This window comes from Nocardia sp. NPDC051756, assembly GCF_040681495.1.
GTDB lineage: Bacteria > Actinomycetota > Actinomycetes > Mycobacteriales > Mycobacteriaceae > Nocardia.
In genome coordinates this window covers 114420-170026 of the sequence record NZ_JBFAYV010000014.1, presented here as the reverse complement: position 1 = coordinate 170026, position 55607 = coordinate 114420, and the positions used below count along the sequence as shown (strand labels likewise).

49 protein-coding genes and 1 rRNA gene (1 of these 50 only partly in view) are annotated in these 55607 nt (G+C 68.0%); 25 read left to right on the top strand and 25 right to left on the bottom strand.

The annotated features are described in order from the left end of the window. Together rrf and AB0M22_RS41270 are read left to right on the top strand one after the other, a co-directional pair. Positions 1–92, top strand: a 5S ribosomal RNA gene (rrf, locus tag AB0M22_RS41275); the annotation flags it as partial. Positions 93–251: 159 nt separating this feature from the next. Continuing rightward, a complete protein-coding gene (locus AB0M22_RS41270) occupies positions 252–1385 on the top strand; it encodes a hypothetical protein (RefSeq protein ID WP_364738549.1) in 1134 nt (377 codons plus the stop codon). Between the two features lie 16 nt (positions 1386–1401). On the opposite strand, the gene dnaE is transcribed toward AB0M22_RS41270, so the two are convergent. Next, positions 1402–4956, bottom strand: coding sequence for a DNA polymerase III subunit alpha (gene dnaE / locus AB0M22_RS41265; protein ID WP_364738547.1), 3555 nt, complete (start codon positions 4954–4956; stop codon positions 1402–1404). A 156-nt stretch (positions 4957–5112) separates the two neighbouring features. Here dnaE and AB0M22_RS41260 point away from each other — a divergent pair, with 156 nt between their 5' ends. Continuing rightward, positions 5113–6126, top strand: a complete 1014-nt coding sequence (locus AB0M22_RS41260) for a LysR family transcriptional regulator (RefSeq protein WP_364738545.1) — start codon at positions 5113–5115, stop codon at positions 6124–6126. A gap of 2 nt (positions 6127–6128) precedes the next feature. On the opposite strand, the gene AB0M22_RS41255 is transcribed toward AB0M22_RS41260, so the two are convergent. Then, positions 6129–7424, bottom strand: coding sequence for a DUF2786 domain-containing protein (locus AB0M22_RS41255; protein WP_364738543.1), 1296 nt, complete (start codon positions 7422–7424; stop codon positions 6129–6131). Positions 7425–7487: 63 nt separating this feature from the next. On the opposite strand from AB0M22_RS41255, the gene AB0M22_RS41250 reads away from it, so the two are divergent. Further along, positions 7488–7628 (top strand): alpha/beta hydrolase fold domain-containing protein, encoded by a 141-nt coding sequence (locus AB0M22_RS41250; protein WP_364738541.1) that lies wholly within the window; start codon positions 7488–7490, stop codon positions 7626–7628. On the opposite strand, the gene AB0M22_RS41245 is transcribed toward AB0M22_RS41250, so the two are convergent. Continuing rightward, the gene (locus tag AB0M22_RS41245) at positions 7629–8507 is read right to left on the bottom strand and encodes a helix-turn-helix domain-containing protein (RefSeq protein WP_364738539.1); all 879 of its coding nucleotides are present in this window, start codon (positions 8505–8507) and stop codon (positions 7629–7631) included. 124 nt (positions 8508–8631) lie between these two features. On the opposite strand from AB0M22_RS41245, the gene AB0M22_RS41240 reads away from it, so the two are divergent. After that, positions 8632–9426 (top strand): SDR family oxidoreductase, encoded by a 795-nt coding sequence (locus tag AB0M22_RS41240; protein WP_364738537.1) that lies wholly within the window; start codon positions 8632–8634, stop codon positions 9424–9426. Next, the gene (locus tag AB0M22_RS41235; RefSeq protein ID WP_364738535.1) at positions 9423–10490 is read left to right on the top strand and encodes a diacylglycerol kinase; all 1068 of its coding nucleotides are present in this window, start codon (positions 9423–9425) and stop codon (positions 10488–10490) included. Before AB0M22_RS41240 ends, AB0M22_RS41235 begins: the two co-directional genes overlap by 4 nt. Positions 10491–10492: 2 nt before the next feature. Here AB0M22_RS41235 and AB0M22_RS41230 read toward each other — a convergent pair whose 3' ends face one another. Both AB0M22_RS41230 and AB0M22_RS41225 read right to left on the bottom strand, forming a co-directional pair. Next, positions 10493–11725, bottom strand: a complete 1233-nt coding sequence (locus AB0M22_RS41230) for an alpha-hydroxy acid oxidase (RefSeq protein ID WP_364738533.1) — start codon at positions 11723–11725, stop codon at positions 10493–10495. After that, entirely contained in the window at positions 11722–12498 is a 777-nt protein-coding gene (locus AB0M22_RS41225; RefSeq protein WP_364738531.1) for an SDR family oxidoreductase, read from the bottom strand. The genes AB0M22_RS41230 and AB0M22_RS41225 overlap by 4 nt, the downstream gene beginning before the upstream one ends. A gap of 213 nt (positions 12499–12711) precedes the next feature. On the opposite strand from AB0M22_RS41225, the gene AB0M22_RS41220 reads away from it, so the two are divergent. Genes AB0M22_RS41220 through AB0M22_RS41195 form a run of 6 tightly spaced genes read left to right on the top strand, consistent with a single transcriptional unit; the run spans position 12712 to position 18870 of the window. After that, the gene (locus AB0M22_RS41220) at positions 12712–14049 is read left to right on the top strand and encodes an enolase C-terminal domain-like protein (protein ID WP_364738530.1); all 1338 of its coding nucleotides are present in this window, start codon (positions 12712–12714) and stop codon (positions 14047–14049) included. Beyond that, on the top strand, positions 14046–15143 hold the full coding sequence (locus tag AB0M22_RS41215; RefSeq protein WP_364738528.1) for a sugar ABC transporter substrate-binding protein: 1098 nt from the start codon (positions 14046–14048) through the stop codon (positions 15141–15143). The genes AB0M22_RS41220 and AB0M22_RS41215 overlap by 4 nt, the downstream gene beginning before the upstream one ends. Further along, positions 15140–16636: a sugar ABC transporter ATP-binding protein gene (locus AB0M22_RS41210; protein ID WP_364738526.1), complete on the top strand. Its 1497-nt coding sequence runs from the start codon at positions 15140–15142 to the stop codon at positions 16634–16636. The genes AB0M22_RS41215 and AB0M22_RS41210 overlap by 4 nt, the downstream gene beginning before the upstream one ends. Further along, positions 16633–17631 carry an ABC transporter permease gene (locus AB0M22_RS41205; protein ID WP_364738524.1) on the top strand — a complete coding sequence of 333 codons (999 nt, stop codon included), beginning with the start codon at positions 16633–16635 and terminating at the stop codon, positions 17629–17631. Before AB0M22_RS41210 ends, AB0M22_RS41205 begins: the two co-directional genes overlap by 4 nt. Positions 17632–17633: 2 nt before the next feature. Beyond that, entirely contained in the window at positions 17634–17963 is a 330-nt protein-coding gene (locus tag AB0M22_RS41200) for an L-rhamnose mutarotase (RefSeq protein WP_364738522.1), read from the top strand. Then, positions 17956–18870 carry an aldo/keto reductase gene (locus AB0M22_RS41195; protein ID WP_364738520.1) on the top strand — a complete coding sequence of 305 codons (915 nt, stop codon included), beginning with the start codon at positions 17956–17958 and terminating at the stop codon, positions 18868–18870. Before AB0M22_RS41200 ends, AB0M22_RS41195 begins: the two co-directional genes overlap by 8 nt. A gap of 20 nt (positions 18871–18890) precedes the next feature. On the opposite strand, the gene AB0M22_RS41190 is transcribed toward AB0M22_RS41195, so the two are convergent. Then, positions 18891–19559 (bottom strand): FCD domain-containing protein, encoded by a 669-nt coding sequence (locus AB0M22_RS41190; protein ID WP_364738518.1) that lies wholly within the window; start codon positions 19557–19559, stop codon positions 18891–18893. A 40-nt stretch (positions 19560–19599) separates the two neighbouring features. Between AB0M22_RS41190 and AB0M22_RS41185 the strand changes: the two genes are divergently transcribed. Next, positions 19600–20481 carry an amidohydrolase family protein gene (locus AB0M22_RS41185; protein WP_364738516.1) on the top strand — a complete coding sequence of 294 codons (882 nt, stop codon included), beginning with the start codon at positions 19600–19602 and terminating at the stop codon, positions 20479–20481. Next, entirely contained in the window at positions 20478–21365 is an 888-nt protein-coding gene (locus tag AB0M22_RS41180) for a fumarylacetoacetate hydrolase family protein (protein WP_364738514.1), read from the top strand. Before AB0M22_RS41185 ends, AB0M22_RS41180 begins: the two co-directional genes overlap by 4 nt. A gap of 10 nt (positions 21366–21375) precedes the next feature. Here AB0M22_RS41180 and AB0M22_RS41175 read toward each other — a convergent pair whose 3' ends face one another. Then, on the bottom strand, positions 21376–22425 hold the full coding sequence (locus AB0M22_RS41175; RefSeq protein WP_364738512.1) for an aminotransferase class V-fold PLP-dependent enzyme: 1050 nt from the start codon (positions 22423–22425) through the stop codon (positions 21376–21378). Positions 22426–22495: 70 nt separating this feature from the next. After that, complete coding sequence (locus AB0M22_RS41170) at positions 22496–22978, bottom strand: nuclear transport factor 2 family protein (RefSeq protein WP_364738510.1); 483 nt, start codon at positions 22976–22978, stop codon at positions 22496–22498. Positions 22979–23148: 170 nt separating this feature from the next. Here AB0M22_RS41170 and AB0M22_RS41165 point away from each other — a divergent pair, with 170 nt between their 5' ends. Beyond that, positions 23149–23406: a three-helix bundle dimerization domain-containing protein gene (locus AB0M22_RS41165; protein WP_364738508.1), complete on the top strand. Its 258-nt coding sequence runs from the start codon at positions 23149–23151 to the stop codon at positions 23404–23406. Between the two features lie 145 nt (positions 23407–23551). Beyond that, positions 23552–24394, top strand: coding sequence for an IclR family transcriptional regulator (locus tag AB0M22_RS41160; RefSeq protein WP_364738506.1), 843 nt, complete (start codon positions 23552–23554; stop codon positions 24392–24394). A gap of 8 nt (positions 24395–24402) precedes the next feature. Here AB0M22_RS41160 and hemC read toward each other — a convergent pair whose 3' ends face one another. Further along, positions 24403–25332, bottom strand: a complete 930-nt coding sequence (gene hemC / locus AB0M22_RS41155; protein ID WP_364738504.1) for a hydroxymethylbilane synthase — start codon at positions 25330–25332, stop codon at positions 24403–24405. A gap of 154 nt (positions 25333–25486) precedes the next feature. Here hemC and AB0M22_RS41150 point away from each other — a divergent pair, with 154 nt between their 5' ends. Together AB0M22_RS41150 and AB0M22_RS41145 are read left to right on the top strand one after the other, a co-directional pair. Further along, a complete protein-coding gene (locus tag AB0M22_RS41150) occupies positions 25487–26629 on the top strand; it encodes an acyl-CoA dehydrogenase family protein (protein WP_364738502.1) in 1143 nt (380 codons plus the stop codon). 187 nt (positions 26630–26816) lie between these two features. Continuing rightward, the gene (locus AB0M22_RS41145) at positions 26817–27761 is read left to right on the top strand and encodes an expansin EXLX1 family cellulose-binding protein (protein WP_364738500.1); all 945 of its coding nucleotides are present in this window, start codon (positions 26817–26819) and stop codon (positions 27759–27761) included. Here AB0M22_RS41145 and AB0M22_RS41140 read toward each other — a convergent pair. Continuing rightward, on the bottom strand, positions 27758–29437 hold the full coding sequence (locus AB0M22_RS41140; protein ID WP_364738498.1) for an FAD-binding dehydrogenase: 1680 nt from the start codon (positions 29435–29437) through the stop codon (positions 27758–27760). The two genes, AB0M22_RS41145 and AB0M22_RS41140, sit on opposite strands and share 4 nt — an antisense overlap. Before the next feature lie 2 nt (positions 29438–29439). Continuing rightward, positions 29440–30078, bottom strand: a complete 639-nt coding sequence (locus tag AB0M22_RS41135) for a TetR/AcrR family transcriptional regulator (protein WP_364738496.1) — start codon at positions 30076–30078, stop codon at positions 29440–29442. A gap of 165 nt (positions 30079–30243) precedes the next feature. On the opposite strand from AB0M22_RS41135, the gene AB0M22_RS41130 reads away from it, so the two are divergent. The 3 genes from AB0M22_RS41130 to AB0M22_RS41120 all read left to right on the top strand — a co-directional run bounded on the left by AB0M22_RS41130 (position 30244) and on the right by AB0M22_RS41120 (position 32550). Beyond that, the gene (locus AB0M22_RS41130; protein WP_364738494.1) at positions 30244–31299 is read left to right on the top strand and encodes a zinc-binding alcohol dehydrogenase family protein; all 1056 of its coding nucleotides are present in this window, start codon (positions 30244–30246) and stop codon (positions 31297–31299) included. Positions 31300–31462: 163 nt separating this feature from the next. Further along, positions 31463–32119, top strand: coding sequence for a cutinase family protein (locus AB0M22_RS41125; RefSeq protein WP_364738492.1), 657 nt, complete (start codon positions 31463–31465; stop codon positions 32117–32119). A 212-nt stretch (positions 32120–32331) separates the two neighbouring features. Beyond that, the gene (locus AB0M22_RS41120) at positions 32332–32550 is read left to right on the top strand and encodes a hypothetical protein (protein ID WP_364738490.1); all 219 of its coding nucleotides are present in this window, start codon (positions 32332–32334) and stop codon (positions 32548–32550) included. Between the two features lie 88 nt (positions 32551–32638). Here AB0M22_RS41120 and AB0M22_RS41115 read toward each other — a convergent pair whose 3' ends face one another. Both AB0M22_RS41115 and AB0M22_RS41110 read right to left on the bottom strand, forming a co-directional pair. Next, positions 32639–34651, bottom strand: a complete 2013-nt coding sequence (locus AB0M22_RS41115; protein ID WP_364738488.1) for an SDR family oxidoreductase — start codon at positions 34649–34651, stop codon at positions 32639–32641. Between the two features lie 314 nt (positions 34652–34965). Next, positions 34966–36669, bottom strand: coding sequence for a bifunctional metallophosphatase/5'-nucleotidase (locus tag AB0M22_RS41110; RefSeq protein ID WP_364738486.1), 1704 nt, complete (start codon positions 36667–36669; stop codon positions 34966–34968). 95 nt (positions 36670–36764) lie between these two features. Here AB0M22_RS41110 and AB0M22_RS41105 point away from each other — a divergent pair, with 95 nt between their 5' ends. Continuing rightward, positions 36765–37274, top strand: a complete 510-nt coding sequence (locus AB0M22_RS41105) for a hypothetical protein (protein ID WP_364738484.1) — start codon at positions 36765–36767, stop codon at positions 37272–37274. Positions 37275–37324: 50 nt separating this feature from the next. Here the strand turns inward: AB0M22_RS41105 and AB0M22_RS41100 are convergent, their stop codons facing one another. From AB0M22_RS41100 to AB0M22_RS41045, 12 genes are all read right to left on the bottom strand, one after another. Continuing rightward, positions 37325–38089, bottom strand: a complete 765-nt coding sequence (locus AB0M22_RS41100; RefSeq protein ID WP_364738482.1) for an SDR family oxidoreductase — start codon at positions 38087–38089, stop codon at positions 37325–37327. A gap of 87 nt (positions 38090–38176) precedes the next feature. Continuing rightward, positions 38177–39286 carry a glycosyltransferase gene (locus AB0M22_RS41095; protein ID WP_364738480.1) on the bottom strand — a complete coding sequence of 370 codons (1110 nt, stop codon included), beginning with the start codon at positions 39284–39286 and terminating at the stop codon, positions 38177–38179. Then, positions 39283–40650 carry a glutamate-1-semialdehyde 2,1-aminomutase gene (locus tag AB0M22_RS41090; RefSeq protein WP_364738479.1) on the bottom strand — a complete coding sequence of 456 codons (1368 nt, stop codon included), beginning with the start codon at positions 40648–40650 and terminating at the stop codon, positions 39283–39285. The genes AB0M22_RS41095 and AB0M22_RS41090 overlap by 4 nt, the downstream gene beginning before the upstream one ends. A 162-nt stretch (positions 40651–40812) precedes the next feature. Beyond that, a complete protein-coding gene (locus tag AB0M22_RS41085) occupies positions 40813–42192 on the bottom strand; it encodes a GNAT family protein (protein ID WP_364738477.1) in 1380 nt (459 codons plus the stop codon). A gap of 6 nt (positions 42193–42198) precedes the next feature. Next, complete coding sequence (locus tag AB0M22_RS41080; RefSeq protein WP_364738567.1) at positions 42199–43536, bottom strand: glycosyl hydrolase family 28-related protein; 1338 nt, start codon at positions 43534–43536, stop codon at positions 42199–42201. Between the two features lie 44 nt (positions 43537–43580). Then, complete coding sequence (locus AB0M22_RS41075) at positions 43581–44861, bottom strand: protein tyrosine kinase (RefSeq protein ID WP_364738476.1); 1281 nt, start codon at positions 44859–44861, stop codon at positions 43581–43583. Beyond that, a complete protein-coding gene (locus tag AB0M22_RS41070) occupies positions 44852–46252 on the bottom strand; it encodes a hypothetical protein (protein WP_364738474.1) in 1401 nt (466 codons plus the stop codon). The genes AB0M22_RS41075 and AB0M22_RS41070 overlap by 10 nt, the downstream gene beginning before the upstream one ends. A gap of 9 nt (positions 46253–46261) precedes the next feature. Further along, positions 46262–47266 (bottom strand): glycosyltransferase, encoded by a 1005-nt coding sequence (locus AB0M22_RS41065; RefSeq protein ID WP_364738472.1) that lies wholly within the window; start codon positions 47264–47266, stop codon positions 46262–46264. Next, positions 47263–48546: an oligosaccharide flippase family protein gene (locus AB0M22_RS41060; protein ID WP_364738565.1), complete on the bottom strand. Its 1284-nt coding sequence runs from the start codon at positions 48544–48546 to the stop codon at positions 47263–47265. The genes AB0M22_RS41065 and AB0M22_RS41060 overlap by 4 nt, the downstream gene beginning before the upstream one ends. A gap of 73 nt (positions 48547–48619) precedes the next feature. Next, positions 48620–49801, bottom strand: a complete 1182-nt coding sequence (locus AB0M22_RS41055) for a glycosyltransferase family 4 protein (protein WP_364738470.1) — start codon at positions 49799–49801, stop codon at positions 48620–48622. Next, complete coding sequence (locus AB0M22_RS41050) at positions 49798–50871, bottom strand: glycosyltransferase family 4 protein (protein WP_364738563.1); 1074 nt, start codon at positions 50869–50871, stop codon at positions 49798–49800. Before AB0M22_RS41050 ends, AB0M22_RS41055 begins: the two co-directional genes overlap by 4 nt. Before the next feature lie 144 nt (positions 50872–51015). Next, positions 51016–52821: an FAD-dependent oxidoreductase gene (locus tag AB0M22_RS41045; RefSeq protein WP_364738468.1), complete on the bottom strand. Its 1806-nt coding sequence runs from the start codon at positions 52819–52821 to the stop codon at positions 51016–51018. Positions 52822–52922: 101 nt separating this feature from the next. Between AB0M22_RS41045 and AB0M22_RS41040 the strand changes: the two genes are divergently transcribed. The 3 genes from AB0M22_RS41040 to AB0M22_RS41030 form a co-directional block, all read left to right on the top strand. Beyond that, complete coding sequence (locus AB0M22_RS41040; RefSeq protein ID WP_364738466.1) at positions 52923–53618, top strand: TetR/AcrR family transcriptional regulator; 696 nt, start codon at positions 52923–52925, stop codon at positions 53616–53618. Positions 53619–53743: 125 nt separating this feature from the next. Further along, a complete protein-coding gene (locus AB0M22_RS41035; RefSeq protein WP_364738464.1) occupies positions 53744–55123 on the top strand; it encodes a polysaccharide pyruvyl transferase family protein in 1380 nt (459 codons plus the stop codon). A gap of 3 nt (positions 55124–55126) precedes the next feature. Further along, on the top strand, positions 55127–55607 hold the 5' portion of the coding sequence (locus AB0M22_RS41030; protein WP_364738462.1) for a glycosyltransferase. The gene runs 359 nt beyond the window's last position; only the first 481 of its 840 coding nucleotides appear in the window; it begins with the start codon at positions 55127–55129; the stop codon falls past the right edge of the window.

Genomic DNA, 55607 nt, shown 5'->3' with positions numbered 1-55607 from the left:
CGCCCGGTCCCATTCCGAACCCGGAAGCTAAGCCTGCCAGCGCCGATGGTACTGCACTCGACAGGGTGTGGGAGAGTAGGACACCGCCGGAACATATTTCGCGAAAGCCCCTGACTTCGGTCAGGGGCTTTCGTCGTTTTCCGACCTTCCGCTCACCGGCCCGTCGAATGCCGTTCTCCGCGTGGTCGATACGCGGTAGGTTCGCCGGCCTAACCTCACCGCATCGACGTCGTTCGACGATGGAGGTGCCCGTGTTGGCCCGGATACTGCGTCTCGGTTTGCTGACCCTGTTCGCGGCAGCGCTGACCGCCTTGCCGCCCGCCGGCGCCGAACCCCAGCAGCTGCCGAACGAAATATTCGGCGGCACTTGGAAATCCGGCCACGTACAGGGCATCGCGATCGACACCCGCAACGGGTTCATGTACTTCTCGTTCACCGACCTGTTGGTGAAGACCGATCTGCGCGGAACGGTGCTCGGCACCCTGACCGGATTCACCGGCCACCTGGGCGATCTCGCCTTCGACGAGCGGGACGGCCGCGTCTACGGCTCACTGGAATACAAAGCCGCGCAAGCGTTCTACATCGCGATCATCGATGTCGACCGGATCACCGAACCGAACATGAACGCGGAATCCACCGGCATCGTCAGCACGGTGTATCTGCGCGAGGTGGTCGCCGACTACACCGCGGACATGAACGGCGACGGCAAGTTCGACGGCGACACGGCCGCGACCCCCGACCACCGCTACGGATGCAGCGGCATCGACGGCGTGGCCTTCGGGCCGGCCTTCGGCAGCCGCGACGGCGACCAGAAGCTCACCGTCGCCTACGGCATCTACGCCGAGAACAGCCGAAATGACAACGACTACCAGGTAATCCTCCAATACGACACCAGCCGCTGGCGCGATTACGAGCGGCCGCTCACCCAGCGATCCCCGCACACGAGCGGACCCGCGGCGCCCGACGGCAAGTACTTCGTCCGCACCGGAAACACCACCTTCGGTGTGCAGAACCTCGAGTTCGATCGGCACACCGGCAACTGGTTCCTGGCCGTCTACCCGGGCAAGAAGCCGCAGTTCCCCAACTACCCCTTCTTCATGATCGAGACGAAGCAGCAGCCCCAACGCCAGGACCTGATCGGACAAACCCGACCCGAACAGGCGCAAGTGCTGTCGCTGGCCCCGGGCGGCCAGCAGGATGACCGTTCCGGCACCCGAGGCTGGCAGTTCCACGCTCCATACGGATTGATCTCCTTGGGCGACGGCCGCTACTACGTCGCCACGTCCGGAACCGTGAAATCGGCTGGCAGCACCGAACAAACCGGCACCGCCCACCTGTATCGCTGGACCGGCCAAAGTCCCACGCCCTTCGAGAAGGTCGAGTAGCGACTTCAGAATTCGTTCACCCCATTGAGCCGGCGACCAGACATGCCTGCCCGAACAGCGCCTTGAGTTCACCCATCAACGCCGGCGAGGTAGCGACGCGGAACTTCGGATCGATCGCGAGCAACTGCGGTCCGGCCTTGCCGACGAGCCTGATCCGAACCTCTACCGACCCCGTGTGACGTTCGAGCGTCTCACGCAGCGTGCGCACATTCTCAGGTGTGCAGGCGGAGACCGGAATCGTCACAGTGACCGGGCTTCCCACGGCGAGCCCGCCCAGATCGGGAACCGTGACTTGATCGCCGAGCACAGACAGCCGGTTCTCCCGAATACTGACATGGGCCGAGACCACCACGACGGCATCCTCGGCTAGAACGGTCGCCGCCGAAGCGTAGGCCGCGGGGAAGAACAGAACCTCGGTGCTCGCATCCAGATCCTCCAACCGCACGATCGCCCACGGCTCACCCTTCTTCGTCACCCGTCGATCGATCGCAGCCACGATGCCGCCCACCAAGATCTGCCGACCGTGCGGTACCCGACCTTCGGCGATCGTGACGATGGGGGTATCACAACGAGCGGCGAGCAGATGCGCGACCGCATCGAGCGGATGGCCGGAGACATAGAGCCCCAACATCTCCCGTTCGAAGGCGAGCAGTTGCCGGTTGTCCCATTCGTGATCCGGCACCGGGACCTCGAAAACAGAACCGAGCGTATCGGCCGCATCGCTCTCGGCGGAGAACAGATCGAATTGCCCACGCGCGGCAGCCTTCTTGGTGTTCATCACCGCGTCGACCGCAGCCCCGTGGATCAGATGCAGCCCCTTACGCGGATGACCGAGCGAGTCGAAAGCACCCGCCTTGATCAACGATTCGACAACCTTCTTGGCACACCCGACCGCATCGACCTTCGCCAGGTAATCGGAGAACCCGCCGAACGCCCCGCCACGTTCCCGCGCCTGGACAATGGCCGCCACGACCGGCTCACCCACATTGCGGACAGCGCCGAGCCCGAACCGAATATCCTCTCCCACACTGGAAAACGTCCCCACGGAGTGATTGACATCAGGCGAGAGCACCCGGATACCGCGCTTACGGCAATCCGCCAGATAGATCGCCGACTTGTCTTTGTCGTCCCCGACGGATGTGAGGAGCGCGGCCATGAACTCCGCCGGATAGTTCGCCTTCAGATAGGCGGTCCAATACATCACCAGGCTGTAGCCCGCGGCATGCGACTTGTTGTAGGCGTAGCCGGCGAACGGCAGCACCGCATCCCACAGCGCCGTGATCGCCGCATCGCTGTATCCGTTGTCGCGCATGCCTTTCCGGAAGTTCTCGAATTCCATGGCGAGCACTTCCGGCTTCTTCTTGCCCATCGCGCGCCGCAGCAGATCGGCCTGCCCGAGCGAGTACCCGGCCACCCGCTGCGCCAATTGCATGATCTGCTCCTGATAGACGATCAGCGCGTAGGTTTCGGCCAGAATGTCTCGTAGCGGTTCGTCCAGTTCAGGGTGGATAGGCGTGACCGCCTCGCGTCCGTTCTTACGGTCGGCGTAGGCCCAGTGCGCACCGACCCCCATCGGCCCCGGCCGATACAGCGCGTTGGACGCGATCAGATCGTTGAACTCGGTGGGCGCCATCCGTAGCAACAGCTCCCGCATTCCGGCCGAATCCATTTGGAACACACCGAGATTGTCGCCACGGGCGAGCATCGCGTAAGCGTGTTCGTCATCGAGGGCGAGGGTGTCCAGGTCGATCTCGATACCGCGATTGGCGCGGATGTTGTCCAGGCAGTCCCCGATCACCGTCAGCGTGCGCAGCCCGAGAAAGTCCATCTTGAGCAACCCGATGTCCTCACACGACGGGTAGTCCCAGCCGGTGATGATCGCGCCGTCCTGCGGTCGCCGCCACAGCGGGACGGTGTCGAGCAGCGGCTCGTTGGACAGGATGACCGCACACGCGTGCACGCCGGCACCGCGGACGATTCCTTCCAATCCCACTGCGGTGTCATAGATTCGGCGCACATCCGGGTCGTTCTCGATCAGCGCCCGCACCTCGGCGGCCTCGCCGTAACGATCGTGCCCGCGGTCGGTGATGCCCGCGACCGAGATGTCCTTGGCCGCCACCGCGGGCGGCAACGCCTTGGTCATACGGTCGGCGATGGCGAACCCGGGCTGACCGAAATTCACCCGCGCGGCGTCCTTGATCGCCGCCTTCGTCTTGATCGTGCCGAAGGTGATCACCTGCGCCACCTTGTCCGCACCCCACCGATCGGTGGCGTAGCGGATCATCTCCCCGCGCCGCCGGTCGTCGAAGTCGATATCGATATCCGGCGCCGACGGTCGTTCCGGATTGAGGAACCGTTCGAACAGCAGCCCGTGCTCGATCGGATCGATATTGGTGATCGCCAGCGCATAGGCGACCAGCGAGCCCGCTGCCGAGCCTCGACCCGGACCGACGCGGATCCCCGCCTGCCGGGCATGCGCGACCAGATCGCCGACCACCAGGAAGTACGCGGGAAACCCTTTGTCTCGAATGATGTCCAGCTCGAATTCCGCACGCCGACGGTAGGTTTCGGGCACACCCGCCGGGAGCCGCCACCGCAGCCCCGCGTCGACCTCCCGACGCAGCCAACTGTCCTCGGTGTGACCGTCCGGCACCGGAAACACCGGCATCCGATCCCGGAACTCCCACACCTCGTCGTAGGGCTCGACCCGCTCGGCCACGGCGAGGGTCGCACCGCAGGCCCCGGGCACCTCGTCGTCCCAGAGCGCCCGCATCTCGGCCGCCGACTTGAGGTAGTAGCCGTCGCCGTCGAACCGGAATCGGGTCGGATCCGACAGCGTCTTCCCGGTCTGCACGCACAACATCGCCTCGTGCGCCGACGCCTGCTCCCGCAGCACGTAGTGACAGTCGTTGGTCGCCAACGGCGTCAGCCCGACCTTCGCGCCGACCGACAGCAGATCCGCCCGGACCCGGCGTTCGATGCTCAGCCCGTGATCCATCAGCTCGAGGAAGAAGTTCTCCGGCCCGAAGATCTCCCGCCACCGGCCCGCCGCGTCGTAGGCTGCGTCGAATTGCCCGAGCCGCAGCCGGGTTTGCACCTCACCGGATGGACAGCCGGTGGTCGCGACGATGCCCTCGGCGTGCTCGGCGATCAGTTCGGCGTCCATCCGCGGCCACTTGCCCAGCTGTCCTTCGAACGACGCCAGCGACGACAACTTGAACAGATTGCGCAGGCCGACCGCGTTTCTGGCGAACATCGACAGATGCAGGTACGCGCCCGAGCCCGACACGTCGTCGCCCTTCTGCGCCGGATCACCCCAGAACACCCGCTTGTTCGAGAACCGCGACTCGGGCGCGACATACGCCTCGATCCCGATGATCGGCTTGACCCCCGACCGCTTCGACTGCCGGAAGAACTCCGCCGCCCCGTACATGTTGCCGTGATCGGTCATCGCCACCGCAGGCATGCCGAGACGTTCGGCCTCGGCGAACAGCGGACCCATCTTCGCCATGCCGTCGAGCATCGAGTACTCGGTGTGGTTGTGTAGATGCACGAAAGACGCGCCTGTCATCGGATCACCTGTGCCCTCGACGAGAGTGGCGCTCGCTGTCCGGTTGTCCGAACAGTCGGGGCGCCACAGCTTTCGGCACCATGTGACCAGGTGAAATGCGGCCAGTCGAACAATAGACATGCTCGTGGATACAACTGATGGTTGTATATCGAGGTGATGACGACAGACCTCGACCTAGCCGCCGTCCGAGCTTTTGTCGCCGCGGCGGACCACCGCCAGTTCAGCCTGGCCGCCGACGTACTCGGGCTCAGCCAGCAGGCGATCTCCAAGCGCATCGTGAAGCTGGAAACCCAGTTGGGCGCAACGCTGTTCGAACGGATCCACACCGGGATCACCCCGACCACCGCCGGCGCCAGGCTGCTGCCGCACGCCAGGTCGTTACTGGCCATGGTCGGCGAGGCGGTCGCGGCCGTACGGGACAACCCGGGCCCGCTGCGGGTGGCCGTCCTCGGTGAGCGACAGGCCGCGATGCAGGCCTTACAGTTCTATCTCGACCGCCACCCCGGCACCGATACGGAGATCGTCCTGTCGAATGCCTTCACCACATCGCGCGACGCGTTACTGAGCGGTCGCGCGGACGCGGCGTTCGCCAGGGCACACGGCGGACCTCGTCCACTGCCCGCCCAGATTGCTGCCGCCCCAGCGTATTTGGAGCCACTGCACCTACTGGTCGGCCGAAATCATCCGCTCGCCGGTCGGCCCGCGGTGACGCTGCATGACATCCGTGCCTTCACTGTGTGGGTGCCCGGTGCCGCGGTCCCGTCCGAGTGGTCCGACTACTACCGGGACCTGAGCGATTTCAGCGGCATCGCAATCGACACGACCCGGCGGCCCGAGGTGCTCGGCAACCCCGACGCCACGCGCGGCCCCGCGCCCATCGAGATCCTGGTCGACCGGATCGCCGCGTCCGACACCCTGGCCACGTTCAGCGGTGACGGCTTCAAAAGCCCTTGGCACCCGCACATTCGGCGGGTGCCGATCGTGGATCCCACACCTGCCTACCCGCATGCGTTCCTGTGGGACGTCACCAACACCCACCCGGACCTGCCCGCCCTGGTCAGCCACTTCCGCGAGAACTACAACAGCGACATCGCGGCCGACTGCTGGATACCCGACCTCGACCGCGCCGTGTTCCCATTGGAGCCCCAGCCGGACACAGTGCGCGGATAACGCTATTTCCGGCCGCGCGCACCGAGTTCGGCATTGTCGGCGGCGGCCCGCCCGTCATCCCAGCCGTTGGCGTTGGGGATCGAGACACCGCGGTTGCGTACCGCCGGGAACAGGGTGTCGAAGGCCTTGTCCACCTTCAGCTGGTGCGAGGCGAGGACGGGTAGAAGTCGTTCGGCGTCAGCCGATTTCGCGATCGTCGCCTCGTTCGCCGCGGCCAGTCGCTCGCCGATTCGGGTGGCGTAGGCGATCAGGAACGACTTGCGGTAAGACCGGCTGCGGGAGTCGGCGCTGCGCTCGGTCTGGTTGCCGCTGGCGATCATCGCCCTGGTGGCCTGGACGAGCAGCGAGGTGGTCAGCAGCTCGATGACCTCCAGGTCGCCATCGTCGCCGACGATGGTCATGAACCCCCAGGCCGAGGAGAAGATCGCGCGGCAGCGGTTGGCGTCGGTGACCACGTCGACCAGCAGCGCTTTGGCGTCGACATAGGGCGTGTCCAGCCAGATCCGCGCTGCCCCAGGCAGATCGGGCATCGAGGTGTCCGCGTCGACCAGCACGCGATCGACCGCGTACTTGGTCATCAACTCTTGTGCTTTCGCCGAAAGCGCCTCGGCCTCATCCGGAAACGTGGTCGACTCGGCCTTCGCGAGCAACCCGCGGACCCGGCTCAGGATCTTCTCGTCGACATGGTGATGCGCCGAAGCGCTCGGTTGCGCGGTGCCGGGTAGCGGGCGAATGAGTTCGAGCCGCGGCAGCCGGATCAGCAGCGCCAGCGCTTGCACCACGGTGGTGACCGCCTCGACCGGGGTCAGCAGCTGCTTCGCCGCCCACTGTCCGAGGTGCGGCGCCGAGGACGACCACCAGACGACGGCATCGAGCGCGTCCACCTGCGTACGCCAGGTCTCGTCGACCGGTACGCCGGCGAACGGCTGCATATACGCGGCGATCACGTCGGTCAGCAGGGTGACCGCGTACTCGTCGACGTGCCGCCGCGCGGCCTGGTGCACGTCCTCGGGCAGCCAGCCGTGCTGAAAGACCCGGGTGATGATGTGCTGACCCGCGAGATCCGCGCCGTGCTCCACCTGTGCGCTCAGCGGACCGTCTCCGGCAAGTGCCGTCGCACAGCGTCCAGCCGCCGAGGATGCGCCTTGCGCGGTCTCCATCGCTGCCGCCATCAACGCATTGGCGATCTGCTCCGCGTCCACCGGAGCCGCGGACTCCTGCTGCGTAGACCAGGAAGCGCTGGCCGCGCCGTTCTCCGGCCGCCGCCCCGTACGTTTCCGCCGATTCTGTTTACCCATACCCGCCCCGTCCACATTCCAGCAGCGCCAAAACCCCTGGCAACGATAGGACACCCCACCGGCTTGCGGTCACCGGACTATCGGCTGGCGCCCGAGGCGGTCTTCCCCGCTGTCGTCGACGACGCGCTCACGGCCTGTCGCTGGCTGCCGGAACAGGGGTCGCGCCGCAGGAGGAGCACCTTCCTCCCGCAGGAGCCTGCCTGATCAGCGGTGCGTCGCTTGGGAAAGCGCTGTGGTCAGTTGGCGTGCGGCATCGAGGGTCGCCGAAATGTATTCGTCCCGTTCGGGTTTGGAGGCCTCGGAGCGCAGCGGGCCGAGCTGCACCTCGTAGGCGGCGGTGCCGGTCGCGTCGAAGGCGGGTGCGGCGAGGTAACTCACCGGAAGGGCGTCGTCGGAGTCCAATTCGGCTCTGGTGAACGGCCGTGACGTGAGCGCGGCGAGCTGGCGGAGGGCGCGGGTGCGCAGATGTGGTTGCAGCAGTTCGGATCCCACCGCGCCGAGCAGATCGGCGAGCAGGTCGACCATGCCCGCGTCGTCGGCGCGCGGCCGGAAGACGGCGACCCCACGGTCGCGGACGAGCGCGAGCAACGTGCCGGCTGTGCGCCGGTCCGCACCGGCGGCGGTCGCGGTCCAGGCGTTCTGCTCGCTCGCCGAACGCCACGGCATCACGCTCGCCCCGGCCGGGAACTGGAGTGGAATGCGATGTCCGGCAGGGATTCCCGGCACGACCCGGTCGGTGCCGTGCCGGACGTCGAGCACGGTGAGCCGGTCGGGCTCGATCCGGCTGAACGTCGCCCCGGAGCCCGTCCGTGCCGCGAGCGTCGCGAGGATCGCGCCGACTCCGTGGGGGAGTGCGGCACCGGGCAGTCCGGCCAGGGCCGGGCCGATCACATACCCGCGGTGCGCGTCCCGGCCGACCCACCCGGCCGCGTCCAGCTCGGTCAGGATCGCGGTGGCCGTCGCCCGGGCGATGTCGAGCCGCTCGGCGATCCCAGCGATGCTGATCGGTTCGGTGGACGTAGCGAGCAGTGAAACGATGTCGACGACACGGCGCGTCGGCGGGGACGCGGATCGGTCCGGCATGACGGAACCCCTTGTTTCTGCTCGGGCGAGCGACCTACTATGTGTCGAATATTAGTGCATTGATTGTCGAATATTCGACAACCGCAGGTCTGCGTGGGGTCGGGACGGCATGGATGGAGCGCGAATGATTCTGGATCGGTTCCGCATAGACGGGCAGGTCGCCATCGTGACGGGCGCGGGCCGCGGCCTGGGGGCGGCGATCGCGGTGGCGTTCGCCGAGGCGGGCGCGGACGTCGTCATCGCGGCCCGCACCAAGAGCCAGTTGGACGAGGTCGCCGAGCGGATCACCGCGGTGGGCCGCCAGGCGCACGTGGTGCCCGCGGACCTGAGCGATATCGAGGCCACCGCGGCGCTGGCCGCGATCGCGGTGGAGCGGTTCGGCCGGCTCGACATCGTGGTCAACAATGTCGGCGGCGCCATGCCGTGCCCGCTGCTCGACACCACCCCGCAGGCGCTGGTGGACGCGTTCAACTTCAACGTCACCAACGCGCACGCCCTCGTCCGGGCGGCGGTGCCGCGCATCCTCGAAACCGCCGGTGGCGGTTCGATTCTCAACATCACCTCGACCATGGGCAGGCTGCCTGGCCGGGCCTTCGCGGCATACGGCACCGCCAAGGCCGCCCTCGCGCACTACACCAAACTCGCTGCCCTGGACCTGAATCCGCGCATCCGGGTGAATGCCATTGCGCCGGGCTCGATCCTGACCTCTGCCTTGGAGATCGTCGCGAGCAACGACGCGATGCGCACCCAATTGGAAACCAAGACACCGCTGCACCGCATCGGCGACCCCGAAGACATCGCCGCGGCCGCCCTCTACCTGGTGTCCCCGGCCGGCAAGTACGTCACGGGCAAGATCCTCGAACCCGACGGCGGCCTGATCACCCCGAACCTCGACCTCCCGATTCCGGATCTGACATGACCTATCGCGTAGTGCAGTGGGGCACCGGCAATGTCGGCAGGCACGCCCTGGCCGGCGTCATCGCCAACCCCGACTTGGAACTGTCCGGCGTATGGGTCTCCGGCCCGAAGAAGGACGGAGCGGACGCCGGAAGCCTTGCCGGGCTCGAACATCCGGTCGGCGTGACCGCGACGACGGACACCGAGGCGATCCTCGCCGCGAAACCCGACTGCGTCGTCTATTGCTCGATGACGGACAACCGCCTGATGGACGCCATCGGCGACCTGCAACGAATCCTCAGGGCCGGAATCAATGTCGTCGCGTGCGCCCCGGTGTTCTTCCAGTACCCCTACGGCGTCCTGCCCGACGAACTGTTGAAGCCGATACAGGACGCTGCGGCGCAGGGCAATTCGTCGCTGTGGGTCAACGGCATCGACCCGGGCTTCGCCAACGACCTACTGCCGCTTGCCCTCGCGGGTACCTGCCTGCGCATCGACGAACTCCGCTGCATCGAGATCGTCGACTACGCCAGCTACGACAACCGCGAGGTCATGTTCGACATCATGGGATTCGGCAAACCGCTCGACGACATCCCGATGCTGCTCCAGCCCGGCGTGCTGTCCCTCGCCTGGGGCGGCACCGTCCGTCAGCTCGCCGCGGGCATCGGCGTCACGTTGGACGCCGTCACCGAGACCTACCAGCGCATCCCGGCCACCCACGCCTTCGACATCGCCACCGGCCACATCGCCGAAGGCACCGCCGCCGCACTGCGTTTCGAGGTGCGCGGCATGGTCGGCGACACCCCGGTCACGGTCCTCGAACACATCACCCGCCTGCACCCCGACCTCTGCCCGGACTGGCCGCAACCCGCCCACCACGAGGGCTCCTACCGCGTGGAGATCACCGGCGAACCCAGTTACGCCATGGATTTGGTGACCTCCAGCCACAACGGCGACCACAACCACGCCACCCTGCTCGCCACCGCCATGCGCATCGTCAACGCCATCCCCGCGGTGGTCGAGGCGCCCGCGGGCATCCTGACCGCCCTTGATCTGCCGCTGATCACCAAACCAGCACAGCGGTAACCCTATTCGCGCGCTCGATACCGTTCGAGCAATCGCACGTGCGCCGGCTCGAGTTCCTCGACCGAGCCGACGCCGAGCAGCTTCATGGTCCGGACGACCTGCGTGCGGAAAATCTCGATGGTGCGGTCGACCCCGGCCTCACCACCGGCCATCAACCCGTACAGGTAGGCCCGCCCGATCAGGGTGAAGCGTGCGCCGAGCGCGAGGGCGGCGACGATGTCGGCGCCGTGCATGATGCCGGTGTCGAGGTGGATCTCCAGGTCGTCGCCCACCTCGCGGACCACGCTGGGCAGCAGGTGCAGCGGGACGGGCGCGCGATCCAGTTGCCGCCCACCGTGATTGGACAGGACGACGCCGTCGACGCCGAGCCCGGCCAGGCGCTTGGCGTCGTCCACCGTCTGCACGCCCTTCACCAGCAGCTTGCCCGGCCAGGTTTCCCGGATCCAGGCCAGGTCGTCGAAGGTGACGGTCGGATCGAACATGACGCCGATCAGGTCGGCCACCGTCCCCGACCAGCGATCCAGCGAGGCGAACGACAGCGGCTCGGTGGTGAGGAAGTCCCACCACCACGATGGCTTGCGCAAGGCGTCGAACGCGCCGGTCAGCGTGATCGACGGCGGGATGGTCATGCCGTTGCGCACGTCGCGCATCCGGTTTCCGGCCACCGGCACGTCGACCGTGACGACCAGTGTGTCGAATCCCGCGTTGCCGGCGCGCTCGACCAGCGCCAACGAGCGATCACGGTCGGTCCACATGTAGAGCTGGAACCAGTTGCGGGCGTCGGCGCCGGTTCGTGCGGCGACGTCTTCGATCGCGGTGGTTCCCATGGTGGACAACGTGAACGGGATGCCCGCGCGTTCAGCCGCCCGCGCTCCCGCCAATTCGCCCGCCGTGTGCAGCATTCTGGTGAACCCGGTGGGCGCGATACCGAACGGCAGCGCGGAAGTCCGGCCGAGCACCTGGACCGACGGGTCGGCCTTGCTGACGTCGCGCAGGATCGCCGGCCGGAACTCGATGTCGGAGAACGCTTCCCGCGCTCGCGCGAGGCTGAGTTCGGCATCGGCGGCGCCGTCGGCGTAGTCGAACGCGACCTTCGGCGTGCGCTTGCGCGCCAGTTCGCGCAGATCCCAGATCGTCTGCGCGCGAGCGAGTTTGCCTGCCCGCCCGCCGAACGGACGCTTGAACTTGACCAGCGGCGCCAGCTCGCGCGGCCGCGGCAGCCTGCGCGCGGTCATCGCGCCGCCCCGGCCACCTGCGCCGCCGCACGCAAGCGCAGGGAGTGCATCCCGCCGTCGACCTCCAGCATCGTCGCGGTGATGGACGCGGCCGCCGGACCGGCCAAATAGGTGACCGCCCCGGCGACTTCCTGAGCCGTGACGAGCCGCCCGTGCGGCTGCCGGGCCTGTAGCGCGGCCAGCTCGGCATCGGAATCCGCGCTCGACGCCAGAAGTCGCTGCACCCAGGGCGTGTCGACGGTGCCGGGATTGACGCAGTTCACCCGAACGCCCTCCCGGAGATGGTCGGCGGCCATCGCACGAGTGAGGGAGAGGATCGCGCCCTTGCTCGCGCTGTAGACCGCGCGGTCCGGCAGCCCGGTGGTGGCCGCGATCGAGCAGATGTTCACGATCGCCGCGGCCGGCGACCGGCGCAGAGAGGGGAGTGCGGCGCGGGAAACGCGCACCGTGCCGAACACATTGACCTCGAACACCCGCCGCCATTCGTCGTCGGGGTTGTCCGCGATGGTTCCCTGCGCGCCGATGCCCGCATTGTTGACCAGGATGTCGATCCGGCCGAAGGTGTCGACGACGCCCGCGATCGCGCCGCGCACCGAGTCGTCGTCGGCGACATCGCACCGCAGCGCGACCTCCGAGGCGTCGGCGGGGTTCAGATCGAGGACGGCCACCCGTGCGCCGGCCGCGGCGAGCGACTCGGTGACCGCCTTCCCGATGCCGGACGCGCCCCCGGTAACCACTGCTACCAGTCCGTCGAGCGGGTCATGCGACGACATACCGACCACCTTCTCACCTCGGTTCCGGTGCGCGAGGCACGTCACCGGACAGGTCCGATGTTTAATACCGGCGAACATAACACCAATCCGCGCGGCTCGCGCCAGATTGCCACTGCGCAACCAGGATTGACGAATCTTCCATCTCACGTTGCGCGAACAGACATCCGATGTATAGTCGTGACCCAGATCACTATCTGGAACGAGGATCCCCCCATGGCGCACCTCACGGCGCTGGACACCTTAGACGTCCGGTTCCCGACGTCGCGCGAGCTGGACGGCTCGGACGCGATGAACCCCGACCCCGACTATTCCGCCGCTTACGTGATCCTGCGGACCGACGATCCGACGGGTCCGCAGGGGCACGGATTCGCGTTCACCATCGGGCGCGGCAACGATGTGCAACGGGTCGCGATCCAGTCGCTCGAGCATCTGGTGCTCGGCCGCTCGGTGGCCGAAATCGCCGGGAACCTCGGAGGATTCGCCCGCGACCTCGCCGCCGATTCCCAATTGCGTTGGCTCGGACCGGAGAAGGGCGTCATGCATATGGCGGTCGGCGCGGTACTCAACGCCGCGTGGGACCTCGCCGCCAAGCTGGCCGGAAAACCGGTGTGGCAGTTGGTCGCTGAGATGTCGCCGGAGCAGATCGTCGACCTGATCGACTTCCGCTATCTGACCGACGCGCTCACCCCGGTCGAGGCGTTGGCGATCCTCCGCCGGGCCGAGCCGGGTAAGACCGAGCGGACGGCTCGGCTGCTGGACATCGGATATCCGGCCTATACGACCTCGCCGGGCTGGCTCGGCTATTCCGACGACAAGCTGGCCCGGCTGGCCCGGCAGGCGGTGGCCGACGGGTTCGGCACCATCAAGATCAAGGTCGGCCGCGACGTCGAGGAGGACGTGCGCCGGATCAAGGTGGCCAGGGAGGCGATCGGACCCGACATCGGGCTGGCCGTCGACGCGAATCAGCGCTGGGACGTCGACGCCGCCGTGGACTGGATTTCGCGCCTGGCGCAGGCGAATCCGGCCTGGGTCGAGGAGCCGACCAGTCCGGACGACATCCTCGGCCACGCCGCGATCCGCAAACGCGTTGCCCCGGTGCGGATCTCGACCGGCGAGCACGGCCAGAACCGGATCTTGTTCAAACAGCTGCTGCAAGCCGGCTCGGTGGACATCTTGCAGATCGACGCGGCCAGGGTGGCCGGCGTGAACGAGAATCTGGCGATTCTGTTGCTGGCCGCCAAGTTCGGCGTTCCGGTGGTGCCGCACGCGGGCGGCGTCGGACTGTGTGAACTGGTCCAGCACCTGGCGATGATCGACTACGTCGCGATCACCGGAACCACCGACGACCGCGCGATCGAATTCGTCGACCATCTGCACGAGCATTTCCGGCATCCGGTGCGCGTGGTCGGCGGCCGCTACCGCGCCCCGCGCGAGCCCGGTTTCAGCGCGGAGATGCGGCCGGACTCGTTGCGCGACTTCACCTATCCGACCGGAGCCGCGTGGCGCGCGGATCCGCAGGTCCGCCCGACCCGACAGCAGGAGAACTCATGAAAACCGCCAGCCTCATCGGCGTAGCCCTCGGCGCCACACTGGTCATCGCCGCCGGTGCTGCCTGCACCCGGGAGTCCACCGGGACCGGTCCCGGCGCACCCGTCGTCACCGTGGGCAGCGGCGCCGACAACGGTGTGCTGGTCGGCGCGGACCAGCCCCGCTCGGACTCCGACTTCTGGAGCGCCTACGCGGGCTACCTGGGCCCGAAAGCGGCTGCCGCGGGGGTGAAGCTGGAGAACACTTCCTCCGACAACGACGCGAACCGCCTCAAATCGAACGTCGACACCCTGCTGTCCAAGAACGTCAAGGCGATCATCATGGCGCCGCAGGACACCGCCGCGGTGAAGCCCGCCCTCACCGCGGCCGCCGCCAAGAACGTGCCGGTGGTCAGCGTGGACACCCGGCCGGACAGCGGCGGCGTGTACATGGTCGTGCGCGCGGACAATCGCGCCTACGGCACGAAGTCGTGCATCTACCTCGGTGAAACCCTCGAGGGCGCAGGCAAAGTCGTCGAATTCCAGGGCGACCTGAGTTCGATCAACGGACGCGATCGGTCCGAGGCGTTCGCGGAGTGCATGAAGACGCGATACCCCGGCATCAAGGTGATCGAGATCCCCACCGACTGGAAGGGCGACCGCGCCGTCTCGGGCCTCCAGGACAAGCTGCTGACCGACCCCGACATCAACGGCATCTACATGCAGGCGGGCGGCGTATTCCTGCAATCGACGATGGCGCTGCTGCGGCGCAGCAACAAACTGGTGAAAGCCGGTGCGCCTGGGCACATCACGATCGTGTCGAACGACGGCATCAAGGCCGAGCTGGACGCCATCGAGGCGGGCGAGATCGACGCGACCATCTCCCAGCCGGCCGACCTCTACGCGCAGTACGCGGCGTTCTACGCCAAGGCCGCCGTCGACGGCCGCAAGTTCAGCCCGGGACCGACCGACCACGGCTCGACGATCATCGACACCGGCGTCGGCGGCACGCTCGAGGATCAGCTGTCCGCGCCCGTCGTCACCCGAAACGGCGGCAAGGTCGGCGAACTCGACACGGTGAACACCACCGCGCCCGGTCTGTGGGGTCACGGCGGATGACCGGCGAACCGATCGCCGAGGCGATCGACGTGTCGAAACGGTTCGGCCGCAACGTGATCGCGCTCGACCGGGTCGGCCTGCGGGTCGAGGCGGGCCGGACGCACGCGCTGGTGGGGCGCAACGGCGCCGGGAAGTCGACCCTGGTCTCGATTTTGACCGGACTCGCGACTCCCGATGCGGGGGAGGTGCGCTTCAACGGTCTCCCGGCGCCGTCGCCCGCCGACCGGGACGGCTGGCGGTCCCGGGTGGCGTGCGTGTATCAGAAGTCGACGATCATCCCGGATCTGTCGGTGGCGGAGAACCTGTTCGTGAACAGCCAGGGTTTCGGCGGCCGAATCATCAACTGGCGCAAGGTGCGTGGGCGAGCCCGCGAGCTGCTCGACACCTGGTCGGTGCCGGTCGAGGTGGATACCGTCGCCCGGGACCTGTCCGTGGAGCATCGCCAGCTGGTCGAGATCGCGCGATCGCTCTCGCACGGGGCCCGTTTCATCATCCTGGACGAGCCGACCGCGCAACTCGACGGACCCGCGATCAAGCGGCTGTTCGGCCGCATCGAGGACTTGCAGAAGCAGGGCGTCACCTTCCTGTTCATCTCCCACCACCTGGACGAGACCTACGAAATCTGCCAGGACATCACCGTTTTCCGGGATGCCAGGCACGTGGTGACCGCGCCGGTCGCCGACCTCGGTAAGCGGGAACTCATCGCCGCGATGACCGGCGATTCGGTGGAGCTCGAGACACCGGTCGCGCGGCGCGACCCCGACCAGACGGCCGCGCCGACGCTGCGGGTCGAAGGGCTCGCGCGGGCAGGCGAATTCGATCACGTGGCGTTCGAGGTCAGGCCGGGGGAGATCGTCGGCCTCGCGGGTGGCGGCAGCAGCGGCCGGATCGAGGTCGCCGAGACCATCGTCGGATTACACAGGGCGACCGCCGGTTCCCTCTTCGTCTCCGGCAATCGGTTGCGCCGCAGCGGAGTGCACGCCGCGCTCGAAGCGGGGATCGGTTTCGTGCCGCGCGATCGGCACGACGAAGGCCTGATCCCGGAGATGAGCGTCGCCGACAACGCCACCTTGACCGTGCCCCGTCAGCTGGGTCGGCTGGGTCTGCTGTCCCGCCGAGCCCGGAACTCGGTGGCGGGCAAGGTCATCGACGATCTGGGCATCAAGACCGATGGCCCCGACCAGAGCGTCGCCGAACTGTCCGGCGGCAATCAGCAGAAGGTGGTGTTCGCTCGCGCGCTCGCCACCGACCCCGCGGTGCTGGTGCTGATCACGCCGACGGCGGGCGTCGACGTCCGGTCGAAGGAGACGCTGCGCGGCGTCGTGCGCGACGCCGCGGACCGGGGGACCGCCGTCCTGGTCGTCTCCGACGAGCTGGACGATCTGCGGGACTGCGATCGGGTCCTGGTGATGGTGCAGGGCCGGATCGTGCAGGAATTCGAGCAGGGCTGGGGCGACAAGGAACTCGTCGCCGCGATGGAAGGACTCTCATGACCGCGATCGCTGCGACCCGGCGTCGGCCGGCCACGGTGCGCTGGGGTGCGCTGCGCGACTTCCTGCTCGTGCCGCCGATCCTGCTGGTGCTGGTGGTCGGATACTTCATCAACACCAACTTCGTCTCCTCGGCGAACCTGACCAATGTGCTGACCTCGATGAGCGGTATCGCGCTCATCGTGCTGGCCGAGGTGCTGGTGCTGGTGGTCGGGCGGATGGACCTGTCGCTGGAGTCGACGTTCGGGCTCGCCCCCGGCGTCGCGATCTGGGCGACCATGGGCACCGCGAAGGTCGGCGCCTACACCTGGACCGCACCGTGGATGGCCATTCCGATCGCCCTGCTGGTCGGCCTCGCGGTTGGTGCGCTGAACGGGGTGCTGATCGTCCGGTTCGGGTTGAACGGCTTCATCGTGACGCTGGCGATGCTCATCGCGCTGCGCGGGCTACTCACGTTCCTCACCGAGGGCTTCACCCTCACCAAGATTCCGCCGTCGGTCGAATGGCTCGGGAACACGCGGATATCGGGCGTACCGGTCGATGTGGCGCTCTGCTTGGCGCTGTTCCTCGTCGGCTATCTCGTGCTCACCTATACGACGGCCGGGCGTGCCCTCTACGCCGTCGGCGGAAACGAGGCCGCCGCGCGGGCCGCGGGCATCCGCACCGACAACGTCGTCATCGCCGTGCTGATCGTCGCGGGCGGGCTCGCCGCGATCGGTGGGCTCATCTACTCGGGGCAGTTCGCCAGCGTGCAGGTGAGCCAGGGCGATGGGATGATCTTCCAGGTGTTCGCGGCCTGTGTGATCGGCGGTGTGGCACTCAACGGCGGGCGCGGGTCGGTGCTCGGCGCGTTCTTCGGCGTGCTGATTCTGACGCTGATCCAGAAGCTGCTGTCCTACGGCGGAGTCAGCGCCGATTCGCTGAAGTTCATCAACGGTGCGCTGATCCTGGTCGCCCTGGTGATCACTCGCATCGCCAGCGGGCGACGGCAGGAGTGAGCATGCGAATCGCGTTGCACACCAAGCTGAAACCGGGTGCCGAGGCCGAGTATGAAGCCGCTCATCGTGCGGTACCGGCCGAACTCGTCGCTGCCATCAAGGATGCCGGGGCCACGTCCTGGACCATCTGGCGCAGCGGGACCGACCTGTTCCATGTGATCGACTGTGCCGCTTACGATCTGCTGTTGAGCCGGTTGGCGGAACTGCCCGTCAACGTCGCGTGGCAGGCGCGGATCAACGAGCATCTCGAAGCGGTGCACGACTATTCGGCGGTCGAGGCGTCGCTGCCGGTGATGTGGGAGCTGAATCCCTCGGGTGGTCCGGGTGAATGACGTAGCCGACATCGTCCTCGGCGGAGCGGGATACGCGGGGCTGTTCCGTGCGGTCAGCGAGGACGACGCCCAGGCGGGCATCGCGGCGGCGTGGGACGCGGGCATTCGCGCGTTCGACACCGCGCCACACTACGGCGCGGGCAGCAGCGAGGAGCGTCTCGGACGGTTTCTTCGGACGAGGTCGGACTACACGGTATCGACGAAGGTCGGACGCCTGCTCTACGCCGACCCGTCGGTTCCGGACGGTGTCGACGACTTCTATGGAGCACCGAAACGTGCACGGCGACGGGACTATTCGGCCGCCGGTGTACGACAGTCCTTGGAAGACTCGCTGGAACGGCTCGGCCTCGACCGGGTGGACCTGCTACTGATCCATGATCCAGACGAGTATCAAGCAGCGACGCTCGCTGGAGCGATGCCCGAACTGGCGCGGATGCGGGACGCAGGTACCGTTTCCGGCATCGGAATCGGCGTCAACGATGTGGACGTCGCGCTGCGCTTCGTCCGCGAAACACCCATCGACCACGTGATGATCGCCGGCCGATACACCCTGCTGGACCGGCGCGCGGAAACCGAGCTACTCCCCGAATGCGCCCACCGAGGCATTCGAGTACTCGTCGCCGGCGTCCTGAACAGCGGAATCCTGGCCGACCCGCTACGTAGGGCCACCTTCGACTACCAGCCGGCGAAACGCCACATCATCGAACGCGCACAGACGATGGACCGGCTCTGCGCGAAATACGACGTCCCCCTGCGCGCGGCCGCACTACAGTTCCCGCGCCGCAACCCGACGGTCGCCGCCACCGTCATCGGCGCAGGCACCAAGACGGAAGTCGAGGACACCATCGCAATGCTCAACATCGCAGTCCCAGAGGACCTCTGGCACGAGTTGGCGAGATGCCCATGACCCACGGCATACACGCACCGTCACACCGCAGCGCGTCGGAGCCACTCCATTACGCCGGCTACGTGAGCGAGGGCGCGGGCGTGCGCCAGCTCGGGGTCGCGGGCCGCGATGGCGTCACAGATCCCGCGGTGCTCGGCCACGGTGCGCTCGAACGCCTTCTCCTCGGTGATCCCGCGCCAGATGCGTGCCCGCATGGTCGGCAGCGACAGCGAATCCAGCAGCGACGCAAGGACTTTGTTACCCGAGGCGGCGGCGATCGCGGCGTGGAACTCGAGGTCGAGCGCGACCAGCTCGGTCACCGAGTTGTTCTCCGGTACGACCAGCGTGCGCAGGTGGGCGATCCCGTCCTCCGGCATCGATTGCGCGGCCAGGGCGGTCGCGGCCGGCTCCAGGATGCGGCGGATGCCGAGAATGTCCAATACCGAGTCGTCCTGGTGGAATTCGAGCAGGAAGCTCATCGCGTCGAGCAGCGATTTCGGTTCCAGGCTGGCCACGTAGGTGCCGTCGCCCTGCCGCACGTCCAGGATCCGGACCAGCGACAACGCGCGGACCGCTTCGCGCAACGAGTTGCGCGAGACGCCGAGCTGCGCGGCGAGGTCCGCCTCCCTGGGCAGTCGCGCGCCCGGCTCCAGGTCGCCGGAGATGATCATCGCCTTGATCTTCGCTATCGCGTCGTCGGTGACCGACACCTGTTTCCTTCGCCTTCGAGGATGTGAACGTATGCCTCCGATGACTGTAGACTCCCACGTCCATATCTGGCGGACAGACGGCGGAATGTTCGACGTCGAGTACGACTGGTTAACCAAAACATCGGATGTTTTATACCGAAACTACACCCTCGCGGACGTGCAGCCGGAACTCGCCGAGCACGGCGTCGGTGCCGTGGTGCTGGTGCAGGCGTCCGATTCGCTGGCCGAGAATCGGGCGCTCCTGGCCGCCGCCGCGGCAGCGCCACAGCCGGCGGCCGTGGTCGGCTGGCTGCCGCTGCATCGACCGGACGTGGTCGCCGCCGAACTGCCGAGCCTGCGCGCACGTCCGGAATTCGTCGGCGTCCGGCACATGATCCACCGCGACCCCGACCCGAAATGGTTGCTGCGGCCCGAGGTTTCGGACAGTCTCGCGGTATTGGCCGAGGCGGGCTTGACCTTCGATGCGGTGGCCGAACGACCCGATCTGCTCGCACAGGTGCCCCACGTCGCCCGCGAACATCCTGACCTGACCATCGTCCTCGACCATCTGGGCAAGCCGCCGATCGCGACCGGCGGCTGGCAACCGTGGGCCGACCTGCTCGCCGACGCGGCCGCCCAGCCCAATGTGGTCGCCAAGCTCTCCGGACTGGCCACGGTCTCCGGCACCGAAATCAGCTCTGCCCGTTGGCAACCCTACGTCGACCACGCGTTGGCGGTCTTCGGTCCCGGGCGCCTGATGGTCGGCGGCGATTGGCCATTCACGCTCACCGCCGCCTCATACCGGACCGTATGGCAAACCACGATGGGCACGCTGGCCCACCTGACTCCGGCCGACCGCGTCCAAGTGCTGACCGAAGTCGCTTGGCGCACTTACCAACTACCTCTCGCCCCGACCTGGATGACCGAAGGAGGACCCGAATGAAGTTGCAGCGCATCGGCGAACCGGGCGCGGAGCGGCCGATCGTCGTCGACGGTGACCAGGCCTACGACCTGCGCCCACTCACCGCCGACATCGACGGCGACTTCCTCGCCGCAGACGGCATCGAGGCCGTGGCGGCAGCGCTTGCCGCGGAACGACTTCCGCGCATCGACAGCACCGGCGAGCGTATCGGCGCGCCGATCGCCCGTCCGCACGCGCTGTGGTGCATCGGCATGAACTACGCGGCGCACGCCGCGGAATCGGGTTCGGCGCCACCGAAGACGCCCGTGTTGTTCTTCAAAACCCCGAACACCGTCGTCGGCCCCTACGACGACGTGCTGATCCCGCGCGACTCCGAGAAGACCGACTGGGAAGTGGAACTCGCCGTGGTGATCGGCCGCCGCGCCCGCTACCTCGACTCCGTCGACGAGGCGCGCGATCACATTGCCGGATACACGATCTCGAACGATGTCTCCGAACGCGCCTTCCAGCTCGAACAATCGGGCGGCCAATGGTCGAAAGGCAAGTGCTGCGAGACGTTCAACCCGCTCGGCCCCGCCCTGGTCCCGCGCGACCGGCTCGACGCCGGGAACCTGCGGCTGCGTTCATTCGTGAACGGCGAACCGCGCCAAGACTCCAGCACCGCCGACCTGATCTTCGACGTCGGCTACCTGGTCTGGCATCTGTCGCAGTATGCCGTCCTCGAACCCGGCGACATCATCAACACCGGAACCCCTGCGGGCGTGGCACTTTCGGGTCGCTATCCGTACCTGCGCGAGGGCGACGTGGTGGAGGTCGAGATCGAGGGAATCGGCCGGGCCAGGCAGCGCTGCCGCAATGCCACTGGCGCGCAGGCGGCAGCGCGGCCTGTGCCGGTCGAGGCGTAGGCCGCGTCGATCATTCGGCGGCAAGCACTTCCAGCGCCCGATCCACGTCCTCGACGGTGTTGTACAGATGGAACGAGAAGCGCAGCCCGCCGTTCCGCGCGGAGGTGATCACGTCGGCCTCCTCCAACCGCGGCGCCGCATCACCCGCGCCGGGCACGGTGACGATCGGCGAGCGGTTCGGCACTCCGGACCGCCCGATCTCGGCCAGTCCGGCGCGGAAGCGGTCGGCCAGGTCCAGGTTGTGCGCGTTGATCTTCTCGATGGTCAACTCCTCGATCAGCGAGATACCCGCGCTCGCGGCGATCACCCCGAGCCAGTCCGGCGTGGAATCGAAGCGCCGGGCGGTGGCCGGCAGCTTGACCGGGTTGTACAGCTCGGCCCACGGATCCGCGGCCGCGTACCAGCCGGGCCCGACCGGCCGCACCGACTCGGTCGCCTCTGGACCCGCGGCGAAGAAGGAGACGCTGCGCGCGCCGATCAACCACTTGAACGTCGCGCACACCCAGTAGTCGGCATCGGCGAAGCTCAACGGCAACCAGCTCGCCGCCTGCGTCGCGTCCACCAGCAGCCGCGCACCGTGCGCGCTGGTCGCCGCCCGCAGTGCAGGCAGATCCGTCATCCGCCCGTCCGCCGACTGCACCACGCTCACCGCGACCAACGCGGTCTCCGGCCGCACCTCCTCGGTCAGCCGCTCCAGCGGCACGGTGCGCACGGCGAGATCGCCACGATGCAGGAAAGGCATGGTGACCGAGGAGAACTCACCCTCGGCCACCAGTACCTCGGCCCCCGGCGGCAGCGCGACCGCGACCGGCCCGATCAACTGCGAGGCGGCGCTACCCAGCGCGATATCGTCCGCCGTGGCCCCGGCCAGCAGCCGCGCATACGACTCGCGCAGCCGGGGGATCAGATAATCGTTGGACATCGGACCGCCACGACCCGCCGCCCACCGCGCATTCGCCTCGCGAATCGCGGCCAGCGCACGCGCGGACGGCAGCCCGAACGACGCGGTATTGAGGTAGGTGACTTCGGTCGAGAACTCATCGGGCGCAAGGGAGGACATAGTAGGAGCATCCGCCGCCACCCCGACCCCGTCCAGCGCCAGCACCCCGAAAGTGGACCGCTAGCCGAGCCTATTTCGGTGTCGGTGTCGCCCACATATTTGTCAGGAGTTGGTGGCTGGGGGTGTCGGAGAGCGATTGCATCGATTCGTAGATGCGCTGGTAGGTGGTGGAGGTGATGCGCCAGTTGCCGTCGGGGTCCAGGCGGTAGGTGTCGGTGTAGTAGCCGGCGCCGCGGATCAGCACGCCGTATTCGGTGGCGATCACGGTGTCTTCGAAAGCCCAGGAGCCGGTGGCGGTTTCGCCGTCGACGGTGATCTCGGGATGGGTCGCGATGTGTACCGTGACGACGGCGGGGCCGAGGTTTTCGCGCATGAACGCGGTGATGGCGTCGCGGCCGTCCAGGACGAGTGGCTCGCCGAGGGCGTGCGTGCCGTAGCGGCCTGCGGCGTCGACCGCGAGGGTGTCGCCGAATTCGTTCCACCGTTTGAGGTCGAGCGTCCGGAAGTAGCGGTACTTGAGCTGGCGGACGGCTTCGATGGCGGCGAGATCCATTCGACCAGCGTGGCACGCCGCCGCCCGGCAAACAATAACCGGTTCTACTTTTCTCGGTCGGGACCTATTTGTGTCCCGAGCCCGCCGTTGGGTACTCGATCAACGAGGCATGCCGAAGCCAGCGCATGCGCTCACCGCACCGAATGTCTCGTCACGATCGGGAGTCTGCTGTGAAGAGCCCTGTCAACTCGCCCAACCCCCACGATCCGTCGCTCGACCAAGCCGTCGCGCTGCATGCCGCCGCGGTCCGCCTGGAGGAGGAGTTCGACGGTGTCGTCGACGACGACGCCATCGAGCAGTTCCTGCGCTCGGCCTACGATCACGTAGCCGACCACGCCACCATCGACAACTTCCTGCCGCTGCTGGCCGAGCGGTACACCCGAGAGTGGTTGTACGCCTTGGTCGGCCAGCAGGACAGCAAGGTGTAGCTGTCAAGTTTCGCTCCCGGCTACCGAGAAGATCCGTAGTGGTCTCCGTAGTTTCCGGGATTCCACCGAGCCCTCGCCGAGGCACTGTGATGGGTGACACAAACGTGATCTAAGCTCTAGGCGAGCGCCACAGTGGAGGTGAGCTATGACGGTCGAGGCGGTAACACCTCCCGAATCCGGCGAGTTGTGGGCGGGATCGGCACCGGTGTCCGCCCGGCCGCCACAGCCGCCGGTCTCGATGATCGAGCGAATGACGTTGATACTGGACGCTTTCGACGGCGCGACGCCGACCCTCACGCTGCTCGGTCTGTCCGAACGCACCGGCCTGCCGCGCTCCACGGTGCATCGCATCCTCGACCAGATGATCCGACTACGCTGGCTCGCGCATGCCCCCGGCGGCTATCGACTGGGCATGCGCACGCTGGAGCTGGGCGGACTTGCCGCCGACCACAACGAGATTCGCGATGTGGTGAGCCCGCTGCTGCACGATCTCTGTCAACGCACCGGCATGGTCGGACATCTCGGCGTGCTCGACGGTCGTGAGGTGCTCTACCTGGACAAGGCCGGCGGCCGATTCGCCGCGAGCGTGCCGACTCGCCTCGGCGGCCGGATGCCCGCGCACAGTACGGCTCTCGGCAAGGCGCTGCTCGCGTCGCTCGAGCCGAGCATCGTCGAAACGTCGTTCCGTGATCACCTGCCGCAGCTGACCGCCCGAACCATTTGCGACAGAGCCGAATTGCATCGCGAACTGGCCCGCATCCGGCAACGGCAGGGCGTCGCGGTCGACAACGAGGAATCGGTGGCGGGCATCGCCTGCGTGGCCGTGCCCATTCGCGGTCGTGGCGCCGCGGTGGCCGCCTTGTCGTTGTCCGGCCAAATCGGCGGCGAACGAACGGCTTTGGACACCGCGCGCTTGGCCCGCGTCCTCGTCGAGGTGGCGCACGAAGCCGGCCGCTCCCTGTTCCCGCGCCACGCCCGCTGGCGCTGACTACCCGCTCAGTGCGGGATCGCGTCGATGATCGCCCGGGCGCCCTGCCGAAGCAGATCCGCGCCGACGAAGAACCCGAGGGCCTGCGGATCTTCCGGAACGCCCCACTGGTGTGAGTCCAGCCACTGCGTGCCGTCCTCGTTGAACACCTTGCCGTGCAACGTCAACCGGCCGGTCGCCTCGGTGCTCGCGTAGCCCGCGATGGGGGAGTTGCAATGTCCTTGCAGGGCGTGCAGCATGGCACGCTCGGCATCGGCTTGGCGGTGGGTGTCCGGATGATCCAGGCGGGCACCGAGTTCCAGGAGTTCGGTGTCGTCGGCGCGGCATTCCAGGGTGATGATGCCCGCGCCGATGGGCGGGCACATGGTGTCGAGGTCGAGGGTCTCGGTGATCCGATGGGCCTGGTCGACGCGGTGCAGGCCGGAGACGGCCGCGATCAGCACATCGATGTGGCCCTCTTCGAGCCGCGCCAGCCGGGTATTGACGTTGCCGCGCAACGGTTTCACCGTCAGGTGCGGGTAGTGCAGGAGCAACTGCGCCCGCCGGCGCACCGAACTGGTGCCGACCACGGTGCCCGCGGGCTGCTCGGCGAGCGGAGCGCCGTTGCCGGTGATCACCGCGTCGTGCACGTCGTCGCGCGGCAGGTAGCCGGCGAACTTCAGGCCCTCCGGCACCGGGATGTCGCCGGGGATGTCCTTGAGGCAGTGCACCGCGAGGTCGGCGTCGTCCACCAGCAGCGCGTGGTCGATCTCCTTGACGAAGGCGCCCTTGCCGCCGAGCTTGGACAGATCGCCCATCCATCGATCGCCCGCGGTGGTGACCTTGACCAGCTCGCTGTCCACCCCGAGCTCGCCGAGCAGGGCAGCGACCTGCTCGGCCTGGGCCAACGCCATGGGACTGGACCGAGTAGCGATCCGGATGATGCGGGCACGCGACATGCCCGGCACGTTACTCCTGCCCGCGCCGATGATTCGCACGCCCTCTGACTCCCGCATCGCCTGCCATTTCCGGCGCCGGAAATGAGAAATAGTGTGACGGACGGTACTGGCACCGTGACAATAAGGTGGGCGAGGGGACTCGGAGTAGGAGCACGTGATGTACAGCGACGAACATCAGGAGTTCCGGGCGATGGTCCGGCGCTACCTCGAGCAGAAGATCAATCCCCACGTCGACGAGTGGGAACAGGCCGAGATGATGCCGCTGCACGAGATCTTCGCGGACATGGCCGAGCTCGGCATCCTCGGTCTCGAGTACGACCCGGCCTACTCGGGGCAGGGCGCCGACCATCTGTTCACCGTGGTGCTGTGCCAGGAACTCGGCCGCGTCGCGCACGGATCGTTTCCGATGGCGCTGGGCGTGCACGTCGCCATGGCCACGCCGTCGCTGCACGCGCACGGCAGCGAGGAACTCAAGCAGGAGTACCTCGCACCGGCCATGCGCGGCGAAACCGTCTGCGGCGTAGCGGTTACCGAGCCGGAGGCCGGGTCGGACGTCGCGGGGATCCGGACCAGTGCGCGCCGCGACGGCGACGACTGGGTGATCAACGGTTCGAAGGTGTTCATCACCAACGCCGTTCAGGCCGACTGGCTGTGCACCCTCGTGCGCACCTCGCCGGAGGGCGGGTATCGCGGGATGAGCCAGATCATCATTCCCACCGACACCCCCGGCTTCCGGGTCGACCGCAAGCTGGACAAGCTCGGCATGCGCGCCTCCGACACCGGGCTGCTCACCTTCGAGGACGTGCGAGTTCCGGTGCGCAACACCATCGGTGAGATCGGCAAGGGCTTCCAGCAGCAGATGTCGCAGTTCGTGATGGAGCGGATGTTCGCCGCCTACAGCGCGCCGATCAGCTGCGCTATGCAGTTGGAGCTGACCCGCGACTACGCCAAGCAGCGAAAGGTGTTCGGGCAGCCGCTGACTGCGAACCAATACCTGCAATACACCTACGCCGAACTCGCCGCGCGGGTGGACATGCTGCGCGTCTACACCGAGGCGATCGCCCAGTCCTACACGGCCGGTGGCGATGTCACGCGGATGGCCACGATCGCCAAGCTGGACGCGGGCCGGCTCTCGCGTCAGGTGGCGGACTGGTGTCTGCAAATTCACGGCGGCACCGGCTATATGACGGAGACCTGGACCTCGCGCGCCTATCGGGACAGTCGTCTGCTGAGCATCGGCGGCGGCGCGGACGAGGTCATGCTGCGGGTGCTTTCGCTGATGGACGGGTTCAGCTAGCCGGTGAATTTCCGGTGGGCTGCGAGAGTGTCCAGGAGGATGCTGGGCATTTGCCCCACGCTTGCTGAAGCGTGCGCCTTTCACTGCGGAGAATTTACGTTCAGGACATGCGACGACCGTTCGGCTGCTTTCCTATGGACGTCAGGATGGAGAGTCCGTGAGTAGGTAGAGGCGTAGTCGGGGAGCGATGCACCGCATACCGATCAACCAACGACACTTCCGTTCGGGGTGGCTCTGGTCCGCGATCGGCTTGGTCGCCATCGCAGGCATGGCCGTATGGCTGACCCGCCCGGAGCCGGTGCGCTGCGATACGCCGAACGCGACCGGCGCGCCGGCCACCTCGAATGTGCTGGTCCAGTCGGCGACGTCGCGAACGCCGGTGGCCGCCAGCAGTATTGAGCCGACCGCGGCGCCCGCGCAGGAACCGCCGGCCGTCGTCGCGGGGGAGGCCCGCTTCTATTCGTTCAGCCAAGGCGTGTCCTGTTCGTTCCCTGGACTACCCATGGACGGTTTCTATGTGGGCATGTCGACGGCGGAGTTCGGCAAGGCCGATCCGTGCGGCGCGTACCTCGACATCCAGGGCCCGCGCGGCGATGTGCGCGCGCTCATCGTCGACCGTTGCCCGGCATGTGCTCCGGGACAACTGGATTTGAGCGTCGCCGCCTTCACCCAGCTCGCCGATCTGTCCGACGGGGTGGCCGAGGTCCGCTACAGCGTGGTGCGCAATCCCGAGCCGCCGCCGGAGCTGTTCTATCAGGTGAAGCCGGATTCCAGCAGCGCCTGGTTCGCCATCCTGCTCAGCGGATCCGGGAACCCGTTGCGGGAGGTCGCGATTCGGCCGTACACCGGTGGCGCCTGGCAGAACCTCAATCGGGGCATGGACAACTACTGGTCCATCTCCGGCGCCGGGCCGGGACCGTTCGACGCGCGCGTCACCGACGTGCACGGCGACCAGGCGGAGATTCTCGGCATCACCTTGACCCCGGGCGTGCGCGCGACCGGTGCCCGGCTCTACGCCGGGACACCGCCGTTCGCCGCGCCGACGACCACCAAGCCGCCGGTCATCGTGCGGACCACCTCGGCCGCCGCGCCGGCACCCGGATCGAAACTGTCCGCAAGCTGTAGGCGCTAACGGAGTTTCGCGCCCAGCGCCTTACCCGCGGCGCGCCCGGAGAAGATGCACCCGCCGAGGAAGGTGCCCTCCAGCGCGTTGTATCCGTGCACCCCGCCGCCGCCGAACCCGGCCACCTCGCCCGCCGCGTAGAGGCCGGGGAACGCGGTGCCGTCCGGGCGCATCACCTGCGAGTCGAGGTTGGTCTGCAAGCCGCCCAATGTCTTTCGGGTGAGGATGTTCAGTCGTACCGCGATCAGCGGACCGGCCGCCGGGTCGAGGATGCGGTGCGGCTTGGCCACCCGGCTCACCTTGTCGCCGAGGAACTGGCGCGCGTTGGTGATCGCCATCAGTTGGCTGTCCTTGGAGTACTTGTTCGTCACATCCCGGTCCCTGGCCACGATCTGGCGTTCCAGCGCGTCGTGGTCGAGCTGCGGGCCGCGCGCGATCTTGTTCATCCCGGCGACCAGCTCGCGCAGGTTGTCCGCGACCACGAAATCGACGCCGTGCTGCTTGAACGCCTCCACCGGCCCCGGCGCGCCCTTCGCCAGCCGGCTCTTGAGCGTGAATTTCAGGTCCTTGCCGGTGATGTCGGGGTTCTGCTCCGAACCCGACAGCGCGAACTCCTTCTCGATGATCGACTGGGTGAGCACGAACCAGGAGTAGTCGTAGCCGGTGGCCAGGATCTCCTTCATCGTGGACATGGTGTCGAAACCGGGGAAACACGGTGCGGGCAAACGCTTTCCGTTCGCGTCGAACCACAGCGAGGACGGGCCGGGGATGATCCGGATGCCGTGGTCGGGCCAGATCGAATCCCAGTTGTTGATGCCTTCGGTGTAGTGCCACATGCGATCCCGGTTGACGATGGCGCCGCCCGCGGACTCGGTGATGCCGAGCATCCGCCCATCCACGTGCGCGGGCACGCCGGAGATCATCGTCTCGGGGCATTTGCCGAGCCGCTCGGTGGGCCAGTTGCGGCGGATCAGCTCATGGTTGTGCCCGATGCCGCCGGAGGTGACGATCACCGCCTTCGCCCGGAACTCGAACTCGCCGACGATGTTTCGCGACGAGGCCTTGCCCCGCTCCAGGTCGGTGTCCTCCAGCACGCTGCCGCGCACGCCGACCACGGCGTCGTCCTCGACGATCAATTCGTCGACCCGATGCCGGAAACTGAAGCCGACCAGACCATTTCGTTCGCCTTCCAGCACCGGCTCGGCGAACACCCGCACCACCTCCGGCCCGGTGCCCCAGGTGAGGTGGAAGCGCGGCACCGAATTGCCGTGCCCGTCCGCGAAACTGCCGCCGCGCTCGGCCCAGCTGATCAGCGGCGTCACCCGCAGGCCGAGCTCGTGCAGGTAGTCGCGCTTCTCGTCGGTGGCGAAGCGCACGTAGGCCTCGGCCCACTGCCTGCCCCACCGGTCCTCGTCGTCGCGGTCGAAACCGGCGGAGCCGAGCCAGTCCTGCAACGCCAGGTCGTAGGAGTCCTTGATGCCGAGCCGCCGCTGTTCCGGCGTGTCCACCATGAACAACCCGCCGAGCGACCAAAAGGCTTGCCCGCCGAGGTTGTTGCGGTTCTCCTGATCGAGCACGAGCACCTTGCGGCCCGCCTTGACCAGCTCGTGGGTCGCGACCAGGCCGGCCAGTCCGGCGCCGACGACGATGACATCGGCTTGTTCGGCGAATGCGGGATCGGACATGTTCATCCTTTGGTTTCGGTGCTGTAGGCCAGCACGACGTGATAGATGAGGTCGGTGCGCCGCCGCCGCGCGACGCGGCTGCGTGGTTCCATCAGCACCTGCACGCTGGTGCCGTCGTGCACCGCGACGAGCGCCTGCCCGAGCGCCTCCGGGTCGGGCACGGTGCGCCCGATCCGGGCCAGCCCGGCGACGACGGTCGGCATGAGCGCGTTCACGATCGCCTCCTCGCGCGCGGCCATCACCCGGCGCAGCTCGGGATTGCGCAATGCGTGCGTGGTGAACTCCGCGGTGATCCGGTACCAGCCCTCGTCGACGGGGACCGCGCGCTCCAGGCGTTCGATCGAGGTGCGCACGTCGTCGGTGCCGACCGGGATCTCGTCGAGCATGCGTTGCACGTCGGCGAGCATGGCCGCCGAGCGCTGCTCCCACATGGCCAGGAACAGCTCGTCGAGCGAGCCGAAGTTGGAGTAGAACGCGCCGCGGGTGAATCCGGCCCGCTCGCAGACCCGTTCCACGGTCGCCTTGCCGAAGCCTTCCTCGGCGAACGCCTCGTACGCGGCGGTGAGCAGCCGATCCCTGGTCTCGGCGCGGCGGCGGGTGACCCGGGTTGCCGAGGTCTTCGCTTCGGCGGACGACGCCAACGGGCACCTCCTCGGGCGCGGCCGACGGGTGCCGGCCGATTGGATACAGAAATGTATTCAATACATAAATGTATCAGAAGCGGAGCTGTGACGTGGCGAAATCGGACGAGTAGGGTGGGCGCAGCTCGATACGACCGTGCATCCTGACGACGAGGGGAGATCGGTATGAACGAGGTTGCCCGGACCGCATCGATGACCGGCTGGCGGGTGCGCCGCCCCGGGCCGATCGATGAATCGCCGCTGGATCAGGTGCGCGAACCGGTGCCCGAACCCGCCGCCGACGAGTTACTCGTGCGCGTGCTGGCGTGCGGTGTCTGCCGCACCGATCTGCATGTCGCCGAGGGTGACCTGCCGGTGCATCGCGCGGGCGTGGTGCCGGGACACGAGGTGGTCGGGGAAGTGGTCGCGGTCGGCCCCGCGGTCGGCGCGCTCGCGGAGGACGCGCGCTTCACCGAGGAATTCGCCGTCGGCGACCGGGTCGGGATCGCCTGGCTGCGGCACACCTGCGGCGCCTGCAAGTTCTGCTTGCGCGGCGCGGAAAATCTGTGCCCGCGTTCGGAATACACCGGCTGGGACGCCGACGGCGGATACGCCGAATACGCCGTCGTGCCGGCGGCCTACGCGCTGCGGCTACCGGATGGCTACGCGGACAACGAACTTGCCCCACTGCTGTGCGCGGGCATCATCGGCTACCGCGCCCTGCAACGAGCCGAACTGCCGCCCGGCGGCCGCCTCGGCCTCTACGGCTTCGGCGGCAGCGCGCACATCGCCGCGCAGGTCGCGCTGGCCCGCGGCGCGGAGCTGCACGTGATGACCCGCGATCCGGCCGCGCAGGAGCTGGCTCGCGAACTCGGCGCCAGCTCGGTGCAGGGCGCGGCGGATCTGCCTCCGGTGCAACTGGATTCGGCGATCTTGTTCGCCCCCGTCGGGACGCTGGTGCCGCCCGCGCTCGAGGCGCTCGACCGCGGCGGCATCCTGGCCATCGCCGGTATTCACCTCAGTGACATCCCCGCGCTGAATTACCAGCGGCATCTGTTCCAGGAGCGGGAAATTCGCTCGGTCACCTCGAACACCCGCACCGACGCCCGTGAATTTCTCACTCTCGCAGGCGAACATCGCATAGAAGTCACCACCCGTGGGTACTCCTTGGGGATGGCAAATCAGGCCCTCGCCGACCTCGCGCACGGACGTTTCACGGGCGCAGCGGTTCTCGTGCCGTAGAAAAGATACGCCAGGACACGATTCGGCGCTGAGTACGCATCGTTCGGGTCGTTTTGCTTGACGGCCCGCTTCGCCGTTCTTACCTTCGCAGATATAGCCGAGTGGCACTTGTCTCTGACAAGTGTCATTCGGCTTCTCACAACGGCGTGAGTGGGTGATCACGATGGCAAACCGGAAGGTAATTCATTTCGAGAAGTGGCGGGTGGTGCAGGCATTCGTGGTGCTACTGCTCGTCGCGGGATTCGGAGCGACGACGGGATTACCCGCGCTGGCCGCACCGTGCGCGGCCGTCGACGTCGTAGTCGCCAGGGGCACCCAGGAACCCGGGTACCTCGGTGCGGTGGCCGGTGACCCGCTCTACGGCACATTGCTGCGCACGCTTCCGCAGAGCACGGTGGCCTACCGCGTCGATTACCCTGCGGACCTGCTGGATCCGGGGTCGATCAGCCGCGGCACCCAGGACATGACCGCACACGTCATGTGGCAGGCCGCGGCCTGCCCGGACCAGCGGTTCGTCCTGGTCGGCTATTCGCAGGGCGCGGTCGTCACGCACGGCGTGCTCGGCACCGGCGCGGTGACGGCGCTCGGTGGCATCAGCACCCTCCCGCCCGGCCTCGAATCACGGGTCGCGGCAGTGCTGTTGTTCGGTGATCCGATGCGGCTGATCGGCTGGAACGTGCCGGACCTGTACGCGTGGCGCACCGGGAACTACTGCACGGCCGGGGATCCGGTGTGTACCGGCGGCGGCGATCCGACCCAGCATGCCAACTACGCGTGGGCCATGTGGCCCGCGGCCGAGTTGGTCGCGAGCCGGGTGTAGGTCTCCTACCGGGGAATCCGCGACGGGGGCCGGCAGACAGCCGGCCCCCGTTGTCGGCTGTTCCGGTCTGCCGCGGGCGAATTGTGCGGCGCGTACCGCAAATTCTCTGAAACGTCCGTCGTCCTTTTCGATTCGGATACGCTGCGGCGAAATCCCGTGGAACGCGCAGAGTTCGAGTGGTGTGGGGTCGGCGCGCGTGATAGGAACAGCGAATGTCCGATGATTCCGACATCGCACAAGCCCGGGTATTCCTGGACTTGCTTGCCGCACACGCACGCACCCTCGCGCGTGCCATCAATACCGCCGAACGGACTTACCAGGCGCAGCGGCTGCGTGAACTACACGCCGAACTGCACACGGTGCGTCACTGTATCGACCGAATCCACTGCCGGTATCCCGATATCGTGCCGACCAACCGGGCCCGAATCTGATTGTTCCGGCGCACAATCGCGCGCAATTTGCGAAAAACGGCGCGCGGGTCGTCGAGTGACAATCCGCGCGCCGGTGTTCACGACGTGACTACCACTGCAAGCCGGGCACCACCCGAGCCACCCGCGCGGCCGGAGCGGGCATGGACATGAACGGCATCAGAACCGGGGCCAGCACGGTCAGCGGGCTGCGGCCCGAGTCGCCCGCGGGCTTCTTCGACGGCTTCTTGCCCTGTGCCGCAGTGGATTCCCCGAACAGGCGGAAACCCTGATGCAGGATCGACCGCTTCACCGAGGGCATCAGCAGATCGACGGCCTGGGCGAAAGTGCCGACCGGAGTGTCGATCCGGTGCGGGCGGTCTTCGAGCGCGCGCACCACGATGGTGGCCGCCTGATCCGGGTCCGGCACCGGCAGCGACTTGTAGAGATCGGTCGGCGCGATCATCGGGGTGCGCACCAGCGGCATCCGCACCGAGGTGAAAGTGATGCCCACGTCCCGGTTTTCGACCGCGGCGATCTCGCTGAAGTTGTCCAGCGCCGACTTGCTCGCCACATAGGCGGCGAACCGGGGCACCTTGGTCTGCACCGCGATCGAGGAGATGTTGACGACGTGGCCGAAGCGCCGGGCGCGCATCGAGGGCAGCAGCGCCAGGATCAGCCGGACCGCGCCGAAGTAGTTGACCGCCATGGTCCGCTCGAAATCGTGCATGCGGTCGGTGGAGTTCAGCACCGAGCGGCGAATCGATCGGCCCGCGTTGTTCACCAGGTAGTCGACGTGGCCGTGCTCGGTGAGGATGGTCTGCACCAGGGTCTCGACCCCGTCCGCGTCGGTGATGTCGCACGGATAGTCATATGCCACACCGCCTTCCGCACGCACCGAATCGGCCGCGTCGGCCAGATCGTCCTTGCCGCGGGCCACCATCAGCACGGTCGCGCCGCGCCGGGCGACTGCGTGCGCGGTGGCCAGGCCGATGCCCGACGACGCACCGGTGATCAGCACGATCCGCCCGTTGAGCGGTTCGCTGGAGATCGCGGGCTGCCCACGATGCGCGTCGAGGTGCTCGCGCCAGTACTGCCACAGCTGCCCGGCGTAGCTGTCGAACGACGGCACGGACAGGCCGGTCCCGCGCAGCTGCGCCCGGGTCGAGTCGGAGATGAACTCCGCCGCGAACGAGGTGTGCGGCGCGACGGCGGCCGGAATGCCCAACTGCTCCAACAGGAAATCGCGCACAGCGGGCACGCCGGGCAGGTGCGACAGTCCGCTGAGGGCCCGCGCGCTGAGCGGCACGACGCCGATTCCGGCGGGCGCGCCCGCGGCTGTGGCGAGCGCCCCGTACACGTCGCTGAACGGCTGCGGCTCCGGGTTCACCAGATGGAAGGTGCGCCCGTCCAGGCCGGGCCTGCGCACCAGCGCGGCCATCGCGGCGGCCACATAGTCGACCGGCACGATGTTGGTCGCGCCGAGGTCGGGCAGCGGCATCGGCAGGTCGGCCGGCAGCGCGGCGAGCTTGGCGATCGCGGAGAAGAAGTAGTACGGGCCGTCGATCTTGTCCATCTCGCCGGTGCGCGAGTCGCCGACCACGATCGCGGGCCGGTACACCCGCCACCGCACCCCGTGCGATTCCCGGACCAGCTTTTCCGCCGCGAACTTGGTCCGGTGGTACGGCGAGGTGAGCTGCTGGCCGAGGTCGAAGTCCTCCTCGAAGAACTTGCCCTTGTGGTCGCCGGCCACCGCGACCGACGAAACATGGTGCAGCACAGCGCCGATCGAGCGGGCCAGGTCGAGCACCGACCGGGTGCCCGCGACGTTGGCCGCGTGCGCGGTCTCCTCGTCGGCGGTCATGTCGTAGACCGCGCCGAGGTGGATCACGTGGTCGGCCTGCGGCGCCTCCCTGGTCAGGCCGAGCCCGTCCGCGGTGAGGTCGCCGACCAGCGAGAACACCCGCTCGCCGCCGTCCCATCCGGTGGCCAGGTCGGCGAATTTCTGCAACGACTCTTCGCGCACCAGGACATGAATGACGGCGTCGGGCTCCCGGTCCAGGAGCTCCTGAACGACCCGCCGGCCCAAGAATCCGGTACCGCCCGTCACGATGTAAGTAGCCATCGCCCTCTCCTGCTGTTCATTCGAACCGTGTTGTCGCACAAGTCATCCGGCATGCAACGGTGAATGCGGAGATAAGGTTCGGCCGCGAGACGCAGACCTGACGCGGTAACAGCGATCGGGCCGAAAGTAGGAACCCCTTCGTCCTGACTTATGCAAAACAGTAATGGGTCCAGATCAACTCCGGCAAGCGTTCCGGGCTGGATCACGTTGTGGGACTGGTCACCCATCGGCGCAGGTCAAAGGGTAAGTGTTACAACAATTTCCAGATATCGCCGTACTGGTCAATCGTCCAATTAAGTTGGGCTACCGGACAGTTACCGCTGCTCCACCCGTGCGGGCGGCAGCTGGACCGGCGACTTGTCCCGGAACAGGGCCTCGAAGGCGTCGAGATCGGTGGGGCCGGGGACCTTGTCGGTGCCCTCGGTGAAGACGGTGAAGCCGTCACCGCCGGACGCGAGGAAGCTGTTGGTGGTGATGCGGTAGGTGGCGGCGGGGTTCAGCGGCTGGCCCGCGATGCGGACGCTGTCACCAATCACCTTGGCGCCCTTGGGTCCTGAGTTCGAATAGGCGTAGGTGATGCCCGCCGGGGAGAGCGTTGCGGGCTTGCTGGTGTTGTCCCATTGCTGTTCGAGCAGGCGCAGGACTTGCTGGCCGGTCAGGGTGAGGGTGACGACCTGATTGCCGAACGGCTGGACCGTGTAGATGTCGCCGTAGGTGACCGGCCCCGCCTTGATGTCGGCGCGGACGCCGCCCGGGTTCATGAACGCCGCGACCGCGGGCACGGGTCCGGCGGTGGCCGAGAGCATCGAGTCCGCAATGACATTGCCGAGCGGTGAGACGCCGGTGGCGTCCGGATCGTGCGGCAGCGTCGCGGCGGCCGCGCCGACCACCCGGGCGGTGCGCGGGCGGGCCTGCTCGGTGTAGAAGTTCACCAGGGCGGTGGCCGACGGGTCGGGCGTGACGTCGCGGGTCACCACCCGGTTGACCGCCGAGGCCCGCACGCCGTCGGGGGTGAAGCTCAGCGTCAGGTCGGTGATCAGCCGCCCGTAGGAGGCCGCCTGGGTGACCGACTTGCCGTCGATGGTGCACACGTAGGACTGGTGGCTGTGTGCGGTGAAGAGCGCCGTAACGGCGGGGTCGATGCGCTTGGCGAGATCGGTGACGTTCGGGGTGATGTCGGCGCAGCCGTTGTAGTCGACCTGCGCGCCACCGGCGACGCGCTGGGTGCCGCCGTCGTGCATCAGCGCGACGACCGTCTCGGCGCCCGCCGCCTTCATCTCCGGGACGTAGTGGTTGATCGCCGCCGCCTCGTCGCCGAACGTGAATCCCCGAATGCCCTCGGGGAAAACAAGATTCACGGTGTCGGGGGTGACCGTGCCGACGAGGCCGATCTTGTGGCTGCCGGCCTGCACGATGGTCCACGGCTTCAGCGACGGCGGCAGCTTGCCCTCGGCGTCGGTGACGTTCGCGGCCAGGTACGGGAATTCGGCCCCGGTGAACGGTTCGCCCGGCGAACACCCGTCCGGCGCACAACCGCCCTGCTGGAGACGCGCCAATTCCAGTACGCCGTGGTCGAATTCGTGATTGCCGACCGAGGACGCGGCGACCCCGATGTTGTTCATGAACGTGATGGTCGGCTCGTCGTGGAAGAGCCCGGACACCAGCGGGCTGGCCCCGATATCGTCGCCCGACGCGACGATCGCGCTCGCCGGGTAGGCCGCCTTCAGCCGGGCCAGATGCGTCGCCAGGTAGGCCGCGCCGCCCGCGTCGTAGCCGGACACCTTGCCGGTCGAGCCGGCCGGCGGTTCCAGGTTGCCGTGTAGATCGTTGAGCCCGAACAGGTGCACCTCGTCAGGCTCAGCCTCGCGCAGATCGTTCGTCGAGATGAGCGGGATGACGCCCGGCACGGTCGAGGTCGTCGGACCGCTGCCCTTGTCGTTCGCGGTGCCGCAGCCCGCGACCAAGGCGACGCTGACGATTCCGGCAACAACAGCGGCAAGGCGGCGGCGCGCGTTCATGCACAGACTGTCCCACGCACGGCCCGCCGCTGTCAGCGGGAAACCCGGTCTCTCGGCAGGTGAGTGACATACTGCCTAGTCAAAGGGACAGGCATGTGAAGTTCACGACCACATGGAGGGCTCGTTCTTTGAAATTCTCACACAAAACCTGGGTGGTGACGTGCGCGCTGGCCGCCACGGCGACGCTGCCCGGATCCCCGGCTCAGGCCGATGATTCGCTGTTCGGCGTCGCGCCGGAGGTCTCGCACCAGATTTGCGACGGCAAGGAGCACGACGACCGCTGGTATCAGGAGGTCGGTGAATGGCTGGAGTTGTCGCCGGCCATCTTCGAGAAACCGGTACACAGCGAAACTCGCGCCGAACTCTTCCAGAATCCCGCGTTCATCCAGGACACCCGGAAGGCGACGTGTGGCCAACCGGACGCCTATAACGGGAAACTGAAAGAGCTGATCACCAAGTACTACAAGCCGGGAAATCTGGCGCCGGACTGCGGCACCACCGAAGGGCTGCAACGCTTCATCGACCGCAGGCTGGCGGTCTTCGGTTGGGTCGCCGCGAACGACTGGAACGCGCCGAAGCCGCCCGCTCCCACCTGCTCGGCCTGAACCTGGTTCACGGCCGGCGTTGGGCCGCACCGCGTTTCGCCCGGTGCGGCTCAACGGAGGGTGTAGCCGCCGTCGGGGTAGAGGGTGGAGCCGGTGGTGAAGGTATTGGTGAACAGGTAGACGACGGAGTGCGCGATCTCGTCCTCGGTCGCGGGGCGGCCGAGCAGCGACTCGCGGCGATACTGGTCGAAGGCGGCCTCGCGGACGTCGTTCGAGCGGTTCGACCACAGGTGCCCGTCGACCGTGCCCGGTGATATGACATTGACCCGGACCGGCGCGAGTTCGACCGCGAGGCCGCGGCCGAGTCCCTCGATGGCGGCATTGCAGGCGACGTAGGCGGGCGCGAGTCCGGCCGGACGGGCCGACGCGGCGCCCGACATCAGGACCACCGACCCGTCGTCGGCCAGCTTCGGCGCGGCCAGTCGGACCGCGTGGTACTGGCCCCAGAACTTCGATTCGAACGGTGACGCGGCGTCGGCCGGGCTCAGCTCGCGCATCGGTCCGACCTGGTAGGACGCCGCCGTGGTGAAGAGGTGGTCGACGCGTTCGATGCCGTCGAAGAAGGCGGCGAGGGAATCGATGTCGCCGGTGTCCACGGTCTGCCAGGCGGCCGCATCGCCTAGTTCCTCGGCGGCCGCGGCCAAGCGCGAGGCGGTGCGCCCGCCCAGCACGACTCGGCCGCCGGCGGCGATCACGCGCCGCGCGACTCGCAGCCCGATGCCGGAGCCGCCGCCGATCAGCACGACCGCGCGGCCGCGCAGATCTCCGGCATCGCGTGCTGCGTCGGACCCGTCGGTGGCGCTGACCTGCGGCATATTGCTGTCTCCCTCGCACACGGTGGTTATTCGGCCATCGGCCGCAACCATCGGGCGACTCGGGCTATTCCCGCGCTCGGTGCTCGGTCAGCGCAGGTACTGCGAAACCGTGTCGGCCATCTGCGAGCGGAAGGCGGCGGGGGAGAACGACTCGGCGTGCGCCCGGATGGTCGACGGCGTGTAGCGGGCGGGGTCGAAGTCGCGCATCGCTTTCGCGAGGTGATCGATGACCGCCTCGTCGGAGCCGTGCGGGATGTGTTCGCCGGTGACGCCGGGGTCCACCGTGTCCAGCGCGCCGCCTTGATCGACGGCGAGAATCGGTGTGCCGCAGGCCATTGCCTCGACCGGGACGATGCCGAAGTCCTCGACGCCGGGCATCAACAGGGCGCGCGAGCGGCGGTAGGTGTCGAGCAGCACCTCGTGCGAGGTCGCGCCGAGAAAGGTCGTTTCCGAACCCGCGAGCGTTTCGAGCTGCGCGCGGAAGCGGCCGTCGCCGAGGATGACGAGTCGGCAGCCCGCTCGCTGTGCGGCGAGGATGGCCAGATCCGGGCGCTTGTACGGGACGAGGCGACCGGCGAAGAGAAAGAAGTCGTCCCGGGGGATCGTCAGCTCGGGTGTGAAGCGGTCGATCTGGACCGGGGGATAGGTGACCGTCGAGGGCAGTCCCCACCAGTCGTTGACCCGGGCGGCGACGGCACGCGAGTTGGCGACCACGTGGGAAAGCCTTGGGGCGGCGCGCAATTCACCGCGGCGGGCCAGGCTGCCCAGCGCGGCGAGGGCGAGTTGACCGGCACGGCCTCCGGCCTCCTGCGCGCGGAAGTCCTTGTCCCAGGCCCATCGTGCCGGGCTGTGCACGTAGGCGATGACCGGTGCGTCGGTGGCGAAGGCCGCCTGGCTGGCGAAGGCGTGGTGGCTGACGACGACGGCGTCGAAGCGATCCCCGAGGGGCAGACGGCGCAGCGCGCGAGGGACGAACGGCAGCAGCGGAGCATGGGAGCGGCGACCGGAGGCGGCATAGGCGCGACTGAGCCAGGTGTCGTGCACCGTGGTCAGCGGCGGCCGAATGCCCGCCGGATCGACGATCGGTGCGAAAACCTCGGTGCTGGGCCAGGTTTCGGCCAACTCGCCGACCACCGCCTCGGAGCCGCCGAACTCGGTGAACCGCTCGTGCACGATGGCGATGCGCGGCTGGGTCATGCGCGCTCCGTGGCGATCTGGCGCGGCTCGGCCCGGCGCCGGATGGCGGGAGCGACAGGTCGGCCTGCCAGAAGACCGTCGACACTGCCCTGCTCGATCGCCTTGCGGTACACCGCCGCCGCCTCACGGCAAGCCGCGATGGTCTCGTCGATGTCGGCGTCGGTGTGCGCGGCCGAGGTGACGAAGGACTGGCCGAGCACACCGCGATGCAGCAGCTCCTGGAGAAACAACGTCCGGAACGCTTGCGACGGTTGCCCGTTCGGATCGCGGGTGACGAAGACCAGGCAGGACGGACGGCCGAGCACCTGTAAGTAGTCGGCGATGCCGAGATCGGCGGCCACCGCGTTGACCCCGTCCGCGAGACGCCGCCCCGCGTGCTCCATTCGGCCGATCGGATCACCGGTCCGATACTCGTGCACGACCGCGCGGAAAGCGGCCAGGGAACCCGATTCCGGGCCGTGCGTGGTGGACAGCAGGAACACCCGATCCTGATCGGTGCGCAGCCCACCGAGTTCCATGAACTCGCGTTTCCCCGCGAGCGCGGACAGCGGAAAGCCATTGCCCATCGCCTTGCCCCAGCAGGACAGGTCGGGGCGCACCCCGTACACCGCCTGCGCGCCGCCCGCGGACCAGCGGAAGCCGGTGATCATCTCGTCGAAGATGAGTAGTGATCCGTAGCGGTCGCACAGTTCTCGAACACCCTCCAGGAAGCCTGGTTCGGGTTCGGAGAGCGCGGTGGCGGCCTCCAGGACGACGGCGGCGACCGTTCCCGATTCGAGTACGGCGGCCAGCGAGGGCAGGTCGTTGTACCGGAATCGCACAGTGCCCGAGGTGATTTCGGTGGGGATGCCGCTGTCCATCGCGGTGGTGCCGATGAACCAGTCGTCCACCGAGAAGAACGGCTGATCGCACACGGCGATGGCGGTCCGGCCGGTCGCGGCGCGGGCCAGCCGGACCGCGGCGGTGGTGGCGTCGGAGCCGTTCTTGGCGAACTTCACCATGTCGGCGCCGGGCACCAAGGTGAGGAAGTCCTGTGCGGCAAGCAGTTCCAGCTCGGTCGGGCGGCTGAAGCTGATGCCGTCGGCGATGGCGCGGTGCACGGCGTCGAGCACGGGTTGGCAGCCGTGCCCGAGGGTGACCGAACGCAGGCCCATGCCGTACTCGATGTAGCGGTTGCCGTCCGCGTCCCAGACCTGACAACCGCTGCCGCGCACCAGGATCGGCGCCATGAACTCGGGATACTGGTCCGCGCCCCTGGCGTAGGTGTGCGCGCCGCCCGGAACCAGGTCGTGCAGCCGGGCCTGGAGCTTGTTGCTGCGGGTGAAGCGGCGGGGGTCCGCCGGTTCACGGGAAATAGACTCCATGGTCTGGCTCCTGGAGGGTCGGGTCGCGCACGCAGGAAAGACCGCCTGCGCGAATCCTCCCTGCGCGCACCGGGTTCTGCGCACAACTGTACGTCGGCCCGATCGGCTTGTCCGCGCAACCGCGTTGCCTGTCGGTCGTTTGGTATACAGCTGTGCGCGTGGTCACTGATGCTCGGTGGAACCCGGTGTCCGTTGCGCGGACGGCGCCGAGGACTCGATGTCCGGTTCGGCGACCGGACAGGACGTGATCGCCCACAGGTCGTGGTCACCCCGGCGGCCGGTCGCGCCGACGTAGCAGCGCATGCGGCCCTCCTTGGTCATGCCGACCCGAGCGGCGATGTCGGCGGCGCGGGTGTCCGCGGGCTCGACCGCCGCGGCGACCCGGCACAGCCCGAGCGGCCCGAAGGCGTGCTCGAGCAGCAGCCGGGTGGCCGCGGTCTGGATGTCGTCGGGATGCCCCGGTTCGGTCCAGACGAACATGCGCGCGTTGCGGTCGAACATGTCGAGGTCGAACAGCCGGGCCTCGCCGGCATACGCGCCGTCGACCTCGATTGCCAGTACCAGTCCGCTCGCCGAACGCAAACCCGGACGGGCATAGACGAATTGGCGCAACCAGCGCATTCGGCTGTGCTGCTGCGCCCACGTGTCGTCGGCCGCCACCGGATATGGATCCAGCGTGGCCCGGCCGCGCAACCGCGCGCCGCGCCATCGGCTCCAGTCGGAGAGTCGCCGGCTGCGGACGACGATCTGCGCGCCGCCGTCCTCGGTGAGCCGGACCGGGCGGGCGGCGCGCAACGGATCGAGCAGATGCAGGACGCGGCCCGCGTAGAAGCGCGCGGAGGCGGCGACCACGGCGGTCCTGGGGAACGCGTCGGGTGTCTCCGCCTGCGCGGCAGGCGGCTGCGGGGCATGCCGGTCATAGCGGTCCAGCCAGGACCGCGCGAACCCGCCGGCCGGGACGTCTGCCCTGGTGACCGCCCACAGCTCGTGGTCGCGCCGGGCACCGCCCACGTCGAAGTAGCGGCCCATCAAGGCTTCCCGTTGGAAGCCGAGTTCGGCGGCGCCGTGCGCGGCGGCGACGTTCTCCGGCGAGATCGGCGCGGTGATCCGTTCCAGGCCGATCTGCTCGAGCCCGTAGTCCATCAGCAGCGCGGCCGCCATGCCGCCGATCCCGTGCCGGGCGACCTCGGCGTCCACCCAGATGCCGAGTTCCGCCGCCCCGGTGGCGGTGTCGATCGAGCCGAGTTCGACCTGTCCCGCGAACCGGCCGTCGACCTCGATCACCGTGGCCAGCCTGCGGCCCGAGTCGGCCTCCGACCGGCTGGTCAAACACTCACGCACCCAATGGGTTCCGCAATGTCGCGCCGACCAGTCCAGCGTGGAGCTGTACCAGAACGGCTCGATATAGCGCCGGTCCCGTAGCCGGATCCGCCGCCAGTGTGGGTAGTCCGCGATCCGCGGTGGCCGCAGCACGACGGTGTTGCCGTGCAGCGACACCGGGCCGAGACGGATGCGCGCCAACGATTTCGGACTGGTCGACATCGGCGCCTACTCGCGAGGTCGGATTTTGCCCAGTGACATCGTCTTGAGCACGCCCTCGGTGGAGACGGACAGCCGCCAATATGTCCCTGACGCGTCTTTGAGTACGATCCCGCCCTCGGTCTGCTCGGAAAGCCAAGTCCCGCTGGACAGTACCGCCGACCGTAGTGCACCGTCGGCCGATTGGGTCTGGAAAACGTCGGTGTCGCCGCGCCCGGCCTTGCCGACCATGGTTCCGGTGAAAGTGGGCGCGTGCATGCTGGTCCGGCCGAGCACGTGCCAGTGCGGTGGGAAGATCGACGGGTTGAGATCGTCTGCCGCCGTGGAGATCAGGTTCACCGCGGTGCCCTCGGGGCAGCCGTTCGGATCGATCCGCAGCTCGACCGGCGGCTTCTCCAGGTCCTTGTCGAACTGGACGTTGGCGAGATACGGCTGGCGGCAGTAGATCAGGTCCAGGCCGACGGTGCGCGCGGCGACCTTGCAGTTGATCATGCCGAATTGGGCAGGCCCGCCGCCGCCCGCCTTGCCGACGGACAGCGCGATGTCGGCGCCCTCGAACCACACGTTGGTGAGCCACCAGTCGTTGGCCGCGCCGTCGATGAGGATGTGCTTGTCGGTGGTCTTCGGGTCGGAGTCGGAGACGAATTCGACGTTGGTGAGCGCTAATCCGGCGTTGTGGTCGTTGCCGGTGCCGAGCACGCCGACCCAGTTGCTGGTGAGTTTGGACGAGGTGACGTAGTTCTGGATGCAGGAGGTGACGATGCCGATGCCGAAATTGTTGATGTCGCAGTTGAGGAATGCGGTGCCGCCGGTATTGCCCTCCAGCACCACGCCGCGCTGCTGGAGATAGCGCGGATGGTTCTCGGCGATGTGGTTGCCGCGGATCACCACCGAATCGAACGAGCAGCGAAAGCATTCCGACAGCAGGACCGCGGTGGCCTTCGGCCCGGCCAGGTAGAAGCCGAGCCGGGCGAACCGCACCCGGCTGCGTTTGCGCAGCGTGATGAGCGTGGTGTCGGTCATGCAGTTGACCACCGTGACGTCGGCACCGTCGCCGAGAACCGTGGCGTAGTCGCCCAATTCGGGCCAGGCGGTCACGTTGTAGTGACCCGCGGGTAGGTACATCACCAGCGGCGCGTCTTTGACCGCGGCCGCCGCGGCGATGGCCGCCGTGTCGTCGGCGATGCCGTCGCCGATCGCGCCGAAGTCACGCACATTGCGCGCGGCGGGTGCGTCGGTGACGTGCGGGGAACGGAATTCGATGTTCGGCGCTGCCGGAGACTCGGTGGTACCACAGGCCGCCAGGGCCGGTACCGCACCTACCGCGCCGAGCGCGGCGGCGAGCATGCTTCGCCGGCCAACCGTTTCGTTGCGGTGAACCAATTCGTTGCTCAAAGCCGCAGCCTCCCGGTAAGTCGCTGCAACCGGTTGCCCGGCTGGCTGTACGCTACCGCGCCGGTCAGCTTGTTGTCGCCGAATGTGGCCAGGGCGCCACGCAATTGCGGCGCGCTGGTGCTGCCGAGCAGCACGACGGCGATGGTCTGTTCGCACAGCGGGGCGAGTGCGATGGCGTCGGCGGCGTGGGTGATCGGTGCGGTCTGCACCACGACGTGGTCATAGTCGGTGCGCAGTTTCGCGACGACCGCCGCGAACCGGTCCGAGGCGAGCAGATCCGGGGTCTGGCCGTCGGCCTCGCCCAGCGGCAGTACGGTGACGCCGGTTTCGGCCCATCCGGTCAAGGCTTCGTGCACGGGCGTGGTTCCACGCAGCACCGCGGAGAGGCCGACGCCGGTATTCTCCAAGGCCCGTGAACTCCCGTTGCCGGTGGTGTCGGCGTCGATGAGCACCACATTGCTGCCCATGTCGGCGAACGACTTCGCCAGCGTCATCGCCACGTCCGGCTCGGACCGGGACGAAAGACTGGTCAGCAGAATGGTTCTGGCCTCACCCTCGCGGAGCAGCCGGGTGCGTAGCCTGCGCGTCTCGTCGGGAGCGCCGGGGCGGCCCGCGTCGATGATGCCCAGGATCGGCACCGGCAGAATGGCTTCCAGGCTGTTGGAGGTGCGCAACGTGCGGTCGGTGCGGTCGCGGACGAGCGCGCCCGCGCAGCCGAGCGCGAGGCCGGCCAGCAGGCCGAGGAACAGAATGCGGTTCGTCTGCGGACCGCTCGGTCCGGACGGCACCTCGGCGCGGTCGACCACGGTGATCCGGGCGGCCGGTGCGGCGTCGCGCTCGATGGTCTCCAATTCGTCTACGAGCCTGCGGAATTGGGCGACCACCGAGTTGGCGAAGTCGCGCGCGCCCTCGGCGGAGGACGCCTGCACGGTGAGGACGATGTTGGTGGTGGCCGGCGGCGAGAACGCCTTGATCTTGCTCTGCACCTCGGCGACCGACATCTTCAGCCCGAGGTCGTCGATGACCCGCTTGGCGACGGTGGCGCTGGTGGCCAGGTCCAGGTAGGAGCGCACGCGCTGCTGGGCGGCCAGCCCACCCTGGTAGGAGTCGTTGACCGAGGTTCCGGTCGCCATCGACACGTACATGCTGCTGGTGGCGACGTAGGTGGTGGGCAAGGTGCTCAGATATCCGGCCGACGCGCCTAGGCACAGCACCACCACCGCGACGATGATGACCCAGCGCCGGCGCGCGATATGCCAATAGTCGATCAATCCCATGGGGATTCTCTCTTTTCGATGGTGGATGCCCCGACGAATTGCGCGCTTGGCGCGTCTTGCCTTGCGGTAGAAGCTGTTTCGATCCGGGTGCGCCGCCGGTACTCGCGGACCACCAATGAGATGAGCCAGGCCAGCACGGCGGCCTGCAAGAATTTGCCGAGATTCTCCATGCTGCCGAGGATTCCGCGTTCGAACAGCGCCGAGGCGCCGGTCATGGCGAGCCCGAGCACCACGACCGGGAAGAAGCGCGAGTACAGCGCCTTGGCCCAGGCGAGCAGCAGCAGGAAGGTGAACGCGGCGCAGACGACCACGCCCGGATAGCCGCCGAGCACGAAGCCCTCGTTGAGATTGCCCTCGGCCAGCGACACCGACACCTTGGTCATGTCGACCGACGCGCCGCGCACCTCCATAGCCCACTCGGTGCCGGACTGGAACTTGGTCGTGCCAAGGAGCTGGCTGGGGATCAGGCTGTAGGTGGCGTGCTGTAGCGCCTGGGCGGGGGTCAGCCAGAAGCCCGGTTGGTGGAAGTAGGCGTCGGTGGCGGCCTCGAGCAGGTCGAACCGGCGCAGGATGCTCAGGAACGGCTGCACGATCGCCGGATAGCCTGAATCGGTGAGCGAGGACTCGGCCCGCGCGTACTGGGTCTGCTTCAGCGATTGCAGCCAGCCGAACCCGCCGATGCCGAGCACGGCGATGGCCGCGACCGAGACCGCCTTGCGCTTGGTCCAGCCGAGGATGGCGAAGCGGACCGCGATGGCCATCGCCGCGCCGATGATCGGGGTCTTCGATTCGACGATCGCGGTCCAGGCCAGCTCGCCGAGCAGCAACCCGCCGATGATCAGCCAGGTCATCTGCGTACTCTCCGGCCGGATGAAGATGATCAGGCCGAGGGCGGCGATGGTAGCCAGGATGGCGACGAAGGCCAGGATCGGATTGGCGCTCTCCACATCACCGGCGCTGCCGATGGAGCCGGAGACGTAGGACGCGCCGCGGCCGAGCAGGCCGACGCCGTACATCGCGGCGAGGGTCGGCACGAAGTCCGGGTCGCCGGTCAGCGACGGCAGTTTGACGGGCGGATGCCGCCGGGCCCAAAGAGCATAGGCGACAACGAATCCCGCGTAGACCCACAGGCCGAAGACGACGTGTTGCAGCACCAGCGCGATGCCGCGGTCGTAGCCCAGCTGAGCCAGGCGCGGGTCCGGGACATTGTCACCGAAGTGCGGCTCCGGCTGCACCCACAGCAGCACCACCGGCCGCGCGACATACGACAGCGACCAGAACGCCGCCTGCGCGATCAAGAACACCCGGGCGACGCCGGGAATCCTGGTGGCCGCCACCGCGATGGTGGCGAGCGCGAGGGCGATCAGCAGCACCTCGGTGGTCGCCGTCATAACGGGGGCTCAACTGATCGCATGGATGATCTCCCGCGCCCGGTCGACATAACGGTGGTTGCCCGCGAGGATCCGTTGGTATCCGGCTTCGGCCACGGCGGCCGCCTTGTCGGGATGGGCCGCGCACCAGTCGAGGATGCCGAACAGCTCGTCGGCGGTGGCGAAGAGGAAGCATTCACTGGTGTCCTGCAACAGCTCTGCGTGCTCGTCGGTGCGTTCGCCGACGAACAGGCCGCCGGCGGCGGGCACCTCGAAGGTGCGGCAGGTGTGGGTGTCGCGGTTGTCGGAGTTGAGCAGCACCAGGTTGGCGGTAACGCCGGCCACGACCTCGGAGTAGCGCTCGCCGTAGACCGCGCCGCCGACTTCGGCTCCGGTGGAACGCAATTCGGGTACGCGCCGCCATCCCGGTCCGCGCACGAGCATGCGCGAGCCGTGGGTGCGGGCGAGGGCGACCAGGTCGGCTCGGCGGTCCGGGCGGCACACGCCGATGAAACCGACCAGGAACTGGCGGGTTCCGCGGCGTGCGGTCGGGTGATGCCAGGCGGGGTCGTAGGCGCTGCGCACGAAGGTGACGGCGCGCGCGCCGCGGTCGCGCAGCTCGGCCACGTTGTGCCGCTTGGTGGTGACGATATGGTCCCATTCCGCTTCGTGCGCAAGGTATTCCGCGCTCGTGTTCGCGGGATTGGCGACATCGTCGGGGCTGTAGTGCACGTGCAGGGCGGCGGGCAGGTCGAGGAGCCGGCGCTGATCGAGGTGAATGCCCTTGAACGCGAACACCAGATCCGGCCGGAACGCCGCGGCCGCCTGCTCGATCTCGGCGTGCAGGCCGTTGACGTTCCACGGCGCGCGGCGTCGCGCGAGCTTCGAATAGACCCAGGGCGCAGACAGCCTGGCCGGCAGGGTGACTCGGGTGGTGTCGATGGCGACCACGTCGTGCCCGGCCTGCCGGAAGCCGTCGGCGAGCGAGTGGGCGTTGCTGCCGACCCAGTCATCTCCCAGGTAGAGAATTCTCATGTCCCGCCCTCCTCCCGCATCAGCACAATCGCGGGATCAGGGGGCGGTGTTACTCGCTCGCGGCCAATCAACGTGCGGATTCGCAGCAGATACCAAGCGGCGACGGTGAATTCGACGACCACGGTGCCATAGACCAGCGTCCACACCGAGTGGGTGCGGAACGCGATGCCCAGCGCCACGGCGGCGACGCAGGTGCCGAGCACGGCCCCGATCAGCACGCCGGTGGTGTCCTGCCGCACGGGCAGCACGGCGGTGGTGACGAACGAGGTGATCGCGGTCGCGGGCAGTACGAAGATCTCCACCCGCAGCAGTCCGATCGCGGCGGCGAAGTCCTCGCCGAATACCAGGTGGATCAGCAAGGGCGCGGTCAGCCAGACCGCGGCGGCCGCCACCGTCGCGGTGCAGATACAGGCGAGCAGCGCCTGCAAGGCGTGTCGCCAGAAGTTGTCGTCGGCGCTCTTGCGCGCCATCCGCGGTAGTAGCGCGAAACCGATGGGGTCCAGGGTGGATTGGATGGCCCGGACCAGGCGATCGCCGGCGGAGTACAGACCGAGCGATACCGCGTCGAGCACCGCGGAGTAGACCGCCGCCGCACCTTGTCCGTAGGTCGTCACCAATAGTCGGGAGATGAAAACCGGTGCGCCGGTACGTAACACGGTCCGCACGCCGCGTGGCCGGGTCGGCGGACCGAAGGTGCGCAGCGAATCCCACCAGGTCAGCACCACGGTGGGAATGGACGACACCAGCAGGCACAGCACCGCGACCTGGGCGTTGGGCATCCGCGGCAGCACCGCGACCAGCAGCACCAGATAGCCGATCCGGCCGACGCCCTGGTAGGCGGTGGAGGCGCCGAAGCGGCCCTGGCCGATCAGCAGCCAGTCCTCGGAGGCCGACCAGAAACCACCCGCGAACAGGCCGAGCAGGATCATCTCCAGATGGATGGGCGCGCCAAGCGCGTAGCTGAGCAGCAGCGCGGCCCCGAGGATGCCGAGGGAGCTCGCGCGGATGGCCAGGTAGTCGCCGCGCAACTGGTTGATGTGCTGGAGGCGGTCTCCGCCGAGGCTGGCGTCGTGCACGCGAGCGGCCAGATACGAGGTGATGCCGAGATCGACGAGCAGCGAGCCGATGAAGTAGGCGGACATGCCGATCGCCAGCAGGCCGAGGCCGTGCGTGCCGAGCACCCGAGCGGTCAGCGGCACGGTCACTATCGTGACGACATACTGTCCGTATTTACCGAAGCTGACGTAGCCGATATCGCGGATGATGCCGAGAAAGCCCATGCGGTGCTGCGGAGTTCGGCGATGCGTGCCGGTGGGCGGCGACGGCTGGTCCGGGACCTTCGGGGCTGGGTGTTCAGCCATGCGGGGCTCTCTCCGATGAATGTGGTGTGCCCGCAGCGTCGTTGCGTCGTGCGATGTCGTCGAGGAAGGCGGCGACCGTGCGCGCCGTTTCGGTGATGTCGAAGTCCTTGGCGCGCAGGCGGGCCGCCGTGGCCAGCCTGCTGCGCAGGGCCGGGTCGCCGATGAGGGTGTCGAGTGCGGTGGTGAGTTCGTGTTCGTCGCCGCCGGTGACCAGCAGCCCGTGCACGCCGGGTTCGACGATCTCGGCGGGACCGCCTGGGCCGGAGGCGATCACGGCGCAGCCCGCGTGCATGCCCTCGACCACGACCTGCCCGAACGGCTCGGGCAGCACCGAGCTGTGCACGAGAATGTCGGTGTCGCGCAGGTATTCGGCGGGGTCGTCGACGTGGCCGGTGAAGATTACCGGCAGCGCCAGCGCGCGGGCCAGCCGCTCGAGTTCGGCGCGGTAGGGCTCTTCGTCGAAGAACGTGCCGCCGATCAGAAATACTTGGTGCGGGCGGATTTTCGTGGCCGCGAGGGCGCGGAGCAAGACGTCCTGGCCCTTCCACGGGGACAACCGGCCGACCACGGCGACGACGGTGTCGGCGGGCGGACGTTGGTCGGGACGCGCGGTCTCGGTGCCGAGTTCGACGCCCGGATAGGCGACGATCGCGGGCCTGCGGCCGATCGGCAAGGTAGCCAAGGTCGTTCGGCTGTTGGCGAGGTAGCCGCGGCTGAACAGGCGGCCGAGCAGACGCAGCACGAGGGTGGGCAGCCGTCCGAAGTAGTCGGCGGCGATCCGGTCGTGCACCTGCCAGACCAGCGGAATCCGGGCCCGGCGGGCGGCGACCGCGCCCATCACGAGCGCCTTGCTGCTCTCCGCGACCAGCACATCCGCGCCGAGTTCCGTGGCGGTGCCGCCGAGCGACCAGCCCAGCCGCAGCAGTGCGACGAACCCGGCGACCAGGCGCAGCGGTCCGGAGCCGATGGTCATCGCGCGGCTGTCGAATTGCCCCCGCACCACGCGGGTTTCGACGCCGCGGGCGCGCGTCCGCTCGACCATCGGGCCGTCTTCGGTGTAGACCATGGCGACCTCCAGCCGCCCCTGCTCGCGCAGGGCCGACACCAGCCGCAGTGTGGCCAGTTCGGCGCCGGACGGCGCCGCGGTGTGCGCGAGGAACAGGGCGGTACTCATTGCCTGATTGCCCGGTACATCGCGAGATGCCGTTCGGCTGTGACATCCCAGGAGAAGGTCTCCGCGTGCGCCCGGCATTGCGCGGGGCTCGGCACGGTGCCGTGCAGCGCGGAGACGATGCGCGCGCCGAGTGCGTCGACGTCGCCGGCGGGCACGATGAGCGAGGGGTCGAGCCCGCGCACCGAATCCGGCAGTCCGCCACAGTCGGTGACGATGGGCGCGCGGCCCGCGGCGAGCGATTCGAGGGCGATCAGTCCGAATCCTTCGAGGGCGGTGGTCGGCACGACGGTCAGTTCCGCCTGTTCGTAGAGTTCGGTGAGGCGCTGATCGGCGATGTGGCCGGCGAAGCTGACGGTAGCACCGAGGGGTATTGCGGCGGAACGTAATTCGGCTTCCGCGGTGCCGGTGCCGACGATCACCAGGCGCGCCGCCGGGTGTTCGGCGAGCACCGCGGGCCAGGCGCGGAGCAGATTGTCGATGCCCATCCGGCGTTCGAGCCGGCGAACACACAGCACCGTCCGGGTTTCCGCCGCCGGGATGGGCGAGGCGTGGAATCGGCCGAGATCGACGCCGGGCGGGATGACCGCGATGCGGTCCGGGGAAACCCGGTAGTCGGTATGTAGTACGTCGCGAAAGTGGTTGGACAGCACCACGAATCGGTCCGCGCCCGAATAACGGACCCGCTCGAGCAGATACTTCGCGCGCACCGCCGTTTCACTCTGGCCGGTGAGCCGGCTCTCGGCGGCCCACGGCCCGTGGAAATGGACGACCAGCGGCAGCCGTCCGCGCCGGGCGATGGCGGCCGGACCGTAGAGGCAGAAGTGCCGATCGAGCACGGTGTCAGGGTGTAGTTCGGCGCGATCGAGGAACGCGGTGCGCGCCCGCCGCAGCGTGGAACCGCCTGTGCTGCCCCATGATTGGGCTCCGGGAGCCGCGGGGGAGTCCGCGCCGAACGCGGCCGCGGACACCTCGGCCGCCGGTTGTCTGGTGAGCGCGTGGAACAGCTCGGTGAAGTACCGATTGAGCCCGCCCGGCGCGGACGCGAACCACTCGGAACCCGTCATGTGCACCCGGACGATCTCGGTACGTTCCGTCACCCATGCCCCCTACTGGCGGTGATGGCGGACGAGTCGCTATCGGTGAACTCGCCTCTCCCGCAAAAGTCTAGGGGACTGTGGCCCTTCTGGTCGGGCAGTCGGCGAGCTACCGACGGGTCACCCCAGATCGAACAGATTCGGCTGCCCAGCGCGGAAGCGCGCGGCGTCCAGCTGGCGCAGCGGTTCGAACGCGGGAATCGACTCGCGGGTGAACATCCGGACCCGCGCGGCGGGGGAGCCCGCGGCGTCGAGCAGCGCGTTGACCGCGGTGCGGCCCGCCTCGTTGGCGCCCTCCATGGTGGCCAGGTCGAAGTTGGTGCGCACGTAGTCCGCGGCGAGGAACAGGTTGGGGATCTTGGTGTGCGCCTCGGGCCGGGCCGCCCAGGAGCCGATCGTGTTGATCAGCAACGGTTCATCGCTCTGGTTGCGACCGTTCTGCCAGGTGATGCCCGGGTCGAGCAGCCAGTCCCGGACGATGCCGTCCTTCAGCTGGACCTTGCCGTCGTCGTTGAGCGCGGCGGCCAACTGGGCCCAGGTCTCCTGGTAGATCTCGTCGTGGGTGCAGTTCTTCGCGGTCTTGCCGAACAGGATGCCGGGGGTGTCCCAGTCGGAGATGTCGATGGTGAGGCCGTCGTGGATGGTGCCGTCGCCGTATTTCGCGGCGTAGTCGACGTCCCAGAAGGCGCGCTGGGAGTAGGAGGTCAGACGCCAGGGCGCGTCGAGGTAGATGTTGTATCCCGCTCCGAGTTCCAGCTTTTCGGTGACGAACATTTGCAGGCCGCTCATCCAGTCGACGGTGAGTTCGTCCATCCGCGCGAGAGCCGGGTCCAGGCCGCGGATTTCGGGTGTCCAGAGCTGCCGGGCGCGATCCGTCGGCACGGCACAGACATACCAGTCGGCTTGGTGGAGCTGAGTTGAGCCGTCCGGCTGGCGAATTCGCGCGCCGCCGATCTGATCGCCCACGATCTCGAAGCCGTCCAGCGCGTGTCCAGGCCGGAACTGCACGCCCATACCGCGCAGCAAGGTGAGCCACGGGTCGAGCCAGGCCTCGTTGGTCGGGCCGTTGAGCACCTCGTACACCTTGGGCCCGCCGGTAAGCTCTTGCAGCAGGGCCAGGAAGAAGCCCTCCATCATGTTGCCCATCGTCCTGGTGCTGGCGACGTACTCTTTCGCCGCGACCAGGGCGCGGGTCAAACCCGTTGCGGCGAGAGCTTGGAACTGCGGCGAGCGGCTGGCCGCGCCGACGAAGTCCCACCAGCTGACGTGCTCCCACTGACCGAAGCGGCGGTCCTCGCTGGAGGTCAGATAGGTGACGACCCGGCCGGCCATGTGGATCGCCTCGGGCAGCGGGATGAGGTTGTTCTTCAGGAAGCCCTCGATCAGGATGCGCTGCAAGCCTTCCGGGGTGAGCGCCTGCCGCGGATCGAAGTAGAACCCGAACATCAGCGGGAAGCCGTCGGGGAGGTTGTTGGCACGTGGGTAGCGCGGGTCGTTGACCGAGAACGGAATCAGGTTGTCGTGCACCGTGTTCCGGGTGCCCGGCAGCGGGATGCGCTGCATGGTGTCGTGCACGTGGTGATAGAACGAGGTGAAACCGCGCGCGCCGTGCTCGCCGGGCAGTGGGGCACGGCCGTCGCTACCGGTGCCGGGCAGGGGGATGGTGCGGGACTTACCACCGAGTTCCTTGCGGTCGAAGACGGTCACCTCGAAGCCGCGCTCGGCGAGTTCGTGGGCCGCGGTGAGTCCGCCGATCCCCGCGCCCAGTATCGCGACCGTGTTGCGGCCCGGGCCGTTTCGCCTGCGCGTCCCCTGTGCCGCCGCCGGGCCGGCGGTCGCCGCCAAACCGGCCGCCCCGGCCAGACCCGCCGCTCCACGCAGGACCGCTCGCCTGCTGACCGCGCTGTCTCGATATTGAGCTGTCACTGCACGACCCCGTTCGCATTTCTGACTATCCTGATAGTCATATTTAGCAGATGCTCGGTCGAGATGGGAGACAATGCCGGGATGACGAGTAGGGAGCGCTGATGAGCGGCGACGCCAAACAGCGGCGACCGGTGCGGCCGTACGGCGGGGTCGGCGCGGCGGATCGGGTGGCGGCGCGGCGGAACAAGCTGCTGGATGCCGGGCTGGAGCTGTTCGGTACCCAGGGCTACTCGGCGACCGGGGTGAAGGATCTGTGCCGCGCCGCGGGACTGACCGACCGGTACTTCTACGAATCGTTCGGCGGCACCAAGGAACTGTTCGCCGCCGTGTTCGACCGCGTTATCGACGAGCTGTTCGCGGCGGTGGCCGTCGCCGTGGACGCCGAACCGGCCGAGGGAACCCGCAAGCTGCGGGCGGGTATCGGCACGTATCTGACCGCGCTGGCCGAGGATCCGCGCCAACTCCGGATCGTCTTCGTCGAACCCACCGGGGCCGGCGCCGAACACCGCATGCGCGAGGCGCTGTGGCGATTCGCGCAACTGGTCGCCGCGACCGCGACCGACGCGCGGCCCGAAACGCCGCCGCCGAGCGAACTGGTCGACATCTACGCGCTGTCCGTCGTCGGCATGCTCGAACGCGTCCTGGTGGAAAAACAGGGCGGTCGGCTGGCCGTCTCGATGGCCGAACTCGTGGACTATTGCACGGCATTCGCCGGTGCTTCGCTCAGCGCGCTCTACGCCGGCCGGATTACCAAACAATCCGGTCGGCACGAAGTACGTTCGCGCGCAACGGAGTAAGTTGCTCGGAGCTGGCGGGTAACTCCGCGAGCGGTAGCCGCGATGCATAGCGTGGGGTAGATTTCACAACGAGTTCGTGCTCGGCACGGACCGACCCGCGGGGGGCCGGCGGGAGGGTATGGACAGTGGGGACCGTAGGTTCCGAGGCCGAGCGCGCCGATGTCACCGAGGGTGATATCCGGGTGCTCGTCGAGAACGGCGAATATTGGCTGCGCAACCGCGGCGATATCGCGATGATGGCCGTGACGGTCGAACGGCTGCGCGCACGCTGGCCGCGAGCGCGCATCGGGGTGCTCACGCACCAGCCGGGCATCTTGCAGGCGCTGCTACCCGAGGCGGAGCCGCTCTGCGGACCCGACTGGAGCTGGGGTGGCGACGGCTGGTCCGGACGCCTATCCCGCACGGCCGGAACACGATTGGTCGGTCCGGCGGCACTGCGCTGGCGCGCGGCGACGGACGGGCCGAAGGACCGGCTGCGGGCGCTGCGCTCCGCGGCCCGGCGCCGGGCCAACGGTCCCGGCATCACCGAACACGTCGCGACGCCGGAAGAAACCGAATTCCCGGTCGAGATCCCGGCCGCGGTCGAACAGGCGTCGCTCGTGCTGGCGCTCGGCGGCGGGTACATGACCGACGTCGACCGCTATCAGGCGCACCGCACGTTGAACCTGCTCGAACACGCGCGCTCACGGGGCATTCCGACCGCACTGGTCGGTCAGGGCCTCGGACCGCTGCGTGACCCGGCGCTGGTGCGGCGCGCGGCCGAGGTGCTGCCGGACGTGGACTTCCTCGCGTTGCGCGAGGGACGACGCGGGCCGGAGCTGCTCTCGCAGTTCGGTGTCGCGCCGGAGCGGGTGCTGGTCACCGGTGACGACGCGGTCGAATTCGCCTACCGCCTGCGGAAGGCCAAGATCGGCGCGGACCTCGGGCTGTGCCTACGGGTGGCGGACTACTCGCGGGTCAGCGCCACCGCGCAGGCGACGCTGGGCCGGGTGGTGCGCACCTGCGCGGGGCAACTCGACGCCGGTGTGGTGCCGCTGATCATCTCCGAATACGCCTCGGAGGATCGGCTTTCCACGCTGCCGCTGCTGGCGGGCGCGGCCGCCGCGCGACCCGCGGTCGGCCGAGGTGGCACCCCGCAGGATGTCGCCCGGCAGGTCGCGGGCTGCCGGGTGCTGGTCACCAGCGCCTACCACCTCGCGGTTTTCGCGCTCTCCCAAGGGATTCCGGCGATCGGCATCACCGCCTCGGAGTACTACGACGACAAGTTCCACGGGCTCTCACAGATGTTCGGCGCCGGACTGCGGGTCGTGCACCTCAACGATCCCGCGCTGGAGCAGACGCTCACCGAGGCCGTGCGCGAGTCCTGGGCCGAGGCTCCGTCCGTGCGGGATGCGTTGCAGCAGAAGGCTGTAGCACAGATCGAAGCCAGCCGGGCCGGGCTCGAACGGGTCTTCCGCCTGGTGGAAAGCGGCCCGGTGCGACCGGGTCATCATCGAGGGGGATAAGCCATGACACGACTGTCGGTCTGCGTACCGGCCTATAACTCGGGCCGCACGCTGGCCACGACGCTGCGCTCGGTGCTGGACCAGGACGTCGATTTCGAACTCGTCGTGCTGGACAACGCCAGCACCGACGAGACCGGCGAGATCGCGCACGCGGTGGACGACTCGCGAATCCGGGTGCTGCGCAACGAGACCGTGCTACCCATCGGGGACAACTGGAACAAGGTGATCGGCGCGTCCACCGGTGACCTGATCAAGGTGGTCTGCGCCGACGACGTGCTGCGCCCCGGCGCCTTGGCGGCGCAGCTGGAGGTGATGGTCGGCGACCCGTCGATCGCCATCTCGTCGAGTCGATTCGAAGTGATCGACGAGGACGGCGCGCTGCTCGAGACCGGGCTCGGCCTGGCCGGGCTGCTCGGCAGGCAGAGCGCGCGGGCGCTGGCCCGGGTCATCGTGCGGCGCGGTCCGGCCGATTTCGGGCCGACCG

Coding starts and splice junctions, on each gene's coding strand:
- AB0M22_RS41210 (WP_364738526.1), top strand. CDS start 15,140: ATGACCGGCGAACCGATCGCCGAGGCGATCGACGTGTCGAAACGGTTC.
- AB0M22_RS41205 (WP_364738524.1), top strand. CDS start 16,633: ATGACCGCGATCGCTGCGACCCGGCGTCGGCCGGCCACGGTGCGCTGG.
- AB0M22_RS41175 (WP_364738512.1), bottom strand. CDS start 22,425: ATGTCCTCCCTTGCGCCCGATGAGTTCTCGACCGAAGTCACCTACCTC.
- hemC (WP_364738504.1), bottom strand. CDS start 25,332: ATGTCGCGTGCCCGCATCATCCGGATCGCTACTCGGTCCAGTCCCATG.
- AB0M22_RS41220 (WP_364738530.1), top strand. CDS start 12,712: ATGGCGCACCTCACGGCGCTGGACACCTTAGACGTCCGGTTCCCGACG.
- AB0M22_RS41200 (WP_364738522.1), top strand. CDS start 17,634: ATGCGAATCGCGTTGCACACCAAGCTGAAACCGGGTGCCGAGGCCGAG.
- AB0M22_RS41060 (WP_364738565.1), bottom strand. CDS start 48,546: ATGGGCTTTCTCGGCATCATCCGCGATATCGGCTACGTCAGCTTCGGT.
- AB0M22_RS41085 (WP_364738477.1), bottom strand. CDS start 42,192: ATGTCGACCAGTCCGAAATCGTTGGCGCGCATCCGTCTCGGCCCGGTG.
- AB0M22_RS41180 (WP_364738514.1), top strand. CDS start 20,478: ATGAAGTTGCAGCGCATCGGCGAACCGGGCGCGGAGCGGCCGATCGTC.
- AB0M22_RS41130 (WP_364738494.1), top strand. CDS start 30,244: ATGAACGAGGTTGCCCGGACCGCATCGATGACCGGCTGGCGGGTGCGC.
- AB0M22_RS41240 (WP_364738537.1), top strand. CDS start 8,632: ATGATTCTGGATCGGTTCCGCATAGACGGGCAGGTCGCCATCGTGACG.
- AB0M22_RS41125 (WP_364738492.1), top strand. CDS start 31,463: ATGGCAAACCGGAAGGTAATTCATTTCGAGAAGTGGCGGGTGGTGCAG.
- AB0M22_RS41070 (WP_364738474.1), bottom strand. CDS start 46,252: ATGACGGCGACCACCGAGGTGCTGCTGATCGCCCTCGCGCTCGCCACC.
- AB0M22_RS41215 (WP_364738528.1), top strand. CDS start 14,046: ATGAAAACCGCCAGCCTCATCGGCGTAGCCCTCGGCGCCACACTGGTC.
- AB0M22_RS41230 (WP_364738533.1), bottom strand. CDS start 11,725: ATGACCGCGCGCAGGCTGCCGCGGCCGCGCGAGCTGGCGCCGCTGGTC.
- AB0M22_RS41235 (WP_364738535.1), top strand. CDS start 9,423: ATGACCTATCGCGTAGTGCAGTGGGGCACCGGCAATGTCGGCAGGCAC.
- AB0M22_RS41245 (WP_364738539.1), bottom strand. CDS start 8,507: ATGCCGGACCGATCCGCGTCCCCGCCGACGCGCCGTGTCGTCGACATC.
- AB0M22_RS41115 (WP_364738488.1), bottom strand. CDS start 34,651: ATGGCTACTTACATCGTGACGGGCGGTACCGGATTCTTGGGCCGGCGG.
- AB0M22_RS41100 (WP_364738482.1), bottom strand. CDS start 38,089: ATGCCGCAGGTCAGCGCCACCGACGGGTCCGACGCAGCACGCGATGCC.
- AB0M22_RS41140 (WP_364738498.1), bottom strand. CDS start 29,437: ATGTCCGATCCCGCATTCGCCGAACAAGCCGATGTCATCGTCGTCGGC.
- AB0M22_RS41160 (WP_364738506.1), top strand. CDS start 23,552: ATGACGGTCGAGGCGGTAACACCTCCCGAATCCGGCGAGTTGTGGGCG.
- AB0M22_RS41260 (WP_364738545.1), top strand. CDS start 5,113: ATGACGACAGACCTCGACCTAGCCGCCGTCCGAGCTTTTGTCGCCGCG.
- AB0M22_RS41065 (WP_364738472.1), bottom strand. CDS start 47,266: ATGAGAATTCTCTACCTGGGAGATGACTGGGTCGGCAGCAACGCCCAC.
- AB0M22_RS41110 (WP_364738486.1), bottom strand. CDS start 36,669: ATGAACGCGCGCCGCCGCCTTGCCGCTGTTGTTGCCGGAATCGTCAGC.
- AB0M22_RS41185 (WP_364738516.1), top strand. CDS start 19,600: ATGACTGTAGACTCCCACGTCCATATCTGGCGGACAGACGGCGGAATG.
- AB0M22_RS41120 (WP_364738490.1), top strand. CDS start 32,332: ATGTCCGATGATTCCGACATCGCACAAGCCCGGGTATTCCTGGACTTG.
- AB0M22_RS41080 (WP_364738567.1), bottom strand. CDS start 43,536: ATGCTCGCCGCCGCGCTCGGCGCGGTAGGTGCGGTACCGGCCCTGGCG.
- AB0M22_RS41145 (WP_364738500.1), top strand. CDS start 26,817: ATGCACCGCATACCGATCAACCAACGACACTTCCGTTCGGGGTGGCTC.
- AB0M22_RS41170 (WP_364738510.1), bottom strand. CDS start 22,978: ATGGATCTCGCCGCCATCGAAGCCGTCCGCCAGCTCAAGTACCGCTAC.
- dnaE (WP_364738547.1), bottom strand. CDS start 4,956: ATGACAGGCGCGTCTTTCGTGCATCTACACAACCACACCGAGTACTCG.
- AB0M22_RS41090 (WP_364738479.1), bottom strand. CDS start 40,650: ATGGAGTCTATTTCCCGTGAACCGGCGGACCCCCGCCGCTTCACCCGC.
- AB0M22_RS41255 (WP_364738543.1), bottom strand. CDS start 7,424: ATGGGTAAACAGAATCGGCGGAAACGTACGGGGCGGCGGCCGGAGAAC.
- AB0M22_RS41075 (WP_364738476.1), bottom strand. CDS start 44,861: ATGGGATTGATCGACTATTGGCATATCGCGCGCCGGCGCTGGGTCATC.
- AB0M22_RS41095 (WP_364738480.1), bottom strand. CDS start 39,286: ATGACCCAGCCGCGCATCGCCATCGTGCACGAGCGGTTCACCGAGTTC.
- AB0M22_RS41225 (WP_364738531.1), bottom strand. CDS start 12,498: ATGTCGTCGCATGACCCGCTCGACGGACTGGTAGCAGTGGTTACCGGG.
- AB0M22_RS41040 (WP_364738466.1), top strand. CDS start 52,923: ATGAGCGGCGACGCCAAACAGCGGCGACCGGTGCGGCCGTACGGCGGG.
- AB0M22_RS41055 (WP_364738470.1), bottom strand. CDS start 49,801: ATGAGTACCGCCCTGTTCCTCGCGCACACCGCGGCGCCGTCCGGCGCC.